Source organism: Floridaenema fluviatile BLCC-F154, assembly GCF_041929135.1.
In the GTDB taxonomy this organism is placed as follows: Bacteria; Cyanobacteriota; Cyanobacteriia; order Cyanobacteriales; family Aerosakkonemataceae; genus Floridanema; species Floridanema fluviatile.
In genome coordinates this window covers 115,343-173,013 of the sequence record NZ_JBHFNS010000018.1, presented here as the reverse complement: position 1 = coordinate 173,013, position 57,671 = coordinate 115,343, and the positions used below count along the sequence as shown (strand labels likewise).

The window sequence follows — 57,671 nt, the reverse complement described above, 5'->3', positions numbered from 1 at the left end:
GGTTATTTATCTCGAACTAAAGCACCCACGTAAGTATAGATTAACACTAGTTATGCCTGACCAAGCTTTTTAATACGGCTTTAACTAGCTGATAGACATTCCCTTTTGAATGTTGTGTTGGTGACTGAGTTTGACAAGCGATCTATTCCTATCAGAAGATTTTTGCATTTCTGAATTTACCTCAATAGAGGAGGTAATGCCCTTGAGAAATCGATATTGTGAAGATAAATAAACAGAAGTTATCCAAAGTTAGGGAAATTTTGTTATGGCAAACAAAAACAAAGACAAGAATCCAAAACCTGTTGAAGTTGAAATCATAGACAAAACTCAAGAAATTTCCAAACAACCTGGAGAAATCCAGATTCAAGAAATGCAGAGTGCAGAAATACAAAAAACAGAAAGCTCCTCCGAACAAAACCAACAAAATCAACACAATAATCATATAGTTGCGGAAGCGATCGGAGCAGCTGGAGGCGGTGTTGCAGGTGCAGCAATTGGTAAATTAGTAGGTGGACGCTTAGGCGCAGCAGTTGGCGCTGTGGGTGGAGCCGTAGCAGGCGCAGCAATTGGCGATCGCGCCGCGAAAGGAATTGACGAAAAAGTTGATAGTGCAGTTGATTCCATGAAAAATACAGTTCAAGAAGTAACTCACCAAGTTGAAGGTGTAGCTGATACTGTGAAGGAAAAAATTAATGAAACAGACTTAAAGAGTGTAGCCGAATCTGCAAAACAAAAAATTGATGAAGCCGACGTACATGGAATTTCTGAATCAGTACAACACAAAATTGATGAAGCTAACGTCAAAGGTATAACTGACTCTGCAAAACGCAAAATTGACGAAACAGATGTTCACGGTATAAGTGAATCTGTGCAACATAAAATCGACGAAGCTAACGTTAAAGGCGTGAGTGATTCTGTCAAAAATAAAATCGATGAAGCTAACGTTAAAGGCGTAAGTGATTCTGTCAAAAATAAAATTGACGAAGCTAACGTTAAAGGCGTGAGTGATTCTGCAAAACGCAAAATCGATGAAGCTGACGTGAAAGGCGTGAGTGATTCTGTGAAGCAGAAAATTGGTGAAACAGGTGATTCTGCAAAACGCAAAATTGGCGAAGCTGATGTTAGAGGTGTAAGTGATTCTGTTAAGAATTCTGTGAAAGACACCGCTAACACTGCGAAAGATAAAATCGCCAATTCCCAGGATTCCAAAAATCAAACACCTGCCAATCCTATTCCAATGCCACCCGCAGATCTTAACAGAACCGATCTGTATGTAACGGAACCAATCGTAACCCCTGCGCCTCCTACCCCGATCGTTTATCCTACTCCTGTGGGAGAAACTCCTGAAGAAAAAGCGAAGAAGCGTAATCAAAAATAAGCTGCTTTTGAATTTCTGATTTTGTTAACCCTCTCGCCTCTGTTTGTGTTTGAGGTGGGAGGGTTGACTACTTTTGTAGGGCGAATCATTCGGGTTACAATTTGTCACTTAAAACCTAGATTATATAGATCATATAATGAAAATGCCAGCAACCTCTGCATTTTATGAAATATAATCCTGACATCCATCATCGCCGTTCAATTCGCATCAAAGGATATGATTATTCCCAAGAAGGTGCATATTATTTCACGATTTGCTGCCACCAAAAGCGATGTTTACTAGGCGAAATTATTAATGGCATTATGCAGCCAAATATTGCAGGCGAAACCGTTGCAGCAGTTTGGCATAATTTACCCCGTCATTTCCCATTTATTGAACTAGATGCTTTTGTAATTATGCCCAATCATGTACATGGGATTATTGTAATTACCGAACAGCAAAATAATATTGCTAATCATCAATTATTAAAATATCAAACATCTTTACCCAATGGAACTAAAGCAGGTTCCTTGGGTGCAATTTTGCAAAACTTTAAATCAGTAAGTACTCGCCAAGTTAACCGCATAACGCGAAATTCTGGCACAATTTGGCAACGTAATTACTACGAAGAAATTATCCGTGATGAACAAGCATATAATAATATCAGACGTTACATTATTGAAAATCCTCTGACATGGGAAGACGATGAAGAAAACATTACCAAATTTAAACCGATTTAACCTTGGTTTAATTACACATCACGAATTTGTAGGGGCGAAGCATTCGGGCGACAATTTATGATACTCAGCCAAAATATTCAATTCCGAATGCTTCGCCCTGCCCCCGCGACGATATGAAAGCTACATTAAACTAAAATATGACAATTCTTATATTTTGCCCAACCCAACCAAGAATATAAAACAATTTAATTTGCTGTCCATATTTAACAGATTAAAAGTATTCGTATATATGAATTGTCGCCAAGGAAAGGGCGAAGCATTCGGGTACATAAATTGTCGGTTTTTATCTGAGATAGTATTTGTATACATCAATTGTCGTCAAGGCAGGGCGAAGCATTCGGGTATATCAATCGTCAGTTTTCATCAGAGATAGTTGCCCGAATGCTTCGCCCCTACGAAGATAAAAATAAGATATAAAACAATTATTTGTTGTCATTTTTAATCTTCTAAAATTTTTCTACTCAGCCATTTTAATACTGTATCAATGAGGTTTGGGTCATTGGGAGAAATTAGCCTTACATTGTTACAAGGTTCATCACTAATAATGGCAATTGTACCCCCAAATGTAGCGATATCGGATAGGAAGGATGGGTTTAGGGTGCGATCGTTCTTCGAGTTGTAGAATAGCAAAGCAACTCGTTTTTCTAGTTTTCCTAAATCTAAGTCCCAATAAATACTTAGCAGCGGCATATTGGTAGGACTTTCGTGCGAACATTTAGGACAACCTTGCTTTACCATTTGACGATAGATATAAACAGCAAGCATATCTGTGTTGCTGAACTCGTTATTGATATCAATACAAATTAGTTTTACTGCTTTGTTGAGTTCTTCATCGTTAGCAATGGCAGAATTAAGTTTTGAAGGAAGTTGAGTAAAGTTGAGGTTTTGAATAATAGAAGATTTACCAACTGGAATGTTATCGGGTGCTTCTGGATGTGTGGAAGGTGATAAATTGTGCCATGCGCGATAAAAGTCAGGGTAACTCATGTTTTGGGCGCAGTGCCAGAGGATTTGGAAGCATTCTCCGTAAGTACTATGATTCTTTGTGTAGAAATCTTCCAAGTAAGACTTTAACCCTGTAACAACTAACGGTAACAACTTGCTTTGAGTTCTTGTGGGTGTCTTGAATATGATTATTTGCAAACTATTAGCTATTTCTAAGCGTCTTCTGTTAGATGGTTGACTACATAGGTGTGCAATTAACAAATTGACTATGTTCATAGCCTCTTTTTCCAAATTTTCAATTTTTAACTGCTCTAGCCCTAAAAGAGATAGCTCATAATTTACTAATTTCCAATTACTCGGCTCTTCAAAAGAAGTTAAATAAAAATCAAACCTCTCATCTAAAATTCCTAGTTCACGCAGACAGCTAGCAGCTAAATAATCAACTAACGGATTACTTAAAAGTTCATTTAAGGTATTCAAAGCCTCGGAATCATTAGGAATCATTTTTAGCAAACCACAGGCTGCTAAACAACGATCAACTGTATCATTATTGGGGGTTAAAAAGCGTCTTAGAGTAGCTATAACTTTTGGATTGTGACAACTAACTTTTGACAGTATAGATATAATTCGACAGGTCATGTCTATATAGTGGTTATTATCAAGTAAATTAATAAGAGTATCTACAGCTTTTTGGTTATTACTGTCAACTTCGAGTAAACGAGAAGCAATTAAGTAATGAATCTCTTCATTTTGATTTTGATGCAAATTTTCTATCAGGCAATTAACGGCTCTTAAACGGTCGGTATTTTGTAAAACTTCTACTGCCTGGTATTTCATAGGGCTATAAGGATTAATCAGGTATTCGGCAGGATCAACAAGACTCCACTTTATTAACTGATTTACAATTACATCAGCTAGGCTACTATATTTAAATTCAGCAATTCCAGATGCTGCCAAAAAATATGCTTGATAGTAATACAATTTAGAGCAACCATCCTGAAAATTTACCAATTCTTTGATGAAAGTTTCTTTTTGGTTATTAAAGGTTATATTACCTTGTCGCCCCAACCATAGTAAAATCACCTCTTTCCACTGAGATTCAAAAATTCGGTAATTACCTTTATCTGGATTTTCATGAACATGATTAAGGAAAAAGTGCCAATCATCGATCGCCAATGCCGCAAAATATTCCTGAAAAGTAGGATGAAAAAAGGCATAAGCATTCTCAAAAGGTTTCTCTGCAATACGACCAACGCAATTTAGCCAACTTAACTGTTTTATAGCTAACCAAAATAAAGATTTTTCATCATTTGGATTACCTAAGAATCTTTCAATAAAACTCTGAGGTAATAGAAAGCGAAATTTTTTGCTGTCGAGAGCTTCTTTGGATAAATTACCCAATGCTTTTTTCAACTCTTCCTGTTTTTCAAAAGGAACTTTTAGCTTTGAATCCTTTAATTCATGTAATCTATAGAAAGCTTGTACAAACAACTCATATAACTCTGCTTTGGTATCTGGCAAAGAACCTATACCTAATTCCCACGCATAACAGAGCAAAGATAAGCGTAAAGGATTTTTCACTAAATCTCGAATTCTTGCTTTAGTTTGTAACTGAAGTTCTGCTTTTAAGTCCTTGGCTAACTGTGAATCTATTAATTCTCTGTTGAAGAAATTATTAATAAACTGTTCTACTTGTGTCGGATAATCAAAATTCAAAGTTCGGTAAACATCAAATTCTTCTAAAGCGTTGTTTTCCCATACATTAAGCCTACAGGTAAGTATAACTCGTACTTTCTGTGCCCAACCTTCTCTCAGCTGATAACCAATATCTAGCAAAGGTATTCGCTCGTTTGCTCCAACTATCATCTCATCAGCACCATCTAGTAGCAAACAAACCTGACCAGTTTTCAAAAGTTCCTCTAAAGCAGTTCTCCATTCTGCTGGTGCAGTTTCCAATGCTTGTGCTGCATCGCGTAACCAATCTTCTAATAGATATTTGGACAATGGCTTAGAAGCTATCCTAGAAAGGGAAATCCAAATTGGAATTGTCTTATTTTTCTGTAATTCATCACCAATCTTTTGTAAAAGGGTTGTTTTCCCTGCTCCTGGTTCACCAATAATAACAATACGTCGTCCCTGACTTTTAGGAGTTTCGCACTTGCGGATAACTTCTTCAAAAAACTCTCGATCTTTAAACCTTTTTTTATTTTCCTCTTCATACGGTGCATAAAAAATTGAACCTTGTTCTGTAGAGCTTATATCTTTCTGCTTGGCAGGTTTCCTATGTTCTTCCAAACCTAAAGGTAAAAACAAATCATCTACTTCAAAAGTTACCCCATCCCGTGCCATCAAGGAATTAGTAGATAAGCCTTTTTGGTGTTGGAGAAGTTCACCACAGCGATCGCGTAGTTGTTCACAAATCCCTGAAATATCGATATTCAGTGATTTTTGAGACTTTTTTCTGTATTTTTCCAGTAGTTGAAGTAAGTCAGCGTTTGCCCAGTCGATTTCCTCTTCTAGCTGAAGTAGTTTCTTGATAGCTGGATAAATTTCTCTAGATAAAGCCTGTCCAAGTGTACCATCGGTATATTGAACTTTACCCGCTATTTGAGCAGGGCCGTAACCGCACAACCTCCCCACTAGAGCAAGTTTTGAAGCAGGCATAAAACGATTTTTTTTCAGAACCTCTTTCAGGGCTTTTTCTAAATCAGCAAAAAGTTGCTCAAACTCGAAATTACGATAAGCCTCTGGAAATAATTCCTCAAGCTGATTTTGATTGGATGTCATTGCTGTACAAACGATTGCCAAGTATCTCTACATCAAATCATAACCTTACGGTAAAGGCTCCTTAGAGCTTTACTCATACATCCTCACAGATTTACTCACATTTACTCACAGGCTGTGAGGAGACTTCTACCCTTCACCTTGGATAGGCTATCAACAGAAAGCAAAAGTGAAGGTTAAATTTATGAACGCATTTCAACTAAGCCTTTTCCCAGACGAACAACCTGTGCCCATCGATTCCCTTAACAAAAAAAGGAAACCTAAACCGCAAACAATCGTAATAGAACTATCTTGCACAACCAAAAGAGCAGCAGAACTTCTAGACATATCCACCACAACTCTTTACCGTGCCCGCAAAGAAGGTAGAACTTACCAAAAAGGCGCTTGGATTGCCAAATCTATTGGTGCAAATGCTTGGACAGTTACCTACAATCCTGCTCAGTTCAAATAAGTTTAATCGGAGGTAAAACCAATGGCTTATGCCCTTGACTATTCAGATAATTTTCATTTCGATAAAGCCGAAATATTTCCCCACTTGCAAAACGGAGAAATCATCAATGAATTGGAAATAATGATTATTGACCTTCTCGAATTAATTTTAGGAAATCGCTTCCGTTACTGTCCCCAAGTACCTTTAGAAATCATCTGTTCTCGTCCCGAAAATTTCTCTCGTCTCCCCGATGAAATCTGGAAATTTTGGGTTAGTTCCAAAGTAGATATTGCTTTAATCGATCGCACTTTCCCCACCAACCGCAAAGCCAAATTAGTCATAGAATGCCAATCTCACTGGCATAATTCCTTAGAAGCACAGTTGCGCGATCGCAAAAAAGCCAAACTCCTCGCCTCCGTCAACGTTCCCCTAATTTACGTGCGAAGAATCACCGAAGATCAAAGATATTATCGCTTCTACACACCCAACGAAAAACACGAAGTTTTTTACAACATAATTACTCAACAAGGATGGGCAGAACTAGAAGCTTTTTTGCTGAGTTTTTTGTAATTTCTGTTAACAAATTTTCCCTTTGTAGGGGCGAAGCATTCGGGCGACAATTTATGACACTCAGCCAAAATATTAAATTCCGAATGCTTCGCCCTGCCTCCGCGACAATATAAAAACTACTCTAAACCAAAATATTAAATTCCGAATGCTTCGCCCTGCCTCCGCGACAATATAAAAACTACTCTAAACCAAAATATAACAATTATCATACTTTGCACAAACCCAGCTACAATTTGTAAAAATTTAATTTTTTGCCCATTTTTAACAGATTAAAAGTATTCGTACATATCAATTGTCACCAAGGCAAGGGCGAAGCATTCGGACATATAAATTGTCGGTTTTTATCAGAGATAGTCGCCCGAATGCTTCGCCCCTACATTATCTCAAAAAACCCTTAAATCTTAAAAATCGCTATATTCAATCACACCAATTTGATAACCCCTTGGCGTAATCATCCATTCCCCATGAACCCGCGTATTTGAGTTACCAATTAACACAATTGTTAACATATCAATTGAGCTTTCCAGTAACTTTTCTAAAGTAGTAATCGTAATTTCTTGGGTTTCCCGATAAGCAGAACGGACGATCGCCACCGGAGTAGCCGGATTACGATACTTTAAAAAAATCTGTTGGGCGAAAGCAATTTGTTCAGTCCGAGTTTGGGATTTCGGATTATACAAAGCCGTAACAAAATCCGCTTCTGCTGCGGCAATTAACCGCTTTTCAATCACCGACCAAGGTGTTAGCAAATCGCTCAAACTAACGGCGCAAAAATCGTGCATTAACGGCGCACCTACCAAAGAAGCAGCAGCTTGTAAAGCAGTGATTCCGGGAAACACTTGCACGCCCGGAACTTGACCATCCCAACCATGCGCTTGCAGTTCTTCTAAGACTAAACCAGCCATCCCATAAATGCCGGAATCTCCCGAAGAAATCACGGCGACAGTTAAACCTTTATTTGCTAATTCGATCGCCTTTTTCGCCCGTTCCACTTCCTGAGTAATCGGCAAAGATTCCACAATTTGACCTGGTTTTAATAGTGGCGAAATCAAGTCAATATATAAAGAATAACCAACCACAGCATCAGCTTGAGAAATTGCCATTTGTGCAGCAATAGTCATTTGTTCTAATTGACCGGGACCCGTACCAATCAGTAAAATTTTCCCAGTGCGATCGCTATATTCCTTCTCAGATAATCCCACAGCAATTGTCACAGCCCCACGTTCTCCTTCTAAACGAAAAATTTGTTTTTTAACTAATAAATTAGCACTTGAAGATTCCTCTACCCATTCCCCAGTTGATGCACAAATAGCCGCAGCTTCCGCCACACTACTCGTTCCAACTTCTGCTGCAACAACCTGGGAAGGATTAGGCACATTAATTAATCGTAACACTTCCGCAGGAAAGGTTTTTAAAAGCCAATTTTTTTCCCGACAAACTTCGATTAAACCGACTTCATCAGCTTTAATATCAATTGTAGCAATTCCAGCGATCGCACCCAGCGCCAAATGATACTTTTGACAAACCTGAAGAATAGCACTTTCAATTAACTTTTTAGAACTTCCTCTTTCGCAACCTATTCCTAACCATAAAACTCTCGGATGCCATTGTACTTTCGGTAAATCCGAATCAGGGGAAAACTTTCTTTGGGTGAAACTAATCCAAATTCTGGCTTTTGGGGACTGGGGACTGGGGACTGGGGACTGGGTGAATTCGGTATTTTCAAAATAGAAAGGATGACTTTCGGGGAGATGATTTTGCCAGAGAGTAGAACCGACTTCTTGGATTACTTGAACAGGTTCATTTCTCGCAATAGTAGCAGCTACTTTTGTCCAATCACCTTCGCCCTTATTCCAACCAAAAGGAACACCTAATAAATCGACAGCTGGTAAACCCAAACCATTAGACGCACCCGTTAAAATTGGGGTAGCATTTAATGAAAGTGCGATCGCCCTAGTCAACCGATCGGCCCCACCTTGATGACCACCACACAAACTAATAACAAATTTACCATTTTGATCGATAACAATTACCGCCGGATCGACAGATTTATCCCTTAACAAAGGTGCAATTAACCTAACAACAGCGCCAGTTGCCAAACCGAAAATAAACCCGCGATATTGCGACCAAATATTAGCAAGATGTTCCCTTAAAGAACCAGAATAAATCCGAGTTCCCTTAATTTCCCCCAAAGACTCCGCAACCCAAAGATCCGCACCAATTGACTGACAAACAGGTAACAAAACTTTAGCAGCATTAGGAGTAGTAGCGATCGCTGCAAACGGCAAAAAATCAGCCAAAATCAAATTAAATCTGCGTTCATCCGCGTTCATCTGCGTTCATCTGCGTTCCAAAAAAAATCTCCGCCACCCAACAAAAACTAAAATAAACATCTGTGTTCATCTGTGTTCATCTGTGGACATCTGTGGTAAAAAAAAATCTCTGACACCCAACAAAAAACCTCAAAAAACATCTGTGGTTAAAAAAACGCCCGACCTAAAAAGTCAGGCGATTTATTAATTCTAACCCTCTTTTGACCAATTCACTGTTGAACAGCCGAAACTTGAGAACTAATCACAGTTGACTGTAACATTTGACTTTTCGCAACCGAACCATTAGCCAAATTAAACAGAGGATTTGACAAAATACCAGCCAAAGAAGTAGCGATTAAAGTCACCACCAAACCCACCTGTAAAGCCCGCATTCCCGGCAAATTCCAAGTAATAGCTGGATAATTCTTCACTGCATCGGACATTTCTTGAGGTTCCTTTACCACCATCATTTTCACCACACGAATGTAGTAGTAAATTGAAATCACACTGGTAACTAAACCTAACAAAACTAACAGGTAAAGACCAGCTTGCCAACCAGCCCAAAACAGGTATAACTTGCCAAAAAATCCAGCCAAAGGTGGAATTCCACCTAAAGAAAGTAGAGACAAACTCAAACCCAAAGTTAACAAAGGATCTTTTTGGTACAACCCAGAATATTCACTAATTTGGTCAGTTCCCGTCCGCAGAGAAAAGAGAATTACACAGGTAAAACCGCACAAATTCATGAACAGGTAAACCAACATATAAAACACCATGCTGGAGTAACCTGCTTCCGTACCAGCGATTAATCCTAACATGACAAAACCAGCTTGAGCGATCGAAGAATAAGCCAACAATCTCTTCATGCTAGTTTGAGTCAAAGCCACCACATTTCCTAACACCATGCTCAGAATAGCAAGGGAAGTAAAAATGAAATGCCATTGTTCGCTAACCAAGGGGAAAGCTGTTACCATTAAGCGAATAGCTAAAGCAAATCCAGCAGCTTTTGAACCCACCGAAAGGAAAGCAACTACCGGAGTAGGAGAACCTTCATAAACATCAGGAGTCCATTGGTGGAAAGGTACAGCCGAAATTTTAAAAGCGATACCAGCAATAGCGAATACTAAAGCAATTACCAAAGCCAAAGATTGACCAGTACCAGCAGCCAACCCAGCAGCGATCGCACTTAACCGAGTTTCCCCACCGGACAAACCGTACAACAAGGATACACCATAGAGGAAAATCGCCGAACTAGAAGCGCCAATCAACAGATACTTTAACGCCGCTTCATTAGAACGAGGATCGCGCTTAGTGTAACCCGTCAGCAGATAAGAAGAGATACTCAGAGTTTCCAAACTGATGAAAATCATCACCAACTCATCTGCGCCAGAGAGAAACATCCCTCCAATAGTCGCCGTGAGCAAAATTCCCACAAACTCGCCTAAAGAAGTCCCTGATTGCTCAATGTAGGCGATCGACATCAAAATTGTCACAGCTGCGGACAAAGCGATAATGCCGCGAAAGACCACACTTAAGGTATCACCATTAAACCCGCCCAAAAACCCGATCGGGTTAGAGACATCCCATTGATAGTAAAGCGCGACAACCGAAGCAAGTAAACCTGCGATCGCCAGATAAGGAGTCCAGCGAGTCGAAGTCCGCCCCACAATTAAGTCAACCATTAACACTACAATCAGTGTGGCAATTACAATTGCCTCTGGTAAAATTGTTCCAGCATTTAGCTGTGCTGCAAGTTCAGCAAAACTCATAGATCCTATAAAATTTGGAGATTAGCCATACAGACCAGGACACTTAATATTATTGCCTTCTCCGTCACATATTCAACAACTTTTCCCTTTTCCTGGTATGTGAGATCCCACAGATAAACCCCAATCGACCGTTAGTATTGGTTAAGACTTATACTTAAAATTTACCAATCAGCGATTTTTGGGCATAATTTCCCCTTTAATTTCTTGGATAATAGTAGAAATTTCCTCTTCAGAATCAATGTGTCGAGAAAACACTTGGGCAGTTTTTTCGATAATGCGATCGCCAAACATCCTAGCCAAATCTTGTCTCAATCCTTGCCCAACATAAAACTTTAGCAAAGCAGATAAAGACATATCCCGCATTTGTGCTACTTCCTGCAAAGATTTTAAAGTATCTTGAGAAATTTCCAGAGATACTGTTTCTGTAGAACAGGGACGTAACTGTAAATTAACTTCTGACTCATGATTGTTCATCTTCTTCTCCTCTTTCTTCGTGTCCTAATTCGCTACCGCGTCTTTGTGGTTCAAAAAAATCTTTTCCACTAGTCAACAACTAGACGATCGCTCTCCCAAATTTAGATATCATAAATAAAAGTTTCCTACTCAAGAGCGATCGCGTCAGCGTGGCGTAGCCGAATCACAAATCAAACTCAGCAATTCAACAATTGCGACAAACAGAAAACAAAGAAAGTTAACAAACTTGCCTCACCCAAAATAAATTCCTCAAACCCTTACCACACAAGGCTTAAAGCCCAACTGCATAAAGAGTGTGGTGATTTATATCCGATATAAGTGTAAATAAGAGAGCCAGATAAAACGTTATGGTCAAAAGTAGTCGGTTGAGACTGACGCGGGGAAAAGGAGATCGAAGGATAAGAAAAATCTGTAGGGGCGGGTTTAGTAGACAAATTTTGCAACTTACAGACAATCTTTCGGCAAAACCCGCCCTTAAAACTCAAAACTCACAGTTTCCCCCTTCTGCCTTTTACCTTCTGCCTTCTCGCACTACCAAAAACCCCTTGACAATTGGGGAAAAAACTACTCTAAATTGAACTCTCTAGACTAGCTGCTGTTGTATAAGTTCTCATGTCAACCCTTGTTATAGTCGAATCACCCACCAAAGCACGCACCATTCGCAACTTCCTCCCCTCCGACTACCGGGTAGAAGCATCGATGGGTCACGTCCGCGACTTACCCTCATCAGCCGACGAAATACCCGAAGCTGTCAAAGGGGAAAAATGGGCACAGTTGGGGGTGAACGTAGAAGCCGACTTTGAACCCCTGTATGTGATCCCCAAAGAGAAAAAGAAAGTAGTTAAACAACTACAAGATGCCCTCAAAGAAGCTACCGAACTGGTACTAGCGACTGACGAAGACCGCGAAGGGGAAAGCATCAGCTGGCATTTAAAGCAAATTCTTAAACCAAAAGTTCCTATCAAGCGGATGGTATTTCACGAAATTACCCAAGACGCTATCCGCAAAGCCTTAAAAAACTGTCGCGACATCGACGAACAGTTAGTCCACGCCCAAGAAACTCGGCGTATCCTAGACCGACTCGTAGGCTACACCCTCTCGCCCCTACTTTGGAAAAAAATCGCTTGGGGACTTTCAGCCGGAAGAGTTCAGTCCGTTTCCGTTCGTCTGTTAGTTCACAGAGAACGTCAACGTCGCGCCTTCCATCAAGCAACTTACTGGGATTTAAAAGCTTTTTTAGAACAGCAAAAATCCCCTTTTGATGCGAAATTAGTCAGTTTAGCTGGGACAAAAGTGGCTACTGGCAGTGATTTTGACGAAACTACTGGGCAAATCATCGTCGGACGCAATGTAGTTGTCCTTAACGAAGCGGAAGCTTTGGCTTTGCGAGAAAGACTTTTAGATAAAACTTGGACTGTCACCAATTTAGAAGAACGCCCAGTTACTCGCAAACCTGCGCCACCCTTTACCACTTCGACATTACAACAGGAATCTAACCGCAAATTGCACCTTTCCGCCCGTGACACGATGCGGATTGCTCAAAGTTTGTACGAGCAGGGCTATATTACCTATATGCGGACAGATTCGGTGCATTTGTCGGAACAAGCGATCGCAGCTGCCCGCAACTGCGTCGAACAAAAATACGGTAGCCAATACCTCAGCCCCCAACCCCGCAAATACACCACTAAAAGCAAAGGCGCACAAGAAGCCCACGAAGCCATTCGCCCCGCAGGTAGCACTTTCCGCACCCCCCAAGAAACTGGACTCAGTGGTTTAGAATTCAAACTTTACGACTTAATTTGGAAACGTACCGTCGCTACCCAAATGGCAGACTCTCGCCAAACCTTAATTACTATAGACTTGCAAGTAGAAGATGCAGGTTTTCGTTCCACAGGTAAACGCATCGACTTTGCGGGATACTTACGCGCTTACGTGGAAGGTTCCGACGACCCAGACGCAGCCATTGAAGACCAAGAAGTAATTCTGCCACCTTTAAAAGTTGGGGATCATCCTAATTGTAAAGAACTGGAAGCAGTTAAACACGAAACTCAACCACCCGCCCGTTACACCGAAGCATCTTTGGTGAAAACCTTGGAAAGTGAAGGTATTGGTCGTCCGAGTACTTACGCCAGTATTATCAGTACAATTATCGATCGCGGCTACGCCCAAATGAACGGCAACGCCCTAGTCCCCACCTTCACCGCCTTCGCCGTCACCAGTCTGTTAGAAAAGCACTTCCCCGACTTGGTAGACACCAGCTTTACCTCCCAAATGGAACAAACCTTAGACGACATCGCCACAGGTGAAGCCCAATGGCTACCCTACTTGCGGCAATTCTATCAGGGAGACAAAGGCTTAGAAACCCAAGTCAAAGAACGGGAAAACCAAATTGACCCCTCAGAAGCCCGTACCGTAGAACTAGAAAACCTAGCAGTTAAAGTTAGAATCGGTAAATTTGGCCCCTACATCGAAGCCGAAAATGGCGATGATGTCGTTACCGCATCTATTCCCAAAGACCTCACCCCCGCTGACTTAGACCCAGACCAAGTAGAAACCATCCTCCGGCAAAAAACCGAAGGGCCAGAAAAACTCGGCATTGACCCAGAAACCGGAGAACCAATTTTTATTCTCATCGGTACCTACGGCCCTTATGTCCAAATCGGTGAAGTTTCTGAGGAAAATAAAAAGCCCAAACGTGCTTCTTTGCCAAAAGGTGTTAACCAAGAAGACGTTACCTTAGAAATGGCTTTAGGTTTACTTGCTTTACCCCGAAAACTCGGCGTTCACCCCGAAACAGGGGCAAAAATTCAAGCCGGACTCGGACGTTTTGGCCCTTACGTTGTCCATGACCAAGGCAAGGAAGGTAAAGATTTTCGTTCCTTAAAAGCGACTGACAATGTATTAACTATTGACTTACAACGTGCTTTAGAACTATTAGCTGAACCGAAGAAAACTAGAGGCGGTGCTCGTTCTAAAACTAAAACACCTTTGCGAGAATTGGGCAATCATCCCAATGATGATGAACCAGTGAATATCTACGAAGGTCCTTATGGTTCTTATATCAAGCATGGTAAAACCAATGCAGCAATCCCAGAAGGGGAAACCGTAGAATCTCTTACTTTGGAGAAAGCTTTGGAAGTTTTAGCTGCGAAAAAATCAACTAAATCTACTAGTAAGTCTAAGAAATCAACCACTTCTTCTTCTACTAGTAAAAAAACTACTGCGGCAACTAAAACTAGCGAAAAAACTACCACTGCCAAAAAGACAACTAAAACTACTGCCAGCAAGAAAAAAACTTCTTAATATGGAAAACTCTGGTTTCTGCTATACCTTGCGGATTTAAGTTCTCTATGGTTTCCAGAAACCAGGTTTTTACTAATGAAGTTGTTTCCGTTTCCCTAAATAACTTATACCAAAAGCACCCAATGCCAATAAACCCAACGTAGCACCAGGTTCACTAACTGGCTTCGGTTTGTGCAACCCAGCAACAAAAGTTATATCCGGGTCAAACTTGCCTATTGCGTAATTTTGATTTATCCCAGGCCCCACTTGCGGCTGGTATTGACCGTCAAGAAAACCTCGTCCGTCTTGTCCGGTAACGGTGTCGCTGGGAATTAGGTTTCTAATCCGAATTGACTCGATTTTGTCGCCTAAGTTCAAACCAAAGCTACTCAGATCGATCGCTGTGGCAAAATGTGTAGTATTGGCATCGCCTTGGTAAGATCCACTACTAAACTCGTATAAGTAATCAGTAAAGTCATTAGCACCAACTTTTTTAACTGCTAAGGCAAAAGCTTCCGGTTCCCCAAACCCCCCGGTTTCATAAATTACTAAGTCTTTACCATCCTCATTGGTTAAAGACATCCCACTTCCCCAACCGAGTTCGATAATAGACAAGGTTGAGTTATCTTTGCCCAAAGAAAACGATCGCGATTCACTAGAGCCAACTTGAGAATCACCAAGTAGTTTACCAATAGTTCTGTCTCTCACCTCTAGTTCAGTTGACAAAAAGGGCGTGTCAAATGGTTCAGTCTGTTCTTGTCCTTGAATGATTTTGCCTGTTGTTACCGCGTTGGCAGAATCCCAAGTATAGCCCCCAACAGAAAAGGTTGCGGCTTTTGCTGACCCAGCATTGATTAAAGCTGTAACACTCAAGGCACTTAGGGACAGACTGATTCCATAGTAGTTTTTAATTGCAAAGCTTCTCATGAGGATACTCCCTTCCATGTTTAAGTGGGCGTTAATTGTGAAAATTTCTGGATGTGACGGTTTTTTCAGAGGGAGTAAGTAGATAGCACAGTTTTTTCTCTAATCGCTTATCATTCAGAATGCTGTGGTGAACACAATTAGTAAATACTCTGGATTTTCAGTTAATTTTATAAGCGGACAACCCTCTGAAACTTTATGTATAGATGCACGCTAACATATACTTTACAAGTAATTTCTGGTGTTTCCACTTAGTTTTGATGAAGAGTTTTTAAAGTTTTCTCCTGTTGCAATATAAGGTTCCGCTTGAGGTTGGTAGCTAGAAAAACTATGGATCGATCGCATTGTAGTGGCTTCCGCTTCATTATTAAAGAAGCTATCTTCAGGAATATCCCAAGCAAAAGCCGATTCACTTACACTTTCAGGAGGCGCAGCTGCAATTTTTTGATTAACAGGAGATTGGCCAGGTTTAGCAGCATCAACAATGGCATCAAACCAAGATTTAGCTAATTTTTTGTAACCTTGATTATTTAAGTGAACAGTGTCACTTGCTGAAGACCAAAGATCGCTTACTGTTAACTGTTTTCGAGTATCTACAAAGTGAATTTTTTTGTCTTTATAAATTGGTTCATTCAGCAAAGAAGCTATCAGATCATTGTATTTTCTGGCTTCTGTAGCAAAAGTCCTCGATGGTTTAATCGGCGGAATGGTAGCCACAAATAATTCCACATTTGATGCCCAACTAAAAATCTTGTCAATCAGTTCTCTTAACTCATCTCTAGTCTCTTCCGCTGTGGTTTTCTGGTAGATAAAATCATTCGTACCTGTCATCAGTAATACGACATCAGGCATTGCTTTTTTTAGCCAGTTAGTCACATTCGGCAAGATTTCTCCCTTACCACCAGAACCTTTAATCGCAAATCCACCATGACCTTCATGATTACCATCGAAAGTATAAGTTCCTTGAGATCCTTGGACTGCACTCGGCCCTTCTTTCAGCCCACCAACAAAGTTTACATTAAATCCTTGATCCTGAAAAAGCGCCCACAAATCATCTCGATATCCACCTCTTTTTCCTGGTAATACACCAGGTTCTTTCCCGCGAGTATTGGAATCACCTAAAGGCATGATTCTTACAAGCTTTTTAGTATTAGTTAAACTGAACGCTTGTACCGAACTTGAAAAACTAAACAATGGCGCGATCGTCAATGCCGCAATCGTCGCGATCGCTAAGGACGCTACCACACAATCAAAAGCCTTCATGCGTTAGACCTTTTTTAAAGTAATCAAACCGTAGATAAGCGAATCTATAATTTGTCACCCTAAAATTAACTACGTAAATTTGCGTAATAAAATAGCTATCTTCACCAAAAAATAAATTTTAATTTCAGTATATTTGTAGCAAAAATAATTGTATTACCCGAATTTCCAGCAAAAAAGCCAGTAATTTCACGCGGGTGACTTATGAATTTATGATAAAGGAAAGCTAAAATTTATACAAATGAAACATTTATATGCTAAAATCACAAACTTTAAACAAAGCTGGAAAACTAGACAGGGGCTTGGTTTCAGACAACGCTCGATCTGCGGTCAAACTTTACCTTGGGAAAAACTTGTTGGATTCGGGTAGTGAGTGGGATAAGCTGATAATTGACTGTTGTTGGGTGTGCTATGAGCAGCGTGATAACCATCTTCGATTCGGAGTTTGAAACCGAAGTGCTGAAAGCGACGCAGCCAGTATTGGTATACTTCTGGGCAGCTTGGTGTGGGCCTTGCCGACTGATGACCCCATTGGTCGGTTCGGTAGCCGAAACTTATGGCGATCGCCTAAAAGTAGTCAAAATGGAAGTTGATCCTAACCCCATAGCCGTAAAAAATTACGGGGTGGAAGGAGTTCCTGCACTAAGGCTGTTTAAAAACGGCGAGGTGATTGAATCTCTTGAGGGAATCGAAGCAAAGAACACCAAACAGAGAATCACCAATATGCTAGAAGCACATCTGTCAAATCAGTAATTAGACTTCTTGCAGAAGTTAAGCGAAAAGGGCAGGGGTATTTTCCTGGGAAAAGGGACAAGAGATTAAATTCACTCTTACCCTTTACCCTTTACCCTTTACCCTTTAATTCAGTTTTAACTAAAAATATTTTGCCAAGATGTCTAATCAATCATGAACGAAGTAAAATTTTTAGAATATGCAATTCGCTAAACGTTTAGAGCCTCTACAACATAATGTTTTCGCTGATATGGATCAGGCGAAAGCTAAGGCTAGAGCATCAGGTTTGGAAGTGATCGATCTGTCTTTGGGATCTTTGGATTTACCAGCAGCTAATCATATTACTGATGCGATCGCTCAGGCTTTAACAGATACTAGTAGTCACGGTTACTTGTTATTTCACGGAACTAAAGACTTTCGTCAAGCCGCTGCTGATTGGTACAGCAAAAAGTTCGCTGTTTCCGTCGATCCAGAAACCGAAGTTTTACCTTTAATTGGTTCTCAAGAAGGAACTGCCCATTTACCTTTAGCAGTTCTTAATCCAGGGGATTTTGCTTTACTTTTAGATCCGGGTTATCCTTCTCATAGTGGCGGAGTTTATTTAGCTAGTGGTCAAATTTACCCGATGCCATTGCGGGCAGAAAATGGATTTTTACCTGTGTTGGAAGAAGTACCATCAACAGTTTTAGCTCAAGCAAAAATGATGGTGTTGAGTTATCCTCATAATCCGACAACTGCGATCGCTCCACTATCATTTTTCCAAAAAGCAGTGGCTTTCTGTCAGCAACATAATTTGGTACTAGTTCACGATTTCCCTTACCTGGATTTAGTGTTTGCAGAAAATATCGCTCCTTCGATTTTCCAAGCTGACAGGGAAAAAACTGTTTCGATCGAATTTTTCACCCTGTCAAAATCCTATAATATGGGCGGTTTTCGCATCGGTTTTGCCATCGGTAATCCAGCTTTAATTAAAGCTTTACGTCAAGTAAAAGCGGCAATTGATTTTAACCAATATCGGGGAATTTTAAATGGGGCGATCGCTGCTTTGAGTGGCCCCCAAGATAACGTTAAATCAAATGTGGCAATTTTACGCGATCGGCGCGATACTTTTATTCAAGCCCTAAATCGCATTGGTTGGGAAGTACCAACTCCTCCAGCAACTATGTATATTTGGGCAAAATTACCTGAACCTTGGGCAAGTGATTCTCTCACATTCGCTGCTAAACTCGTAGAAAATACGGGGGTTGCCGTAGCACCTGGGGCAGGTTTCGGTAAATTTGGTGAGGGTTATGTCAGATTTGCACTGGTACATCAACCGCAAATTTTAGAAAAAGCAGTGATCGGGATCTCTAAGTTTTTGTATCCGTAAAATCACTATCCAATAAATATCCTTGCTAAGGAATTCTTCATGGAAACTTTAGGTGAAATATAAATTAATTTCACCTATTTCTGTTTCCTAAGTGGGTAGAATGAGCGTAGGATTAAAAAAAGTCCTCTGCAAGATCTGAGTGCATAATCAAATCTATTAAAACTTAGAAATTGCATCTATATAAGAATCAAGCACTCATCCCAAGTAGTTGACTCGGTTGTAAACTCACCTGTAGATTCTGGAGATAACCAAGGATGTCTAATATTATGAAGAAGTTCTTAATCGCTGCCTCAACTGCCGTTGGCATGAGTGCGATCGCTACCGCCCCCGGCTTTGCCTACACCATCACAGGCGAAAAGGATGCTTGGCTTTATGACAACAACTACGGTAGTTGTGGCGCAAATAGCACCTGCTTGACTAACGATATGAGCAGATTGGACGCTATCTTGGGAGGCAACAGCAGTGCCCCAGGCGGTAACGTTGAATTATTTGCTACCAGTGAAGGTGTTACCTTGGCAAACTTTCAAAACTCTGGTCGCACCAGCATTGAAGGTACAGTAGCAGGTAAATCCCTCACCCTTAGCAGTTTGACTTATAGTGATTGGTTTGACACTGGATCTGGCGTAACTACACAATACGGTGCCAATAACCTCGCTAATAAATGGTTTAATGACTTTTATAAAGCTGCTGGTCTGGAAACGACTTTAGGATTAGCGGCCCGTGAAATGGCCTACGCCGCTTATTTAGGCGACAATGTGAAAGGTTTCCAACGCACCAGTGACCCCAATATCTCCTACGTTACCACCAGCGGCAGCGACCTCTTGATTGGTTTGGCAGGACACTACGATGCCAAAGCGTTTTATTCTTCTATGTTAGGCCCATTTGGTAGTCTGATTAAAAATGGTTTCCAAGTCAGTGAAGTAGTCAAAGTTAACTATGGTGGTGTTGAGGACTTCCTCTACAGCTTCAGCGCCACAGAAACTAACTTACTCGAAGTCGGTGATGGTAAGTCTCACAGCGGTAACTACGAAGTTGCACTGAAAGGTGTTGTTCCTCCCGCTGCGTCAGTACCAGAACCTTCCGTAGTATTCGGTTTAATTGGTTTGGGTGGTTTGTTAGCTGCCAAACGTAAACAACAACAAGCTGAATAAGCCATTTTCCCATCAGTTGTTTATTTTCTTCAATACACTATAGTTTCTTAAGTAATAGCTAATTGCTAACAGCCAATTAGCTATTATTTTTTGATTTTTTATCCAAGGAAACCTATTTCATCAATAGCATATTAATGTTTTACTAAGTTAGCAGCAATGCTATTGCCGGAAATTATCTAAAAATTTTCACGTTGCTAACATTATGAGCAAATCAGGACAAAATTATGATATCCTTTCTGAAAGGCGGAATTTATTATCTAGGCGAATTTTACTGGTTGAAGACCATGATACTAGCCGTCAATTATTAAGTGATTATTTGAGTTTTTTGGGATATCAGGTATTCGCGATCGCAGACGGTGCCTCATTCTTTTCTGCCGTCTCCCTTTTCCAACCAGAGTTAATTTTACTAGACCTAAAAATTCCCCACATAGATGGTTATAGAATCCTGGAAGAAATTCAAGCTTTACCTATCGATCGACAAGTGCCAATTATTGTGGTTTCCGCTTATGCGTTCAAGTCAGATCAACAACGTGCCCTCAGTTTAGGGGCGAAAAAGTACTTCGTTAAACCCATCAATCTTTCTCAATTGCGCGAGGCAATTCAAGAAATTTTGGGTGGGTTAACAACTTAGTAGTTTTACTGAAGATTATTGAGTTTTTTGTTCTTCGAGGATTTGTTCGACAACTTGGCACAAATTTTGCATTGAATCTCTCACTTGTTCCATTTTTAATTCCATTTGCGCCACTAATAAGTTGACTACATTTAGATGATTGAGTATTTCATCTAAAGCTTCTCTATAGTCGGTTTCCAGCTGTTCGAGAGACATAAATTTAACCATCATTTAATTGGGCAAAAAATTGTCACTAGATTTATACTTTAATTTAACCTGATATTTCTCAAAATCATATCCCTTTATTTATAAATTTAATTTCCCCAGTCTAGGAGAGATTTTTTGGACAATAACTAATCATTTCATCTGAAAATGTGATCTTTTTTCCCAAATTTTCAGTAACCATACCGAAAAAAATCAAATATCCATGAACAGTTTATAAATAAAGTTTCTATCATAGAAAGAGACATTGTAAATTCATGTACAAAACCTGCATCCCAAGTTTTGGCAAACAGATTAATCTGTAAAGTAAAGTTACAATCTAAAGTCTAAAATCTGGCATCGAATGACTACTTCAGACAAACTTCTACCCTTGGTAAAAGACCCGGAACGCTTAGAAAAATCCCTCAAGCAAATTCCTCAAGAACCGGGTGTCTATTTTATGAAGGATGAGAACGATCGCATCCTCTACATCGGTAAATCGAAAAAATTGCGATCGCGTGTTAGTTCCTACTTCCGTGACTCCCAAAGATTAAGCGATCGGATCAATATGATGGTACGACAAATCATCGACATTGAATTTATCGTCACCGATACGGAAGCGGAAGCCTTAGCCTTAGAAGCAAATCTTGTCAAGCAACATCAACCATACTTTAATGTCTTACTTAAAGATGACAAAAAATATCCCTACATTCTGATTACTTGGTCAGAAGATTATCCCCGCATTTTTATTACTAGAAATCGTCGAATTGCTAAAGAAAAAGACCGTTATTATGGCCCATTTGTTGATGCCGGATTATTACGCACTACCTTACGTTTAGCTAAACGTTTATTTCCCCTACGTCAGCGTCCCCAACCTTTATTTAAAGACCGGACTTGCTTGAATTATGATATTGGTAGATGTCCCGGAGTTTGCCAAGGTTTAATAACTCCAGAGGAGTATCGCAAAACCATTCAAAAAATTGCAATGGTATTTCAGGGAAGAACTGAAGAATTAATCGATATTCTTAGCGAAAATATGCAGAAAGCTGCCGAAGAATTGAACTTTGAAGTAGCAGCGAGAATTCGGGATCAAATAGAAGGAATTAAGTCGTTAAATTCAGCGCAAAAAGTTTCCTTACCCAATGATAGTATTTCGCGAGATGCGATCGCCCTAGCCGCCGACGAACAACACGCTTGTATTCAACTATTCCAAATTCGCGCCGGGAGATTAGTTGGCAGATTGGGATTTATCGCAGAAGCGAAATCGGGTACAGCAGGAGCAATTTTACAAAGGGTATTAGAAGAACACTATCAAAATGTTGAATCAGTGGAAATTCCCCCAGAAATTTTAGTTCAACATGAGTTGCCAGAAAGTGAAATGTTGGCGCATTATTTGAGCGATCGCAAAGGCAGAAAAATCAGCATTATTGCCCCCCAAAGACAAACTAAAGCCGAACTGATCGAAATGGTAGAACGTAATGCTAAATATGAACTAGAACGGACTCGGAAAACTAGCGATCGGAACAACCAAGCTTTGCAAGACTTAGCCAATATTCTCGACTTACCTGACCTACCCCATCGCATCGAAGGATACGACATTTCCCACATTCAAGGCTCAAATGCCGTCGCCTCTCAAGTAGTATTTATTGATGGATTACCAGCCAAACAAAACTATCGACATTACAAAATAAAAAACCCCACCGTCACCGCCGGACATTCCGACGACTTTGCCAGTTTAGCCGAAGTCATTCAACGCCGCTTTCGCAAATACGCAAAAACATCAGAAACCGACATTTCATCAACCCAAAACACTGATTCCGACTGGCCCGATCTAATCATGATTGACGGTGGAAAAGGTCAACTTTCCGCAGTTGTCGCTGTACTTCAAGAAATGAACTTATTAGAAGATTTGCGAGTAGTTAGTTTAGCCAAACAACGCGAAGAAATCTTTCTTCCCGGTGAATCTTTACCGCTAAAAACTGATTCCGAACAACCAGGAGTGCAACTATTACGCAGATTAAGAGATGAAGCCCACCGATTTGCTGTCACTTTCCATCGGCAACAAAGAAGCGATAAAATGCGTCGTTCCCGTTTAGAGGAAATTCCCGGTTTAGGTTTTCAAAGGCAAAAACAATTGCTAGCACATTTTCACTCGATCGATTATATCCGCGAAGCTTCTGTCAAACAATTAGCCGAAGTTCCCGGAATTGGTCTGCGTTTAGCACAACAAATCTATGATTATTTCCATCCGTAAAATCGATCGGCTATGCTAATTAAGGTAACTTTGTTAAAAATATGATCGTCAAACAACTAGCTTTTATTGTTTTGTTCTCTATTCTCGGCTTCGCCACTCGCGCAAATGCTTATAATCCTCAACACTTAAGTATATTGCTCCAAACTAAACAATGCCCAGGTTGTGACTTAAGTGGTGCTAACTTAAATCAAGCAGACCTCAGAGAAGCTGATTTGCGAAATGCTTATATGGCTGGCGCTAATTTACAAGGGGCTAATTTAAGTGGTGCTAAACTGGTACGAGCAGACTTGAGTAGAGTTAATTTAAGTCAAGCTTTAATTGTTGGTGCCGATCTTAATCAAGCACATTTAGCTAATGCTAACTTAAGCGGTGCAGATATGAGGTTAAGTCGCTTAAGTTTCGCTAACTTATTAGGTGCCGATCTCAGTTTCGCTGACTTAAGTGGTGCTGTTTTGATGGGCAGTGTTCTTCGGGATGCAAATGTTGTTGGTGTTGATTTAAATAGAACTTACCTGAAAAGAACTACTATGCCAAATGGTGAAATTGAAAGTAATGATTATCGGTACAGATAATTTCATTTTAAGGTTCTTTTTAAGGTTCGTTGTAAGGACTTTAGTCCTGCCCTGTTACGACTGAAGTCGCTACTACGAACTTTAAACGAAGTTAGCACAACAAATTTTGGGGCTGATTTTGTTGTGCCAACTTAGTTATTGTTTTTCAGCGGGTAAATCTGCCATTACTTGTCTGACAATTTGGATTGCTGAATCAATTTCTGGGGCAGTTACGATTAATGGGGGTACAAAGCGGACAACTTTTGGCCCTGCGGGAACTAATAATAAGCCTTCTGCCATTGCTGCTTTGACTATATCCGCAGAAGTTAATGGAATTTCTGCGTTTAATTCCATGCCGTTAATTAAACCCCAACCTCTAACTTCGGTGATTTTATCGGAATATTCTTCGGCAATTTCTGTTAATCCGGCACGCAATTGTTCGCCACGTTGTTGAACGTTTTCTAAAATGTTTTCCTGTTCTAATGTTTGACAAACAGCGAGTGCAACTGCACAAGCGAAAGGATTTCCGCCAAATGTGCTGGCGTGTTCTCCGGGTTGGAAAATGTCACATTTGGATTTACATAACATCGCCCCGATCGGAATTCCACCACCTAAACCTTTTGCACTAGTGAAAATGTCTGGTTCAATTCCGAGATTTTCATATCCCCATAATTTGCCAGTACGACCAATTCCGACTTGCACTTCATCCATAATTAGAAGTATGCCAATGTCGTCACAAATTTGGCGAATTTCTTGGAAATATTCTTTTTCTCCGGGACGAACTCCGCCTTCTCCTTGTAATGCTTCTAGGAGAATTGCTGCTACTCTTCTGTCTCCAGTATCGATTTCTCCGATCGCATTTTTCACCGCAGAAATATCGTTGTAATCTACATATTCAAACCCTGGTACTAAGGGATCGAAATACTTTTGATATTTTGGTTGTCCAGTAGCAGTAATTGTTGCTAAAGTCCGTCCGTGAAAACTGGCGTTCGCGGTCAAAATTACAGGTTCATCGATTTTTAAAACCGTGTGACCATATTTCCGGGCTAATTTAATCGCCCCTTCGTTTGCTTCTGCGCCAGAATTACAGAAAAATGCGCGATCGGCACAAGAATGTTCTACTAACCATTCTGCTAGCAAACCTTGTGGGGAATTGTAGTAAAGGTTAGAAACATGATGCAAGGTTTTAATTTGCTTAGTGACAGCTTCCACCATTACCGGATGGGCGTGCCCCAAGGTACAAGTAGCAATTCCGGCAACGAAATCTAGATATTCCCGCCCTTCGTTATCCCACACTCGACAACCTTCCCCTTTTTCCAAAACTAAGGGAAATCGTCCATAAGTGGACATGACAAATCGATCGAAATTGGCGCGATCGTGCTTACTCATCTGCGATCCTGACTCTGTAGTTATATTAGACTTCTCGACAACAGTTTCTCTACTCACTGCTCAATCCTTAATTCAAACTTTATTTTTCGATGCAATTTTACAGGTTTGATTGATAAGCTACATTGATTAAGGCTACCAAACCCGTATTTCAGGATATGCCAATCATCGAAAATTTTGCATATTTAGGTATTGTATCTCTCGGTCAAATATTTATGTCGTGTTTTATGCAACAGTTTATCTTTGCCACTTCTAACACTACAAACCCCTCCCTGGAAGCAAAAGTTGCAGAATTAGTCATTGCCTTAATTATTCTGCTATTAGTAGCTACTGCTGTCGCTTTAATATCCCGACAGTTTCGTGTCTCTTATGTAACTGGCTTAGTGTTAGCAGGTTTGGCGATTACTGAACTATTACCTCAACGAATTGGTTTAGATCCGTCTTTAATTTTAAATCTATTTTTGCCAATTTTAGTGTTTGAAGCCGCAATTAATACAGATATTAGCCGTTTACGCAGCACGGTAAAACCGATTTTACTATTAGCGGGACCTGGAGTGCTAATCTCTTCTGGGATCACCGCTATGCTATTAAAATTTGGCTTAGGTTTGGTTTGGATACCAGCGTTATTAGCTGGCGTAATTTTAGCGGTTACTGATACAGTTTCCGTAATTGCTGTTTTTAAAGAAGTGCCAGTACCATCTCGTCTTTCCACAATAGTTGAAGGAGAAAGTTTATTTAATGATGGTGTAGCTTTGGTTTTATTCAGTTTAATTCTTCAGGTTAATTCTACAGGTAAGTTTGTTTTGCTTAATGGTTTGCAAGAGCTTTTTGTCGTGATTGTAGGCGGGATTTTAGTAGGTTTAGCTTTGGGTTATTTAAGTGCTGGTTTGTTGACTCGTTCTGACGATCCCTTAAGTAGTATGTTACTCACGGTAGCTGTAGCATTGGGTAGTTTTCAAATTGGACAATTTATTGGTGTATCTGGTGTTGTTGCGGTAGTGGTTGCTGGGTTAATTGTGGGAAACATGGGGATTTTTCGGAACATTTCGGCATCGAGTCGGATTGCTTTATTGAGTTTTTGGGAATATGCAGGTTTTGGGGTGAATACATTTATTTTTCTGCTAATTGGTTTGGAAATCGATCTAATTACTTTATGGGAAAGTTTGCCAGCCGTTTTAATGGCAATTGTCGCTTATCAAGTGGGGCGATTAGTCTCGGTTTATCCTTTATTATGGGGAGTGCGTTGGTTCGATCGCCCCATCCCTTTCCGTTGGCAGCACGTTTTATTTTTAGGTAATATTAAAGGCTCTCTTTCAATGGCTTTAGCTCTTAGTTTACCTGCCATAATCACAGGAAGAGAAAGGTTAATTGCTTTGGTATTTGGTACTGTATTATTATCTTTAGTCGGACAAGGATTAAGTTTACCTTGGTTGGTGCGACAGTTGAAACTTTCTCATTTTTCCGAGTTTCGTCAACAAACGGAAGAATTGCAAGTTCAATTAATGACTTCTAAGGCTGCACAAGATGAATTAGATAGTTTATTGAAGGCGGGAGTTTTACCAAAATCGATTTATGAGGAGATGCGATCGACTTACCAAGTCAAAGTCGCCGCAGCTGAAAAAGCATTACGAGATTTATATAACCGACGGGAAGAAAATTTGGCTAATAGTGATAGTAATCGCATCAAACTTGATGCAATTCGACGGCGTTTATTATTAGCAGAAAAAGGCGCTTTAAATGAGGCAATCAGAAAACGCCTCATTTCCGAAGAAATTGTTCAAAGTCGGGTTCGGAATATCGATCGACAACTCTTAAAATTAGAAGATGATTAATCTCAATTTCAAGATTAAGGACAACCTTCGATAAAATCAATTACCTGATGTAATGTTCCAGGTTTACTAACTATCAATATAGTTGAACCAGATTCTAAAATAGTACTACCATTAGGAATGACTAAATCTGTTTGCGGGTGAGGTTGATAACCAATAATTAAAGAACCTGTAGGAAATCGAGAATCTTGGGCAATTTCTGCTACACTACGTCCGACAACATTGCATTTTTGAGGAATGGCAAGTTTTAAAACTTCAATTTGCCCTTGTTCAAAGTGCATCATCGATTCGACTTCGGGATATTCGATCGCATTTACCATCGTAAAAACTGCTAGATCGATCGTACTAATAATATGATGCGCTCCCGCCAAACGCAATGGCGCTTCAAAATCTCGATGTCGCATTCGGCTAATAATATGAGAAACACCGTAATGTTTAGCCAAAGTTACCATTGCTAAATTTAAAGCATCACTCCGCAAAACCGCAGCTACAGAGTCAGCTTTACGAATTCCCGCTTCTAACAATAATTCTGTACTCACAGCACTACCTTCAAAAGCCATTGCTCCTACTTGTTCGCGAGCATAGCGACAGGCATTAGGATCGATATCAATTACTGCTACAGTATGCCCCAACTCTACCAGCTTTTGCGCTAAATTTAACCCAATTAATCCGGCTCCCCCAATTAATACATACATTTTTTATTTCCCGATTGCCAAATCTAACAAAACTACTGCTATTCTACGTTTAGGTATGATGAAATAGCTAACGAAAAAATTCTACTTCTGTGAATTCTAAAAATATATTCCTCTCCCAAACAGCTATTGAGGTTAAGTATAAACAGCTGCAAAAAGAGCTAATTGGTGGAGCGATCGCCATCATAGTTATATTTCTACTTGGTACACTATGGTACAAATTTATCGAAGGCTGGAATTGGTTAGACTCGATCTACATGACAGTGATTACCCTAGCTACAGTTGGGTATGGAGAAACTAGACCATTAGGCGATCGGGGACGATTATTTACTATTTTTTTGATTGGATTAGGAATAGTCACTATTGCTTACATTGTTAATCAGTTTACAGAAGCTATCATTCAAGGTTACTTTCAAGAAGGGAGAAAATTGAGGCAACTGAAACGCTTGATTGAAACTTTAAGAGAACACTATATTTTATGTGGATACGGACGCACTGGCAAGCAAATTGCTCAGGAGTTTCAAGCTGAGGGAATTTCTTTTATAATTGTTGATTCCGATCTAGAATCAGTGGAATTAGCCCAACAAATGGGTTATATCGTTGTTCAAGGCGATGCTACCCTAGATGAAACTTTGGTAAAAGTGGGCATTGAACGGGCAACTTGTTTGGTAGCGGCGTTACCTTCAGATGCCGAAAATCTTTATACTGTACTTTCGGCAAAAACTCTTAATCCAACAGTCAGAACGATCGCTCGCGCCAGCACAGAAGAAGCAGTAAAAAAACTACAACGTGGTGGCGCAGATGCCGTAGTTTCTCCTTATATTACAGGCGGAAAACGCATGGCAGCAGCAGCTTTAAGACCTCAAGTCATGGATTTTGTCGATGGGATTTTGACGGGGACAGATCGATCGTTCTACATGGAAGAATTTCGTTTAGATCCAGAAGTCTGTCCCTATGTCGGGCAAACTTTAAAAGATGCACGTTTGCGAAGTCAATCCGGTGCCTTAGTAGTCGCCATTCGTCGCGCCGATGGCACCCTCATCGGCGGTCCTACAGCGGAAACAGTTTTATCCGCCAGAGATTCAATGATTTGCATGGGTACAGCTGAACAGTTGCGTTTGCTTAACCAAATTCTCAGTCCCTTGGCTTCCAAAAGACTCCGCTTACCCAAACATAATTTATAACAAAAGGCAGAGGAGATCGGGAAATGGGAGATGGAGAGAAACAATTCAACTATGTCCAAAACTCCCCCCATAAGCTGTTACGCATTTAAAAGTCATATTGTAGGGTGCGTCAGATTTAGATATTTTCCTTTCTACATAGGCTTTACCGTCTGACGCACCCTACTCGTTAATAAGTGATTTAAATGCGTAACAGCTTATCCCACTTCCTCCCAGTCCCCAATCTCTAATCCCTAATCCCCTTTATGACGACATTTACATTCTTTTGGTATACTATCCAAATCAATTTCTGTAAACTCAATGAAGTCTTTCATTAACTTAAAAAAAGAGCGTTTATCAAAAAAATCTTGAATTAATATTTCTAATTCAGTCACTCCATTGATTAAATTTTCCTCTCTACATATACTGTGCCAAGGAATAAATTGTTCGCAATTAAGGTAAGGATTTCCTACTCTGGCTTGATTGCCATTGGAAATTACTAAAATCTGACTATAAGAAAAAATGTTTGGTAATTTGTAGCTGCAAAATTTGATTTTTCCGCAACTTTCTTTCAACTTAAATGCTTGGGAATTAGTTCTAATTAAGTCAATTATTCCTAACGGTAATCCATTAATAAAAATTACCATCTCCGGTGAATAGCAAACCTTTTCTTGAAAAACTTTAAAATTTTGAATCACCAACCAATCATTTTTTTGAATATGAGAATAATCTACAAGTTTTAATTCATTACAAAGTTTATATTTACCTAACTGGTAAGATACATTCATCCCATTTAGTAAAAAATTGCGGAAATTATAGTTTTTCGCTTGGGGAGTATCACCAGGAATCGAATTAAGTATTTTAATAGCTTCTTTAATCGCCATTGAGGGAACATTGGGATTAATTCTTCTCAAGGCTTGAAAAAGGCGATCGCGCAAAATCACCTCACCATAACTACTCCTTTCAGACTTCACCTTTCCCGGCGCAACATCTGAATCTAACAAAACTGTATAACCGTTTACCTCAAACCAAACTAACATCATCTACTCTCTAAATAAATTGCTCAGTACATAGGGAGAGAATTACTAAAATTATACTCAGATCGAATGTTTATTCATTAAATCGATCGGTTTCACCAAACATTTAGGGAAAAACCTTACCTGTATGTATCTACCAGTAAGGTTGTTCGCTTCGAGGCGGTTAAATCATGTCATGCTAATATTTAAGCACATTGTAAAAAATACTTGCGTATATTAGGTTACTTTTTCCTGGTTACTTTATTAACAGATAGGTAAATTTAAGAAAATTATTGTTGTAAAAGTACTAGTAGGAAAAAATTTGTTATTAAAAGGAATTGATAATGAAGCCCGAAAGTGAGCTACGTAACAATTTAAAGCAAATTCGTAACCGCTTAGGCTTGAGTCAGCAAGATTTAGCGAAAATTACTGGTGTTTCCCGGCAAACAATTAGTGGTGTAGAATCTGGACAATATGCTCCTTCAGCGACAATTGCCTTGCGTTTAGCCAAAGTCTTAGGATGTCAAGTAGAAGATTTATTTTGGTTACAAGAAGACTATATTGATGTAGAAGCAATTCCTACTCAAGCAGTTCCAGTAGCCCAGAAAGTAAGATTAAATTTAGCTGAAGTAGGGGGAAATTTAATTGCTTATCCCTTGTTTGGCGAAGAAGCTTTTCGGACAGAAATGATCCCCGCAGATGGTGAAGGTTGGCGAGAAACAGATAATAGTAAAATTATTGTTAAACTTTGGGATTCTCAGGATAAAATCAAGCATACAGTAGCGATCGCAGGTTGTACCCCAGTACTTTCCCTTTGGGCAAAATTCGCCGAACAATGGTATCCCAATTTGCGAGTTTCTTGGAGTTTCGCTAACAGCATCGAAGCACTAGAACGTTTGCTCAGAGGCGAAGTTCATATCGCCGGAATGCACTTATACAATCCCGAAACTAACTCTCATAATATTAGCTTCATTAAAAACATATTGACCAATCAGAAATTAGTATTAATTAACTTAGGTTTTTGGTCAGAAGGACTAATAGTACAACCAGGTAATCCCAAAAGATTGAGAACCGTTGTTGACTTAACTAATCCGGCAATTACTATTGTCAACCGAGAACTAGGATCTGGCAGTCGTCAACTATTAGAACATCTCCTAAATCAAGACCAAATTCCCTTTACTGCGGTTAAAGGATTTAACCACATTGTTAATAGTCACGTTGCAGTCGCTCAAACAATTTCCACTGGCAAAGCTGATGCCGGAATTAGTATTCAAGCAATAGCAACTGCCTTTGGATTAGGATTCATTCCCCTACATAAATCACAATACGATTTAGTAATTATAAAAGATTACTTGCAAGAAAAACCTGTACAACAATTTCTCAACACTCTCGGACACCAACGACTTCACTCTCAGTTAATTTCTCTTGGCGGTTACGATACCTCTCAAACCGGAGAAATAATCACCACCATTGAACCAAAAAACTAGAACTTACGCACTCAGATTCCCCAACCCCCCTTACCAAAGTGGCTTGAAAAATTCCCCCCTTTGGTAAAGGGGCTAGGGGGGATCTCAATACTTCTCGGTTAAGCATTTTTTGCCTTTGTAGGGGCGAAGCATTCGGACAGAAAATCTAGGGTTTGAGTCATAAATTGTCGCCCGAATGCTTCGCCCCTACTCTTAACCGAGCAGTATTGGGGGGGATCTGGGTTTCAGGCTGAGACTGCGTAAGTCCTAAAAACCAAGAAAAAAAGGAAAATTGCAAGGCATCATTCATTCCCTATTCCATAAAGTTCAAGCAAATCTCTATCAGAATCATTAAGTAATCCTGGGTAAAAATTCTGGTTTTCTATTTGTTCCCAAGTGTAAGGAATTTCTGAAGGAAAACTTCTGAAACCTAACCCTGTTTCCTCGATCGCTAAGTCTATTCCATCTGAGTAAGCTTCTTTTATTGCTTCATCTAAAATGGGTTTTAAGCTAGGGTTTTCCTTGATTATTTTTGTAACTTGTTTCCGTTGTTCTCTAATAGTCCTAATCCAACTCCTCGACCTATTTATAGGCTGATATTCCCATTTCAATAAATGACCAATTAAAATACTTAACCTGCTGATTAATTCTTGCTGTTGCTGTTTACCCAACGACTCTATTTCCTCAATCAGGTTCTCAATATCAAGATGATTTAAGTGACGCTGACGTAGTAATTCTGCTTGTTTTTGAGTCCAAGCATAAAAATCAGTTTCATATAGGTCAATCAGTGGAAGGTTCATAGTTTCTTCCTCAGATGGCTTTAAACCCATTTAACCTTACCATTGTTTATTATCTAGGGGATTAGAGGAGAAACATTTTAAATAAGCATTACCTCGATGTTTCCCAGGTTTCGATTAATTCAATTTTAAAGCACTTACTGGCACGTCATCCCATGATTCTACAGTTCGCAACTGCACTACCCAACCTGCCAACTTCTGCGCTTCCGTCAAATTATTCTGAAATGATTCATGGCAATCTTTAGCTTGTTCTTCATCAGAAGTAGCAATACAAGAATAGAGAATACCTGATGGATCGATCTGTTCATTTACCCAAATAGTCACGGCTTTTTCTCCAGTTACTCTGTAAAGAGCATTTTACATCTGTTCCCTTTGCGATCGCCAAAAAAAAAGAGTAATTCTGGCAAAACCCGAATTACCCCATTTAAATCACTCTTTAATCTAACTAAGCTAAAGAAGCCATTTTCACATCACTGTTTGCCAAAATTTCTTGCAACTCATCAGCGTCTACAGTTTCTTTTTCAATCAACAAAGCTGAAATTCTATCTAACAAAGAACGGTTATTAACTAACACATCCTTAGCTCGCTTATAAGCTTCATCAACTAAAATCCGAACTTCTTCATCTACCAACGCTGCGGTTTCTTCTGAGAAATCACGCTCTGACATGATATCTCTGCCTAAGAACATATTACCTTGCTGACGACCAAGGGCAACTTGTCCCACCCGATCGCTCATCCCAAACCGCATCACCATCTGGCGTGCAACTCTCGCTACCTGCTGCAAGTCACTCGAAGCACCAGTAGTCACCTCTTCTTCACCGAAGACAATTTCTTCTGCTACTCGACCACCCAACAACATCGCCATCCGGTTTTGCAAGTAAGAACGACTCAACAAACCAGAATCTAGTCTATCTTCACTGGGAGTAAACCAAGTAATCCCACCCGCTTGACCGCGAGGAATAATGCTAATCTTTTGTACCGGATCAAAGTCAGGCATTAAAGCACCAACTACCGCGTGACCAGCTTCGTGAAAAGCTACTACCGCTTTCCGCTTCTCGCTCATCATCCGGTCTTTCTTCTCTGGGCCAGCTAGTACCCGATCGATCGCATCATTAACTTCATCCATTGAGATTTCCGTTAAATTGCGTCTCGCTGCCAAAATTGCCGCTTCATTCAGCAAATTCGACAAATCTGCACCAGTAAACCCAGGAGTCCGACGGGCAATTCTTTCCAAGTCTACATCTTGTGCCAAAGTCTTGCCACGAGCATGAACTTTCAGAATTTCCGAACGTCCCGCAAAGTCTGGACGGTCTACCACTACCTGACGGTCAAAACGACCCGGACGCAGCAAGGCCGCATCTAATACATCAGGACGGTTAGTAGCTGCAATAATAATGATCCCAGTATTACCCTCAAAACCATCCATTTCGGTCAGTAATTGGTTTAAGGTTTGTTCCCGTTCATCATTACCACCGCCTAAACCAGCACCACGCTGACGACCCACCGCATCAATTTCATCAATAAATACGATACAAGGTGCGTTAGCTTTCGCTTGTTCAAATAAGTCGCGGACGCGAGAAGCACCTACGCCGACGAACATTTCCACAAACTCCGAACCGGAAATACTGAAGAATGGTACTCCCGCTTCTCCAGCTACCGCACGAGCTAATAAAGTTTTACCAGTTCCCGGAGGGCCAACCAAGAGCACGCCTTTGGGAATTTTTGCACCAATTGCGGTAAAGCGATCGGCATTCTTCAAAAAGTCTACAACTTCATTAAGTTCCAGTTTTGCTTGGTCAATACCTGCCACATCCCCAAAAGTTACTTGAGTTTGTGGTTCCATTTGCACTCGCGCCTTCGACTTACCAAAGTTCATCGCCTGCGAACCTGGGCCATTTTGGGCGCGTCTGAGTAAAAAGAACAGCCCGACTAACAGTAAAATCGGGAAAAATAAACTGCTCAGTGCTCTCAACCAGAAAGCATCATCGCTTGGTGGTAAAACTGAGATGTCAACTTGATTTTTGGTTAAAGTGTTGATTAGTTCGGGATCGTTGGGGAGGTTAACTATAACGGTTTTGCCTTTGGGATCGTCTGGATCTGTCAGACGGGCAAACGATCGATCGGCACTAATACTGACTTTTGCTACTCTTTTGCTTTCAACTGCCCGGATAAACTGGTCGTAGCGCCAAGTTTCTCTGGTTTGGGGTTGTTTGTCAAAAAAAGCTGTTGCTAAGGCAACTACTACTAGGGCCAGCAGTGCATATAGCCCTGCGTTTCTCCACTGCTTATTCACTCTTGGTCAATCCTCCAAGGTTTCTGATCTTTCGGGCTTCATTGCTTACTCTTATGTTAATTTATCTTAACCTATCTGAGAAACTGGCAACCGATCGGGTATGAAATCTCCGAGTTTTTCACTTCAAATATGAGAAAGGGGACTGGAGACTGGGTACTGGGTACTGGGTACTGGAGACTGGGTACTGGAGACTGGGTACTGGGTACTGGGTACTGACAAACTCTAGATTTCTAATTAGTTTTTCCCCTGCCCCTCTGCCCCCCTGCCTATCAAATTACAGTATGAATGGGTACGACTTCCACAACGCTGTTACTGTAGCCGATCGCTTCCATCCCCAATACTAAATCAGCTGTCCAAGCTTCTTCCTCTACAATCTGATTTTCACTTCTCAGCCAGTCAATTAACTGAGTTCGCATTAACCCTGGTAAAATTCCCGCTGTTAATCGCGGTGTCCACCATCTCCCATCTTGCCATCCCCAAAGATTTCCCGTACTCGTTTCTAACCAGTTGCCAGATTCATCTCTTAATATCGCTTCTGAAGCTCCATAACTTTTCGCTTGATTCAATGCTAGCCAAGCACTTAAATAATTGCCTGTTTTGTGTTCTGCTAAACTTCGTCTGAATTCTGCTCCCGCTAACCAAGCAACTACGCCTTTCTCCTGTCTCTCCACTAAGTCCGAAGGCAAAAATCTCCCGATTATCCATTCTCTACCATCAGCAAAAATCGTAATTCTTAATACGGGAAACTCCCTCTGCAATATCTCTGCACCTTGTCTAATTTTCTCCCAATCCGGCTCTTGCCAATTCAATGCTTCGATGCTACTTTTTAATCGTTGCAAATGCCCTTTCCAGTTCGTTCTCCCGTCTTCCAATGAGCGATCGTAAACTCTCACTGTCGTGAAAACTGTCGCTCCATAAAGTAACCCCGGATCGTCAATCCCTAACTCTATTCTCCTCGACTCAATTAGCTTTCCTGCATACCACATCTTTTCACCAAATTGTTTAAAAAAATCTTAAATTTAGCAAAAAAAAATTTTATTTTTTTAGATTTTAGGATTGTTTTTTTGCCATTTTTAATTTATAATTTAAATAATAGAAATCTGAGCAAAAATATTATTTTAAGTTATATCTCCATTATCTAAATTATACCCCAAAAATCGCCCAAGCACAAGCCGATTTTGCTTCTTTTATGATTCACCAACCTATAGAAAAAACTTATAACTTTTAACATTTTCATTATCACCCTCTGCCCTCCCCCTTCTCAATTAAACCAAGAACGAACTAAATTCAAAAAGCCTTCCCAGAAGTTTGGTTGAATTTTTGAGAATTGGGAGAAATCTTGGCAATCAGCAGCGGTTAGGCAGTTAATTTCGGATAAAGTTGGGAAAATGGGAGTGAGATTAGCGATCGCCTGAACCTTCAACTTTTGCTGCATAGCCAAAGCAAAAACATGAATCAGTTCACTAGCTTCAGCACCCACAATATGAGCACCAAGAATTTCCCCATTGCTCAAAGTAATAATTTTACAAAAACCTGTAATTTCGCCACGAATTTGAGCCTTATCAACCATTTTAAAATAGCGGCGCGTTACCAAAACCTGAGAATAACGGCGTTTAGCTTGAGCTTCAGTCAGACCTACCCTAGCTAATTCTGGATCGGAAAGAATTGCCCAAGGAATATAGCGATAATTAACTTGAGAAACCGGAAAACGGAGTAGATTTTTTAAAGCTATTTGCGCCTCATAATTAGCAATATGAGGAAAGCGATATCCACCCAAAACATCACCACAGGCATAAATCCGACGATTAGTAGTTTGCAGCTTTGAGTTAACTATAATTCCCTGACTATTGTACTTAACACCCACAGCATCTAAATTTAAATTAGTAGCATCAGGTTGAAACTCAGTAGCAATTAAAATTTCATCAGCATCGATCGCCTTATTTCCCGCTTGAATCCACTTTTTCCCCTGCAACCATCTCACTTGAGTTACCCGATATTCCGTAAAAACTTGAATCCCTTCAGCTTCTAATTGCGACTGAATTAAAAGCGCCGCTTCCTCATCTTCCTTAGCTAAAATCCGGGAACTACTGACTACCAGAGAAACTTCACAACCTAAACGAGAAAAAGTTTGAGCTAGTTCCACACCTACCGGATCGTTACCAATCACAATTAAACTTTTTGGTAATTCCACATTCGCCAATTGCCAGATGCTGTCAGGAGTCAGATAACCAGCACTTTCTAAGCCTTCAATTTCGGGAACAATTGGAGTAGAATTAGTGGCGATTAAGTACTTACGCGATCGCAAATATTGGTCTTTAACCGCCAAAGCAAAATTCGGAGCATACCGACAAAATTCCCCTTCCCCGAAAATCACATCTACACCCAGAGAAGCCAACACCGCCGGAGAATAATTTTCATCTAAATTAGAAACTATACTTTTCGCCCACTTTAAACTTTCGCCAAATTCTAAACTTTTATTTAACTGTTCTGGAACAGAAAAACCCCATACAGCGGCGTTGTCCAGAATTCGTGCCACTTTCCCCATATAACTGAGAGCTTTATTATATTTAGAACTAGATTCTGACCAAGTAGAACCTAATAATGGAGAAGCTACCAAAGCAACACGCGCATTAGAATTAGTTGCTTTCACCGCAGCATAAATTCCGGCCGGACTACCACCAATTACCACTAAATCATAATCAAGCATAATCACTTAAAGCAGGGGAGCAAGAGAACAGGGGAGCAGGAGAGCAGGGGAGCAATAAAATAACTCAAAACTCTCTTACTCCCGAAACTCTCCCTAACTCAAAACTCAAAACTTACTCAAAACTTTTGCTAATTCAGTAATTAGACGTTGGTTATCTTTTTCCCAACGTACTGCTACACGAAAATAGCGATCGCCCAATTCAGGAAAACTCAAACAATCCCGAATCAAAATTTGGCTTTCTTTGAGTAATTTTTCTTGCAGTAAAGAAGTAGAAACTGCTGACTTTACCAACAAGAAATTAGCTGCACTTTCGTAAGGTTTTAAACCCGGAAGCTCGGCTAAACCTTGAAATAATTTAATGCCAGATACTTGTAACCAATTCCAAGTTTGCTGTTGAAAAACTCGATCTGCGATCGCCGCTTCAGCTGCCGCTGCTGCTAAAACATTAACGGGCCAAGGGTCACGTTTAGCTTGCCAGCGTTGTAGCCGTTCTGGGTGAGCGATCGCATATCCTAATCGCAAACCCGGTAAACTATAAAATTTAGTCAAACTTCGCAGAATCACCAAATTCGGAAACTCACTCACCCAAGGAATCAAACTTTGCTCTCGATCTGGTGGCAGAAAATCCATAAAAGCTTCATCCACCACCACCAAAGCAAACATTTCCAATAAAGGCAAAATCGCTTCCTGAAAAAACAGTTTACCCGTAGGATTGTGCGGATTATTCAACAGCAAACCATTGTTAAATGATGAGAGAGTTTGCTTTTTCCCATCCAGAAACTCCAGATTAACAACCTCTCCCGCTGCACTTAGCAAAGGATATTCCACAACATTGGCATTAAACCCCTTAAAAGTCCGCCAGTAATCACCAAAAGCTGGCACGATCAGAAAAACCCGATCCAATTCAGACAACTCCCAACCAGCCCAAGTCAGCAACTCCGCCGAACCATTACCCGGAAGAATCCAGTCAGGTGGTACTTGATGCACCGCTGACAAAGATGCTCTTAACTGATGATAATCCGGGTCAGGATAAGCCTTCAGATTTGGCAAGTGCGACTTAATCGCCGCGATCGCTGACTCAGGCGGGCCCAAAGGATTGATACTGGCGGAAAAATCTAAAATAGCATCAGGGGAACAGCCTGCCAGTGCAGCTGCCCAGGCGATATTCCCCCCATGCAGTGGTCGATTGAACAAAGAACCTGTCCTTGTGACGATTATTGAGGCGCGACCTTTTCCTTAAACAGTTTACCTGGAGAAAAAGCCGGAACTTTGGTCGCTGGAATTTCCATTTTATCGCCTGTTTTCGGATTTCGGCCTTCACGAGCTTTCCGTTCCCGAGGTTCAAAAGAACCAAAACCAACTAGCGTTACCTTTTCGCCAGAAGAAACCGCTTCCATGATTGCCTCTAAAGCTGCTGTCAGCACAGCATCAGCGTGTTTCTTGCTTACATTAGCCTTCTCAGCTATTGCATCAACTAATTCACCTTTGTTCATGTTCTTGCTTGAACTCCTTAGAAATCAGCATTTAGTGACTTTTCACCCCATCCATTCCCTTTGGTATGGGGTCGCTTTGAGTAAAAAGACTTATTCACTCAGCAACGAGAGAGGGGTTCAACAAACAAAACGCTGAAATGCCCATCTACCCGATGTTTCACTGCCTTATTCTAAGGTGTACGCGCTGAATATGGAATGGTGAAACCTTTAAGATATATGGATTTCAGGACTTTTTTAAGCAAAAACTTAGATTTTCCATCAGTTTTTCCCGAAAAAATCAAAGCAGTAAAAGTCGTGAAACTCTTACTGCGTAAAGATTAGAAGCTAATTAACTGGAATGAGGATACCAGAGAACAGAAAAATTTAAATTTTCGCAAATTTTCGATTTTTCTGTGCGATCGCCTTTACCATACTTAAGGTTGCTGATTATTATCTGGTGGAGTAAAACCGCGTTGCCGCAACAATTGTTGTACCTCTGGGCTCGGTCGGTAACGATAACCAAAGGGCGCATTACCTGAATCATCCAGAATTTGCGGTGTTAACATCACAATTACTTCATTCCGAGCATTGGTTCTACTTGTACTTCTAAACAAAGCACCCAAAATCGGAATATCACCTAAAAGCGGCACTTTCCTGACTTCTGTACGATCTGAGTCTTGAATAATTCCTGACATAATGAGAGTTTGAGCATCTCGAAGGCGAAGTAACCCAGAGCGCAACTGTCTTTGTTGCAGTAGCGTAATCACTGCACCACCAGTCAGGGTGATCTGAGAACCGGGCGCACTGACGGTGGGATTAACAAACAAAGTCACAAAACCATTATCATCGATGCGATCGACTCGGATTTCTAAATTCAAACCCGCATTGCCCTTTTCAAACCTTTGAGTCGGAATAATAATACCACCCACATTTTCCCGTTCTGTGATTACGTTTGTAATTACTTCCTCACCCAAGTTCACAGAAGCTGTTTCACCTTCTTGAATTACCAATGTGGGATCGCTGAGGATTTTGCCATTACCACTAGTAATTTGCGCCTGCAATAATCCTAATAACCGAGTCGGGAACTGGAACAGCTGAGGTATGGTCTGTAAACCAGACGTAGCATTGGTTCCTGGTTGTAGGGGATTAATATTTGTCCCAAATGGAGGACGGGATAAGTTACCAAACGGAAAATTCGGATTTCCTGAACTTTGGGGAAATCCTGTACTGCGACCAAAAGGAGAATTTGGTTGAGCATCTAAGAACGGTATAACTGGAGTTTCAGTTTGAGGTAAGAACTGAGTATCACCAATAATGGGCGGACTAAATTGACTTTCTCTAGTCTGAGTTATGGTTGGTGGTCTCACCCGACCAAAGTTCAGGGCTGCGGCTCCATTATCAAAAGTAAAGAAGGCTCCGCCAACTCCAAAGGAGAAACTAGAACCCGCAAAATCTGAGTTATTTAAGTTGACATCAATAATTTTGACGTTAACTGCAACTTGCCGACGACGGGCATCTAGTTGAGTTAAAAAAGCTGTAGCAATTTCTACCTTTCGGGGGTCGCCTACCAAAGTAATTGAGTTTAGGCGCTCGTTAGTCAACACAGACAAACCCGAAAGAATTAACGGCCCAACACCTCTTTGTGCCCGCAAAACTTTAATATCTGGTTCTCTAATTTCTACAGTTCTCGCAGCTGCACCTTCCCCAATGGTATTAATTTGTACCCGTTCGATCGGTAATTGAGTTTCCGCACCTTGAGCAGTTAAGAAGTTAGCGGCAGTTGCAGCCGGAACCTGGTTCAGTCGCAGACTCCGCACAATAATATTACTAGCGGCTTCTGGTAAATTACTGCCAACAAAAATCGTATTTCCACTGCGGTTAGCTTGCAGTCCTGTAATTCGCAATACATAGTTGAAAACTTCTTGTAGCGGTTCGTTTTCAATATCTAAAGAAATTGTCGAATCCAGAGAAGCAGCTGCACCTTGTTGTCCTGGTTGCTGTTGCGCCTGTTGTCCGGGTCCCCCTGGTTGCGGAGTCAAAAATACTACGTTGCGATTAGCAGCACGGGCTAACAAAGATAATACTTCTCTGACTGGTGCATCTCGCAATAACAATCGTGGCACCCGTTCCGCTGTTCCCAAATCAATGACGCTGGCAGTAGAATTTATTTCCGAAACGGCAATATCTCCCACCGGGGGGGCAACTGCTCTAGGCAGGAAAGGTGGGGCAGGACTCACTGGTTGTACTGCTCCCGCTGCTGGTGCTGGACCACCTTCGTAAGTAACTCTGGGATTAGGAACTAAAGGTGTTTGATTTGCCGGGGCTTGAGCAGTTACCGGATTATTTGGTGCGGGTGTTCTCGCTGCTGCACCACCGCCCATGTTGAAACTAAAGGTAATGCCGTCGCTTTGTTTGGCAGCCACTTCTCCTGTAGGGGCGGCACTTTCTCCTGTAACTTGTAACCGGATACTATTGGGAGCCAGTTGAGTTACTGTAACTGCGGCAATCCCTGGTGCTGGGTTTTGCTGATTAAATTGCTCTCCTTGGGGTAAACGTAGCTGAGTGTTGGTAATATCGGCTACAAAAACATTTTGACGATTGACGGTAAATATTTGGGGGCGATCGCCTTCCTTAGTCTCCAATATTACCTGTACACTATTACCTACTGGCTGTACTTTTACTCCTGTCACCTGGGTAGGAGCCGCCCATACAGGTTGTGTGGCTAAGAGAACCGCCGTTCCCCCAAATAACAATCCACCGAGTCCTTGATTATACTTCACCCTTGCCTCCTCACACTAACAAGTTGACTGACTCTGGTTATTTATTATGGCTATCGTTAACTTACGCTTGCTTATAGCATCTCAATTGCCAACAAGCAATAGAGAGAGCTACTTAGGGACTAGGAGTTGCTCCCGGACTAGGAGTTCCTTCTGTACCTGATGCTGGTGGTTGTACCGATTTTTGTTCTTCTTCGGTCAGCGGTCTGAGCATATTTAATTTAAAAGAAGTTGTAATACTCGTTGCTGGTTTACCGATCGGAACTATTTGACCCTGCTGCTGATCTATTACTATTTTTTGGAAAGAACCATCTAACAAGGTTTTAAAGTTATTTGCTACCAAGAGATTTTTTTGCCGTTCTAAGTCCAGCAAAAATAATCTAGTTTGATCGAAAGTCCCTTGCATTTCTACTTCATATACCTGACGGTATATTTGGTTATTTGCTTGGGCACCAAAAGCACCATCATTAACAATACCAGAAGCACCTGGATCTGGATCAAATTTAGTTAATTTAGCCTTAATATCTTCAGGTTTCAGGTTGCTATTTCTAGCTTCTATTCGCTTGTTTAAATCAAGGAGCAAAGTTTTTACGCTTTGTTCGTTACCAAATAATGTTGCAACTGCATTTCTTTGTTGTTTGGCTTCATTTCTGTCGGCAACTGCTTTTTGCATTAACTCAGGAAAGTTTTTTTGAGCTTGTAGTTCTGATTCTTTTTGAGCCAGGTCTGCTCTCAGTTCATCATTTCTTTGCATGACTGGCATCACAAATTGATAGAACAGATACCCAGCTGCACCTAATCCTAAAACTGCAATTAAGGCACCAATTACAGGTGGAGTCAGTTGAATCCCAAAAAGACTAGTAGAACCACCATTTTCAGTTGTCTGTTGTTCTGAACCATCAAAAGTAAAATCACCGTTCATTTTTTAATAACTCCTTGTTGCTTCAGGGCTTCAATGCGAGATGTTAATCCTAAATCACCCAAACCATTTAATTGTGGTAGTAATTGGGAACTAGTTTTGTCACTCAGACTAGTCTCAAGTTTAAATTGCACTACTTTCGGTAATTCTGGGATGGGAAAATTGTTACTGCCGGATTGTGAGCTATTAGGATTTCGTTCTAACTTAATGGGGTTATCCACTAATCTAGCTGTAATTAAGCGAGTTTGTTGATTATTGAGAAATGCCGATCGCTGCAAAGTTAATATCAAGTCATTCACATTATTAAATGACCTAGCTATTCCGGTAATTTCTACTTTGTCTTGCGGGGCAACTGCTGAAGCATTAGCGGTAGTAGTTGTAGTAGTTGTATTTCTAGTGGTTGGCGGATTAGGTACATTTTGACAACCGCCCGAAGAAGAAGAGGTACTAACTGGAACTTGAGCAATACAAGTAATTTGAATTCCCGGTGGCACTCTTTCGCTAATATCTTTAACCATTGCTGACCAAGGTCTAATTTGCTCAAACACGCTCGCTAATGCTTGAGTTTGTTGCTTATATAAATCAGTTTCTTGGCGAACTGTTTTTAATTCTCCTTGTTCTTTAGCAGCTTTATCCAAATCAGCTTGCACTTCCGCTATTTTCGTTTCTAAGTTACCTTGTTCTGATTGTTGCCACCACCAAAAACCACCTACTGCTAAGGGCAGAAAAACACCAGCAACAATCCCAGCAACTAGCGGAACATTACTGCCGACATTAAGTTTTTTCTTTTGTTTGTTCTGCTCTGGTTTAACAAACTCAGGCCGATCTTTCAGAAAATTAATATCTAAACTGTACACTCTTAAACCTCCCTAAGTCCTAAGCCTAAAACCACCCCTAAACCAGGTCGTTGTACTGGAGCAATTTCTTCTCCAACTTCTAAAGATAGTGCTGCTACTGGGTCTACTTGAATAGTAGGCAAACTCAACCTAGATGTAAAAAATTCATCTAGTTGACCAATACCACCACCGGGTCCTGCTAATAGTAATTGTGCCACTTCTAAGTTGTTACTTTGATTTAAATAAAAATCGATCGAGCGCCGCAATTCATCGGCTAATTCCCCCAATACTCTCAGCATAGCTGCCATTCCCGGATTAATCCCCGTCGAACCAGTGCGAACGCTATCTGGCGGTGTGGAAGGAATAGTCATACTTTTCAAGAAATCGGTATTTCTGGTACTCGGTAAATTCATCGCTCGATTTAGGGCACTTTGAATTTGGAACATTCCGATCGCCACCGTCCGGGAAAATTGAGGTACTCCATCTACGATAATCGCAATTTCTGTACTTTCAAATTCCACATCTACTAATACAACCGCTTCTTGAGGAGAAAACTGGCGTAATTGTTCCCTAATTGTCCGAATTAGTGCAAAACTATTAATCTCTAAAACATCAAGATCTAAACCTGCTTGTTTAAAGGTCTCGGTGTAAGTATTGGTGACATCCTCCCGTACTGCTGCTAACAGCACTTGCACTTTTTCAATTCCATCCTCATCCGTGAAGAAACCGAGTTTTTGATAATCCACATCAGCTTCTTCTCGCGGAAAAGGCAAATACAAACCTGCCTCATGATCTAATACCATGCTGCGGAGTTCTTTATCATCCAATTCCGCGGGAACTGGTATGATTCTAACAATTGCTCCCGCTGCTCCCGGTACAGCACTGGCAACTTTTGTTACCTTAATCTTTTTTTCTGACAATGCCGTTTGAATGATTTCTGCCATTGTCGGCGGGTCAGTAATCATTCCCTCTTGGAAAACTCCTTCCGGCACCTCTACTGAATGCAAGGTACTTAATTTATAGCCATGTCCTTGTTTCCGCAGTTGGGCAATATTTACCCTTTCTGGGCCTAATTCAATGCCAATCCCTGGTTTACGCTTGGAAAATAGATTACTTACGAAGTTAACCACTGTTGTAGTCCGTTTTGTGTCAAGGTTTAAGAGCAACCACAAGAAGAAAAATGATTGATTGAAATAATTTAATATACCTGCTACCCAATTTAGTCTAGGATTACCACATTTGTCCTGAAAGTGCGATCGAGATTAACATGATTCCACATCAAAATTGGAAACGTTTCGGTGTTTTTGCTTTGTTAGGGTTATTGCTCAGCTGGATTGTCAGTTGTAGTACTGGCAATGTGAGCAGTAACTCAACTACATCTGGTCGTCAGGAAGTGGAATTCTGGACGATGCAGTTACAGCCGCAGTTTATCGACTACTTTAACCAGCTTATAGCGAGTTTTGAGGCTGAAAATGCAGGTGTCAAGGTGCGTTGGGTAGATGTACCGTGGAATGATATGCAAAGTAAGATTTTAACAGCGGTTTCTGCTAAAACTGCCCCGGATGTAGTAAACTTAAACCCGGATTTTGCTGCTCAATTAGCTGCCCGTAATGCTTGGCTGGAATTAGATGGTAAAATTCCTCAGCCTTTGCGCCAGTCCTATTTACCAAATATTTGGCAAGCTAGCACTTTTAACGGGAAGAGTTTTGGCATTCCTTGGTATTTAGCAACTCAAATAACTATTTATAACAAAGATTTGCTCCAACGGGCAGGTATTAATAAATCTCCCGCTACTTACGCGGAGTTAGCACAAGTAGCGAAACAAGTAAAGCAAAAGACGGGTAAGTATGCTTTTTTTATTACTTTTGTCCCGGAAGATTCGGCGGAGGTCTTAGAATCTTTAGTGCAAATGGGTGTAAAGTTGGTGGATGCTCAAGGAAAAGCGGCGTTTAATTCTCCTGAAGGTCAGGCAGCTTTCCAGTATTGGGTAGATTTATATAAACAAGGTTTGTTGCCCAAGGAAGTTTTAACTGAAGGTCACAGAAAGGGAATTGAACTTTATCAGGCTGGAGAAACGGCAATTTTAGTTACGGGTGCTCAGTTCCTGAATACTATTACTAAGAATGCGCCGGAAATTGCCAAGGTTTCAGCTACTGCACCTCAAATTACTGGGAACACTGGCAAAAAAAGTGTAGCGGTGATGAATTTAGTAATTCCCCGCAATACCGATCGCGCGGATGCTGCTTTGAAGTTTGCTTTGTTTGTCACTAATGACCAAAATCAATTGGCTTTTGCTAAACAAGCTAATGTTTTACCTTCTACGGTTCAGGCTTTAGCAAATCCCTATTTTCAATCTGTTGCTGCTAATTCTTCGGCTGTCGATCGGGCGCGTGTAGTCAGTGCCAGTCAAATGAAACAGGCGGAGGTACTAATTCCAGCAATTAAGAATGTCAATGTGTTGCAACGCTTAATTTACGATAATTTACAAGCGGCAATGTTGGGGGAAAAGTCGGTAGATCGCGCTTTATCTGATGCGGCGACGGAATGGAATCAAAATTAGGTAAGTGGTTGCCAAAAGTGGGTTTTTGGTGTATATTTTAATAATGGAAATCTGTGCGCCCATATATACTGGTTTAATAAACAATTAAACCATGTTTAAAACAAATATAAGGCAAATTTCCTAAATTGACAAGAATTAGGAAAAAGAAAGGGTTGAGAGAGGGAAATTTCAGAGAGATTTTTGAGTGAGTTGGAAGAAGTAACCCAGGAGATAGAGAGAACCGCATAAAACAGTTAAACCTGGATTTGAAGTCAGAGCAACTTCCAAAGCGGAGGTAAGATTGGGATAAGTTTGAATTAAAGATAATTGGGGACAAAGCTGTTGAGCGAGAGATGCTAAATCTTCAGGGTTAGCGGAAGATTGATCGGGAACAGGAACGAGAAGTAATTGGTCATTTGGTTGGAGTAAAGCTTGAAAGACATCGGCATGATCTTTAGTAGAAAGCATACCGATAATCCAAGTTACGGATTGAGGATTGAGACTATTAATATAGTGACGGAGAGCGATCGCAGCTGCCGGATTATGAGCCCCATCTATTAATATGCGATGACCTTGCCAATTAACCCATTGCAACCTTCCCGACCATTGAGCATTTCCCATACCAGAAACAATAGCTTCTGAAGAAATTTCCCAACCTTGCTTTTGGAGGAATTGCAGAGCAGCGATCGCCAAAGCCGAATTAGACAATTGAAACTCACCCAACAAACCCAAAGGAAACTCAATCCCCTCATACTCAACCCATCTTTCTTCCTCTTCCCTTCGTGTCCTTCGTGTCTTCGTGGTTCCCAATTCTTTAGCCGCCTTTGGGAAAACCGAAGGACAATTTAACTCTTGAATTTTTTGTTTTACAACTGCCATTGCATCCGGGGGTAACTGACCGATAACAGCCGGACAATTAGGTTTTAAAATCCCCGCTTTTTCGCCAGCGATCGCCGCCAAAGTTGAACCTAAAACCTGCCAATGTTCGCGACTAATAGAAGTGATGACAGTGACTAAAGGGCGATCGCAAACATTAGTAGCATCCAACCTACCGCCCAACCCCACTTCAATCACGGCAATATCGACCTTTTGTTGAGCGAAATATAACCAAGCAGCAGCGGTAATTACCTCAAACTGAGTTGGAGATTCAGAATCTAAATCAATAGCAGACTTAACTTGTAAAATTAGCGATTCCAACTCCGCCAAAGGAATAGGTTTTTCATTGATACAAATGCGTTCATTCCAACTAATTAAATGGGGAGAAATGTAACGACCGACGCGATAACCTGCGGCGGTGAGTACCGAAGAAAGATAAGCACAAACGGAACCTTTGCCATTAGTTCCAGCGACGTGGATAATGGGAACTTGACGATGAGGATTGCCTAAATTAGCGAGTAACTTTTCGATGCGTTCTAAACCTAGATTAACGCCGAAGTGATGGAAAGGTTGGAGGAGAGAATCGATTGACACGGTGGAGTTTTGTTAAGAGGTTAATAAACGTTTGTGGCTAAACCTAAAGATATCTAAGATTTTATGGTCGCTCTGTGAATATCTTGGGAAAAAAATCCTAAATTTTCGGCTTTTGGCAGAATTATAGTATAGGCTCAAAATATAGTTTTTAGCAATTATTTCTGGCAGATCGTTTAAGAACAGTTCAAACAATAAGCCAGTTAATTTTCTTTTTTCTTACTAATACCAATGAATCTTCAGCATTTATTCAAATCGATTTTAGTGGTTATCCTAGCCATTTGCCTCTGGATAGGATTCCCCGCTGGGGTACAAGCTGGTGAAACAGTCCTGAATGTTTACTTTTTTCATAGTGAAACTTGCCCTCACTGTATTCGCCAACGACCGTTAATGGAAAGCATCGATCGCTATAACAATGATATCGATGTGCATTTTATCGAAGTTAACCAAGACCCGAAAACTTGGCAGAAATTTAGAGAACGTTATCACATCAATTCTGGGGCAGTTCCTCGTACCTTTATCGGAGATAAATCCTTTATTGGTTACAGTGAAGGTGACGGATCTTTAGAGTATAATTCAGCTTACTCTGGGTATATTGGGTATCGCAATCAAATTATTCAGGCGATCGCTGATGCGGTTGGTCATGAGGTATCTCTTCAGAAAGCGATCGAACAACCAAAATTTCAATTTCCTTGGTGGGTTTTAGGATTACCCATACTCTACCTTTTAAGTTTTTTGCCACTCAAACCTTGGTTAAAAACAGCGTCAGCAAAAAGGTATTGGTTTGGCGGATTTGCTGCTATGTGCATCGTGAGTTTGTTTTTGATCGTTCATTTAACACCAGATGTGGCGATCGAAACTTTCGCCCGCGGACTTCCTTTTCCACTTTTCGTTTCTACGATCGCTTTAGCAGATGGATTTAATCCTTGTGCTTTCACGGTACTAATTATTTTACTCTCTTTGCTTACCCATACCAAAAGTCGGCGAGACATGGCTTTAGTGGGAGGAACATTTATCATTACCTCAGCGGTGATGTATTTTCTGTTCATCATGGTGATGATCGGACTAGGTTCTGTCTTACTCGAACAGTATGGAAAGCTGTTTATACTTATATTGGGAAGTGGAATTGCGATCGCAGGAATCGTCAATATCAAAGATTATTTCTGGTTCAAACAAGGTATTTCCCTATCATTATCTGAATCACAACAACGCAAGATTAGCCAGAAAGCCGGACAAATTGTTCGCTCTTTAAGAGAGTCTACCACAAGTCGAATGCGTTTTTTAACTGCTCTGGGCGGCACGATTTTACTGGCAATTTTTGTGAACATTATCGAATTAGGTTGCACTGCGATTTTACCAGCAATTTATATGACCGCCTTAGTTAACTATTGTGCCACAAATTCCGGCGGAGTTTCTATGCAGTGTTATTCGGTTTGGACAGCACTTTATGCGGTAATTTATGTTATTCCCTTGCTGCTGATTTTGAGCAATTTTATCTATTCCTTTGAGTCATCTCGCTTGACGGAAACTCAGGGGAGAAGACTCAAACTTGCGGGAGGTTTGTTCATGCTATTTTTTGGACTGGTGATGATCTTCCGACCGGGATTGTTAATAGTTGGCTGAGCGTGGAGTCAACAGCTGATTAATCAGATTAAATAATCAGGATAGCGATCGCAGCTACCGCAGGATCGGGAATATTCCCATCTGATTTTTGGAGTAGTGGAAGGGCTAGCGATCGCTAAAAAATTTTAGGTAATTTTAAGAACTAATTAAGACTAACTTAAAGGCATAATGTATAATAAAGATATAATTAATAATGTGTTTAAACAGAAGTATAGTAAAAGAATTAGATAATAAAGGATAAACATCTGGGACTAAATACAGTTCACAGAAATGAGATTTGCTATGACCATGAACTGAAATTGTAGCAACCTAGCTGCCTGATTCCTTATATTAGGAGATGAGTTAGATGAAACTTGGATCAAGATTAAGTGAAAAAGCTATTTGCCCGGAACCACTACAACCCTCATCTCCCATTTCCCAAGAGAATCAAAATCAAGAACTGGTAAAGGAATGTAGCGATTGGTTAAGCTTTCATCGAACTTGGGGAAAACTGAAAGATGAAACATTGCAGGCGATCGCCCAATGCTTTCAACTTTTGAAAATAGAACCATCAACAGCGATTTACGAAGAAAATCAAACCCCAGTGGGAGTTTATCTTCTCAAATGGGGCTCAGTGGAGATTTACCGCCTTTCCCTGATTGGCAAATCTCATATTAAATATCGCAGTGCCGGGGAATTGTTTGGTTACGTTCCATTAATAGGCGATTCAGAAAATGGTACTTATCAAGCAAGTGCGATCGCCATCAGTAAAAGCGAGATTTGGTTTTTGTCGCGTTCAGACTTTCAGCAACTACTCAGTAAATATCCCGAAATTCAAGGAACAATCAATAGCTTCTTAGCCCAAGATTTAAAAGAATTTGCCCAACGCACAACCAAAGAACAATTGCGAATTTCTGGACTGCAACCTTATTTGCATTCCGTCCCCCAAGAAGAAGAGATTTTAGGCAGTAGTAAAGCCACCCAAAAATTGAAGCAACAGATAGAAAATGCAGCCAAAAACTTAAAACCCGTAGTTTTCCAAGCCGCACCAGGAACCGGAAAAACCTTTTTAGCTAGTTTGATTCATGCCCATTCTGGGCTAGCAAACCAGCCCTTTGCAGAAATTGATTGCGCCACCCTGTCCCAAACTGAAACAGGTGAATTAAACACCGATCCGCTATTTGGAAAAACTGGGAAATGTTTAGGAGTGTTGGAACTTTTAGAACGAGGTACATTGTTAATTAGTAATGTGCAAATTTTGTCGAAAGTAGATAGCGATCGCTTAATTGATTACCTAAAAACCGGACTTTTAGTTCCCAATTCTGCCGACAAAAACCTAGAAAGTCAAGCCATCCAATCTTGGGTAAGACTAATTTTAGCATCCCCCAATAAACTCAACCTCCCCGAAGTCGAAGTCAACGAAATTAAACTATTCAACCTCCAACAGCGGAAAGCAGACATTCCCGAATTTGCCGACTATTTTCTCTTAAAATTTTCCCAAGAGCAGTGCCGTCCAAAATTAGAAATCGATCGGGCAGATTTGCGGCGTTTGATTAGCTACAACTATCCCGGCAACCTGACAGAATTAGCGGCAATTCTGAAGCGGGCAATTACCATGACCCCCAAAGAACAAACTACTATACCAGAACAGGTACTTTGGTCGGTACAATCAGATACTAATACCTTTAGAATTGACCTGCTGAATCAATGGCCTTGGCTACGAAAATTCCTTCTTAGTCGTTGGTATCCCGAAGCAATTTGGGTAGTGATGATGGTAATTTTTGTCCCGGTCACGATCGCAGGTTTCATCAGTCCCCAAGACCGCAGCAGTAACATCATCCTTAACTTATTTTGGGCTTGGTGGTGGCCTGTTTATTTATTTTTGTTTCCCTTTGTCGGTCGCCTTTGGTGTGCAGTTTGTCCATTTATGATTACAGGAGAATTGATTCGCCGACTCTCCCTGTGGATTTTCCCACGAAAATTGCTACCTTGGCCTACAAAATGGTTAAATCGCTGGGGTGCTTATGTATTATTTGCGGGGTTCGTGATAATTTATCTTTGGGAAAAGCTTTGGGATTTACCCAATACCGCCTATCTTTCCGCTTGGTTACTGATTGCAATTACGGCTGGGGCAGTTATTGGTAGTTTAATTTATGAGCGTCGCCTTTGGTGTCGCTATTTGTGCCCAATTGGAGGCATGAATGGGATGTTTGCTAAACTTTCGATTGTGGAGTTGCGATCGACTCAACAAGTCTGCGGTAGTCAGTGTAGCACCTTCGGTTGTTTCAAAGGTAGTCCTGCCACTCCGGTTAATTTTGCCGATGCTTTACCCACAGAAGGACAAGAAACCGAAGGCTGTCCTCTCTATTCCCATCCCGCCCAATTGCAGGATAACCGAGATTGTGTGTTGTGTATGACTTGTCTGAAAGCTTGTCCTAACCGTTCAGTGCAACTAAATTTAAGGTTTCCCACAGCAGATTTACTCGCACAGCATCAGGGATTTTGGGCAGAAGTGGCGCTATTATTGCTACTGTTAGGTGGAGCTTGTATGCACCATGCTGACAAAATTTTGAGCCTTGTTGGTTTGGGGGATTTAGCGATCGATTCTGAGCATTTACTGATTGCTTTACCTGTAGTTATTTTACTTTTAAGTATTCCAGCAATTTTAACTTATTTAACTCATGCGATCGCTAGGGTTTTTGATAGTCGTCTCCCCAATTACCTAACAGTTATTTACGCCTATCTTCCCTTTACTTTGGGAACCAACCTTACCCATTATATTCCATCAGGAATCACAGAAGCGGGGCAAATTCTCCCGGTTTTGGCTCGAACTTTGGGTTATAGCGGCAATGGTTTACCTACCCTAACCTGGAGTCCTGATGTTGCTGCCTTTCTTCAAGGTGTAATACTGCTTTCTAGTCTGGCTTTTAGTGCTTATTTTCTCATGCGAATTACCCAAAGTTCTTGGCTGAGTAATTTACCGCATTTACTGTTATTAACTGCCATGACTATTGCCTGTTTTTGGTTAATGGTCTAGACTGAATTCCTTAATTTTAATCTTTCTTTATTGCCTAAAACATAATGCGTATTCACACCAACATTACTGAAGTCATTGGTTGTACATCTCTGGTAAAACTTCAGCGATTGCCTCAACAATTTGGCTGCCTTGCAGATATTGTCCTGAAACTTGAAGGGATGAATCCAGCCAAATCAGTAAAAGATCGAATTGCCGTGAGTATGATCGTCACAGCAGAAAAAGCCGGACTAATTCAACCTGGGATCTCAACTATTGTAGAGGCGACATCTGGTAATACAGGTATTGGGTTGGCAATGGTATGTGCGGCTAAAGGGTATCGATTAATTCTAACTATGCCGGAAAATATGAGCCGGGAACGCCAACAAATTGTCCAAGCTTATGGTGCCCAAGTGATGCTAACTCCGGCAGTATTAGATATGGCAGGAGCGATCGCACTAGCTAACGAATTATTAGCTTCCACCCCTAATGCCTTCTCTCCTCAACAATTCAGCAATCCCGCTAATCCCAAAATTCATTATGAAACTACCGGGCCGGAAATCTGGCGCGATACAGATGGTAAAATCGATCTATTGGTTGCAGGAGTTGGTACAGGCGGTACTTTGACTGGTGCCGGACGTTATCTCAAACAGCAAAAACCCGAATTGCAAATTATCGCAGTAGAACCTGCTACCAGTGCTGTTCTGAGCGGTAAATCCCCCGGACTTCACAACCTGCAAGGAATTGGTGCTGGCTTTATCCCCGATGTTCTCCGCGTTGATTTGATTGATGAGGTAATCATTGTTACCGACGAACAGGCTTACGACTTAGGGCGAAGGTTAGCCAGAGAAGAAGGTATCATTAGCGGTATTTCAACGGGTGCGGCGCTTTATGCAGGATTGGAGGTAGGAAAGCGATCGCAAAATCAAGGCAAACTGATCGTTATCGTTCAACCTAGTGCAGGTGAACGCTATCTCAGTACTCCCTTGTGGGCTTAACTTTGCAGCCTGAAAAACCTGTTGTGCAGTCAGATTTAACTCAGGAAAAGTTGGTGATTCAGGAAGATTAAATGGGGAGAGCGATCGCATTTTCTTGGGGAAGATTAGCGATCGCCAGCAGAGACAGATTGACAAAAACAAAAAGATATGTTCTGTGTAGGGGCGAAGCATTCGGGCGACAATTTATTGTCCAAAACCCAAGATTTTCTTCCCGAATGCTTCGCCCTGCCGGGGCTTGTGCAACAAACCACATTTGGTTCATTTTGTCAAATACTTCTACTGGACTGGCGCTCTAGCTTCTACCATTGCCAGAAAACTACCCCATTTTTGCTCTTTCTGCGCCGCCGCCGCTAAAGCTTTCTCCTGCTTTTCATAAGAATCAAAAAGTTGTTGAGCTAACACAGGTGTTTGTCGTTTTGCTGTTTCGATTGAAGGTGCAGAGGCAATGTTAGATGATATTTTATCGTATGTGTTTTTTGCTGCTATTTTATATTCGTGAGAAACAGTATTAAGTGCCACCCATTCAGAAAGGTTTTTTACAAACAGCAGCATAAACTTATCATTAGTGTATTCTTCTATTATCTGCTGTTCAGACAAAGAGTTTTTTTGAATATCTTCAAAAGAACTGGCGAAGCCTGAATTTTCAAGTTGCTCACAGTATATCTGAATGCTACGCCAGAACAATGTTGTCCTCTTCAATGCTGCTACAATTATTGAGAGTGCGCGAACTGCATACTCAAAAGTTTTAACACCTCTGGCTGCATCAGAAATTGCACTTTGCGCTTTGGAAATTTCGTAGGCATATAATTTAATATCGTTCAAATTCTTCGTCATTTCCTGCCGATATTCTTGTGATTTCCGATTGTAAGTCGTATGGGTTTCACGGAGAGCTTCTTCTTTTGGATCTCGGACAACTATTCCGCAAGCATTAGCAACAGTTTTAACAGCACCGATAAACCAGCCATCCTGTAGTTTGGCTACGCTAGCGTAATATTCTCTCGTCAGATTAGCCAAGCTTTTCTCTAGGTCGTCTCGTAGCACCTTAGCTGCTGCTTCCTTGCTTTCAAACTCTTTCAACTTTTCAATCAGATCTGATTTCTCGGCGATAGTAAGATTTTTTATATTAATAGCATCTTCATTTACAAGTTGCGACTGACTACAAAGCTCCTCAATCTGCTGTGCTAATTTTTGGGCTGCGTCAGCCATATCTTGGGCAATTTGACCACAATATTTAAATTGAATCTTGGCTAACTTTTCTTTACGAGCTAATAGCAACCCGTAAATTTTGATGAGAGTTTTACCAACTTCTTGGGACTGAATTCCAAAAATGTCAAGTGTTGTCACGCAATCACCAGAAATATCCAGCAGGGATTTCTGCAATCTAGATATCTTTGCTTGAACTGCTGTTTCGGCTAAAGCGTTGTATGCTAGAAATATGAAATCGGCTGCATTTGTCAAGTTCCACACCAGGGAATCAAAATATAATTCTCCTAAAATATCCTGGCAGGATTCTAGTACCAACTGACTGGTTATTGCTGGCAGACTGTTTACAGAGTATTGTTCTGTTTTATTGTTCAGGGAAAGCGCAATAGTTCCTGCTGTTGAGTTACTTTCAACAATTGTGATTTCATTCATATTATTACTCTGTTGATAGGGGGGTTAACTTGCTTGTTACTATCTAGCCAAGTTTGGGTTTGGATACTGAATACCGAATCGCTCAATCAGCGTTATAGCTATTTTTAGTATATTATATAGCTCACTGATTTCTCTGTTTGATTAAGCTAAATTCTCTGTAATATTCGTGAGAAATTGTTTTAGTTCTTCAATCTCAGCCAACATATCTTTATCACTGAAAGACTGAATCTCAGCAGCATACTGTTTGACTTTAACAACTTTGTTACTAGCTAATTTTATTCTTTTTCTCAAATTATCATACAATCTAGATATCTGTTTGTAACTTACTAATTGTGTGGAAATCTCCTTACTATATATTTCCCACTCTCTTTTCACTTCTTCTGTTGGCTTAATCTTACTTTGAAGCGATTCTATTTCTTTCTCTAAATTTCTTATCGTTTCTCGTATAGGTAAAACCAATGCTCCAAAGCTGTCACTAAGAATTGTGTCTGTTGGTAATTGGTATACGGGCAATCCGTATCTATTTATTATTTCTCGATCATATTTATCTTCTAGAAGGTCTACTTGTTGTCTCAGGCTTGCCAATTTTTGTTTATCTTCATTTGGCTGGTTGATTGCGTTGAGTAGCGATTCTAGTTGACCCTGAAATACATCGCTATACTGCTTGTAATCTTTGGCATTCTTCTCTAGCGTAGTTTGAGTCATTTGTAAGTTCTCATCTATGCTTTGTAGGAGTTCCTGTCCAAAATCGTAATTTTGATTGGGAAGTAGTTCAACAATCGGCAGTACGCTATTATTAATAATTGCCCGAACTTCAGATACGTAGGGTTTTATCCCGACATTGTAATCTAACGCCAATGCTGGTGTTGGCACAAAAAGAAAGATAGAAAAAATCAAAACTAATAAGCTTTTACCGATCAACTTAGCTTTACTTAGTAGGCTTTTGTTGGTTAAAAATCTCATGTTTTTACTCTGGTATTTTAAGGTTTTAGAACTTGAATTCTTGAGTTTTGAGAGGATATAAGTACCTAAGCAAAATTTTTGTACATCTTATTTGCCTGTAGCTCTGATCCAATCAAAGATAGAGAGCTAAGAAATATCCAATTAATTTTGCATAAGTACTTAGATAGCAATAATAGCTATCGATATCCTCAAGATCACAATCAGGGGCTTTTACAGACAAATATTTTCCCGTCTGACACACCCGACAAATTAATTTTTGTGCGACACTCAGCTTTAATCCTAATTAAGATACTGCCTTTGCTGCAATATTAACACTCAGCATTTCCAGTTCCAAAGATCTTATTTCACTATCCACAGCAACTGTTTGTTTCTCAGTAGAATCTAGAACTTTTTGAGCTAGTTTAGGCAGTTCTACTGGAAGTTGAGCTTCTGGTATTGGATGGGCATGATTTGTATTCACTTTATCGAACACTTTTTGCACTTCTATCAGATATTGATCGCAAACATTATACAAAGCTACCCACTGAGCTATATTATACACAGCTGTATAGATTATCAAGGGTTTAGCATACTCTAACTTCCGATTCATTGGGTCATAATTCTGTTCGATGTATTTGATATCCTCGGTCAAGCTAGTACCTGCAAGATTATCTTTACAGTAGTTCGCCATATTTTGCCAGAACACTACTGTCTTCTTTAATTCGGACACTACTCCGTTCAAAGCTGTGATAGCAAATTCCAAACTCCTGATTGCCATTTCTATATTCTTAGTAGCATCAGTAGTATATTTAAGTTCCACTGCATATTGTGCAAGATTTGCTAAAGCTTCGCGATTTTGTTCGGCTAGCTTATTTCTATGCTCGTAGTATGCCATTTTCTGTTTTGAGGCAGTTTCGGCAGCTGAATATGACTGAGTTGATATTTGTGCCAGTTGCGCTGATACATTACCTAATCCTGATGTAAGATTGTCGATGGCTTCTTGAGCCTTTTTTAGCCTTTGCTCAATATCAGCGCGTTTAGCCTCACAGGCTGATTTTTCTTTTTCTGCTTCAGCCTTAGCCTGTGCTGTAGATTGGGTATCTTTGCTAATAGCTTCAGCTTTGGCGATTTTAGCCTCGTTTTCCTTCTTCTCCCGATCAATTGCTGCTTTTGCGGCTTGTTTCTCTTGCAATTCCTTAGTAAGACTTTCTTTCTGCTGCTGCACTTCTGGCGAGGGGGCTTGACCATTTGGCTTATTACCACCTGGCTGAGTAGGCGGCACATATCCTCCCGGAAGTCCAACAGGAGACTTGACAGCAATAATAGCTTGAGCTACTGAACCAACACCTGCAGCAAGAGCGCCAACAGTTGCTCCAACTATTCCGGTAATAAAGGCACGCTCGCCCTCAACTTTTTCTCGTTCTCTGGCTTGCTCATATTCTTCTTGTACTTTTGTCAATTCTGTTTGGATGTTAGATTGAAGCACTTCTGTACTTTGCTTCACAGCTTGGACTAGGCTAAGCTTTTCTTGTAGTTTTTTCCTGGTAGCTTCATCGGCAACCTTCTCCTTAATAGCTGCTTCAGCTGCAAGCTGTGCTTTGTCAACAATCGCTTGAAAACGCTGTGCTAAGTTGTTGGCATCAACAGCCATCTTCTCAGCAACCTTTCCACAACGAACCAGTTTAGTGATACCAAACGACTCTTGACCTTGGAATAACCTGCTGAAGCCATCAAATGCCTGATTGACGACCGATTCTGGTTTATTGGGATCGGTTTTATCTTTAAAACTTTTGATCGTTATACTCGCTTCGGCAGTGGCATCCATCAGTAATTTCTGTAACCCAGACACCGTTGCCTGAATTTCCGATCCCGATAAAGCGTTGTATGCAACATACATCAAATCAGCTGCTTGATTCAAGCCTTCTGCGATTCTATTGATGGATATATTGTTGAGAATTGACTCCTGACATGAAAGTACTAATTTGGATGTACGTCCAGGTTTAGCCTTTAATGAATATTTTTCTCTAATTTCCTCCGGCTCAAACTCTAGATCTATGGATAGAGTATTTATACGTTGGCTTTGCTCTGGATCATCTTCAGATGAAATGAGTACAATGTCGCTCATGTTAAGTACCTAGAAACTAATTTTTTTTGTCTCAGTCTTATAGAGGGCATAGGCATCTGTTTTTTTTACTGAGTAAGCTAACTTTTCAGAATTCTTTGCCCTCTTCTATAAAGACGATCTCAGCCAGCAATTTCTGAATTTTTTGAGTTAGAGGCGTTTTTTTGCCCAAAAAATGCACCCGAAAAATCAGTATTTAAGGACGAGAACGCTTTCGTAACTTAGCTCTCAGACGTTTGATCCTCTGTTTCACTTCGTCACGAACTGGATAAAGCAATTGTTGAGTTA

At 40.6% G+C, this 57,671-nt stretch carries 44 protein-coding genes; 18 read left to right on the top strand and 26 right to left on the bottom strand.

What is annotated here, in order from left to right; genetic code table 11:
- The first annotated feature begins 265 nt into the window (after positions 1-265).
- Both ACE1B6_RS03610 and ACE1B6_RS03605 read left to right on the top strand, forming a co-directional pair.
- Positions 266-1,378 (top strand): glycine zipper domain-containing protein, encoded by a 1,113-nt coding sequence (locus ACE1B6_RS03610; RefSeq protein WP_413255868.1) that lies wholly within the window; start codon positions 266-268, stop codon positions 1,376-1,378.
- A 164-nt stretch (positions 1,379-1,542) separates the two neighbouring features.
- Entirely contained in the window at positions 1,543-2,097 is a 555-nt protein-coding gene (locus tag ACE1B6_RS03605; RefSeq protein WP_413255867.1) for a transposase, read from the top strand.
- A 438-nt stretch (positions 2,098-2,535) separates the two neighbouring features.
- Here ACE1B6_RS03605 and ACE1B6_RS03600 read toward each other — a convergent pair whose 3' ends face one another.
- Positions 2,536-5,829: an NACHT C-terminal alpha/beta 1 domain-containing protein gene (locus tag ACE1B6_RS03600; protein ID WP_413255866.1), complete on the bottom strand. Its 3,294-nt coding sequence runs from the start codon at positions 5,827-5,829 to the stop codon at positions 2,536-2,538.
- 181 nt (positions 5,830-6,010) lie between these two features.
- On the opposite strand from ACE1B6_RS03600, the gene ACE1B6_RS03595 reads away from it, so the two are divergent.
- Entirely contained in the window at positions 6,011-6,277 is a 267-nt protein-coding gene (locus ACE1B6_RS03595) for a hypothetical protein (protein WP_413255865.1), read from the top strand.
- Between the two features lie 21 nt (positions 6,278-6,298).
- Complete coding sequence (locus tag ACE1B6_RS03590) at positions 6,299-6,826, top strand: DUF2726 domain-containing protein (protein WP_413255864.1); 528 nt, start codon at positions 6,299-6,301, stop codon at positions 6,824-6,826.
- A gap of 401 nt (positions 6,827-7,227) precedes the next feature.
- On the opposite strand, the gene cobJ is transcribed toward ACE1B6_RS03590, so the two are convergent.
- The 3 genes from cobJ to ACE1B6_RS03575 form a co-directional block, all read right to left on the bottom strand.
- Positions 7,228-9,159, bottom strand: a complete 1,932-nt coding sequence (cobJ, locus tag ACE1B6_RS03585) for a precorrin-3B C(17)-methyltransferase (protein ID WP_413255863.1) — start codon at positions 9,157-9,159, stop codon at positions 7,228-7,230.
- 209 nt (positions 9,160-9,368) lie between these two features.
- Positions 9,369-10,907 carry an NAD(P)H-quinone oxidoreductase subunit N gene (locus tag ACE1B6_RS03580; RefSeq protein WP_413255862.1) on the bottom strand — a complete coding sequence of 513 codons (1,539 nt, stop codon included), beginning with the start codon at positions 10,905-10,907 and terminating at the stop codon, positions 9,369-9,371.
- A 168-nt stretch (positions 10,908-11,075) separates the two neighbouring features.
- Positions 11,076-11,381 (bottom strand): hypothetical protein, encoded by a 306-nt coding sequence (locus ACE1B6_RS03575; RefSeq protein WP_413255861.1) that lies wholly within the window; start codon positions 11,379-11,381, stop codon positions 11,076-11,078.
- 612 nt (positions 11,382-11,993) lie between these two features.
- Here ACE1B6_RS03575 and topA point away from each other — a divergent pair.
- Complete coding sequence (gene topA / locus ACE1B6_RS03570) at positions 11,994-14,684, top strand: type I DNA topoisomerase (protein WP_413255860.1); 2,691 nt, start codon at positions 11,994-11,996, stop codon at positions 14,682-14,684.
- A gap of 72 nt (positions 14,685-14,756) precedes the next feature.
- On the opposite strand, the gene ACE1B6_RS03565 is transcribed toward topA, so the two are convergent.
- A complete protein-coding gene (locus tag ACE1B6_RS03565; protein WP_413255859.1) occupies positions 14,757-15,590 on the bottom strand; it encodes a hypothetical protein in 834 nt (277 codons plus the stop codon).
- A 222-nt stretch (positions 15,591-15,812) separates the two neighbouring features.
- Positions 15,813-16,850: an SGNH/GDSL hydrolase family protein gene (locus ACE1B6_RS03560; RefSeq protein WP_413255858.1), complete on the bottom strand. Its 1,038-nt coding sequence runs from the start codon at positions 16,848-16,850 to the stop codon at positions 15,813-15,815.
- Between the two features lie 408 nt (positions 16,851-17,258).
- Between ACE1B6_RS03560 and ACE1B6_RS03555 the strand changes: the two genes are divergently transcribed.
- The 4 genes from ACE1B6_RS03555 (at position 17,259) to ACE1B6_RS03540 (ending at position 20,730) form a co-directional block, all read left to right on the top strand.
- Positions 17,259-17,600, top strand: a complete 342-nt coding sequence (locus tag ACE1B6_RS03555) for a thioredoxin family protein (RefSeq protein WP_413255857.1) — start codon at positions 17,259-17,261, stop codon at positions 17,598-17,600.
- A gap of 178 nt (positions 17,601-17,778) precedes the next feature.
- Positions 17,779-18,948, top strand: coding sequence for an LL-diaminopimelate aminotransferase (locus ACE1B6_RS03550; protein WP_413255856.1), 1,170 nt, complete (start codon positions 17,779-17,781; stop codon positions 18,946-18,948).
- Between the two features lie 266 nt (positions 18,949-19,214).
- Positions 19,215-20,099 carry an NF038130 family PEP-CTERM protein gene (locus tag ACE1B6_RS03545; RefSeq protein WP_413255855.1) on the top strand — a complete coding sequence of 295 codons (885 nt, stop codon included), beginning with the start codon at positions 19,215-19,217 and terminating at the stop codon, positions 20,097-20,099.
- Positions 20,100-20,301: 202 nt separating this feature from the next.
- The gene (locus tag ACE1B6_RS03540; RefSeq protein ID WP_413255854.1) at positions 20,302-20,730 is read left to right on the top strand and encodes a response regulator; all 429 of its coding nucleotides are present in this window, start codon (positions 20,302-20,304) and stop codon (positions 20,728-20,730) included.
- A gap of 15 nt (positions 20,731-20,745) precedes the next feature.
- Here the strand turns inward: ACE1B6_RS03540 and ACE1B6_RS03535 are convergent, their stop codons facing one another.
- Positions 20,746-20,925 (bottom strand): hypothetical protein, encoded by a 180-nt coding sequence (locus ACE1B6_RS03535; RefSeq protein WP_413255853.1) that lies wholly within the window; start codon positions 20,923-20,925, stop codon positions 20,746-20,748.
- 349 nt (positions 20,926-21,274) lie between these two features.
- Here ACE1B6_RS03535 and uvrC point away from each other — a divergent pair, with 349 nt between their 5' ends.
- Entirely contained in the window at positions 21,275-23,164 is a 1,890-nt protein-coding gene (gene uvrC, locus ACE1B6_RS03530) for an excinuclease ABC subunit UvrC (protein WP_413255852.1), read from the top strand.
- Positions 23,165-23,205: 41 nt separating this feature from the next.
- Entirely contained in the window at positions 23,206-23,736 is a 531-nt protein-coding gene (locus ACE1B6_RS03525) for a pentapeptide repeat-containing protein (protein WP_413255851.1), read from the top strand.
- A 135-nt stretch (positions 23,737-23,871) separates the two neighbouring features.
- Here ACE1B6_RS03525 and ACE1B6_RS03520 read toward each other — a convergent pair whose 3' ends face one another.
- Positions 23,872-25,104 carry an acetylornithine/succinylornithine family transaminase gene (locus ACE1B6_RS03520; RefSeq protein WP_459562967.1) on the bottom strand — a complete coding sequence of 411 codons (1,233 nt, stop codon included), beginning with the start codon at positions 25,102-25,104 and terminating at the stop codon, positions 23,872-23,874.
- 224 nt (positions 25,105-25,328) lie between these two features.
- On the opposite strand from ACE1B6_RS03520, the gene ACE1B6_RS03515 reads away from it, so the two are divergent.
- Positions 25,329-26,933 (top strand): cation:proton antiporter, encoded by a 1,605-nt coding sequence (locus ACE1B6_RS03515; RefSeq protein ID WP_459562966.1) that lies wholly within the window; start codon positions 25,329-25,331, stop codon positions 26,931-26,933.
- A gap of 14 nt (positions 26,934-26,947) precedes the next feature.
- Here the strand turns inward: ACE1B6_RS03515 and ACE1B6_RS03510 are convergent, their stop codons facing one another.
- A complete protein-coding gene (locus tag ACE1B6_RS03510) occupies positions 26,948-27,625 on the bottom strand; it encodes a potassium channel family protein (protein WP_413255848.1) in 678 nt (225 codons plus the stop codon).
- A gap of 89 nt (positions 27,626-27,714) precedes the next feature.
- Between ACE1B6_RS03510 and ACE1B6_RS03505 the strand changes: the two genes are divergently transcribed.
- On the top strand, positions 27,715-28,806 hold the full coding sequence (locus ACE1B6_RS03505; RefSeq protein ID WP_413255847.1) for a potassium channel family protein: 1,092 nt from the start codon (positions 27,715-27,717) through the stop codon (positions 28,804-28,806).
- A gap of 230 nt (positions 28,807-29,036) precedes the next feature.
- Here ACE1B6_RS03505 and ACE1B6_RS03500 read toward each other — a convergent pair whose 3' ends face one another.
- Positions 29,037-29,825: a type I restriction endonuclease gene (locus ACE1B6_RS03500; protein ID WP_413255846.1), complete on the bottom strand. Its 789-nt coding sequence runs from the start codon at positions 29,823-29,825 to the stop codon at positions 29,037-29,039.
- A 317-nt stretch (positions 29,826-30,142) separates the two neighbouring features.
- Here ACE1B6_RS03500 and ACE1B6_RS03495 point away from each other — a divergent pair, with 317 nt between their 5' ends.
- The gene (locus ACE1B6_RS03495; RefSeq protein WP_413255845.1) at positions 30,143-31,285 is read left to right on the top strand and encodes a substrate-binding domain-containing protein; all 1,143 of its coding nucleotides are present in this window, start codon (positions 30,143-30,145) and stop codon (positions 31,283-31,285) included.
- A 281-nt stretch (positions 31,286-31,566) separates the two neighbouring features.
- On the opposite strand, the gene ACE1B6_RS03490 is transcribed toward ACE1B6_RS03495, so the two are convergent.
- From ACE1B6_RS03490 to pilM, 11 genes are all read right to left on the bottom strand, one after another.
- Positions 31,567-32,064: a DUF29 domain-containing protein gene (locus ACE1B6_RS03490; protein ID WP_413255844.1), complete on the bottom strand. Its 498-nt coding sequence runs from the start codon at positions 32,062-32,064 to the stop codon at positions 31,567-31,569.
- Between the two features lie 114 nt (positions 32,065-32,178).
- A complete protein-coding gene (locus ACE1B6_RS03485) occupies positions 32,179-32,385 on the bottom strand; it encodes a glycogen debranching protein (RefSeq protein WP_413255843.1) in 207 nt (68 codons plus the stop codon).
- Between the two features lie 121 nt (positions 32,386-32,506).
- Positions 32,507-34,354 carry an ATP-dependent zinc metalloprotease FtsH3 gene (gene ftsH3, locus ACE1B6_RS03480; RefSeq protein ID WP_413255842.1) on the bottom strand — a complete coding sequence of 616 codons (1,848 nt, stop codon included), beginning with the start codon at positions 34,352-34,354 and terminating at the stop codon, positions 32,507-32,509.
- Between the two features lie 269 nt (positions 34,355-34,623).
- Complete coding sequence (locus ACE1B6_RS03475; RefSeq protein WP_413255841.1) at positions 34,624-35,340, bottom strand: aminotransferase class IV; 717 nt, start codon at positions 35,338-35,340, stop codon at positions 34,624-34,626.
- A gap of 275 nt (positions 35,341-35,615) precedes the next feature.
- Positions 35,616-37,061, bottom strand: a complete 1,446-nt coding sequence (locus ACE1B6_RS03470; RefSeq protein ID WP_413255840.1) for a dihydrolipoyl dehydrogenase family protein — start codon at positions 37,059-37,061, stop codon at positions 35,616-35,618.
- A 105-nt stretch (positions 37,062-37,166) separates the two neighbouring features.
- The gene (gene cobD, locus ACE1B6_RS03465) at positions 37,167-38,255 is read right to left on the bottom strand and encodes a threonine-phosphate decarboxylase CobD (RefSeq protein ID WP_413255839.1); all 1,089 of its coding nucleotides are present in this window, start codon (positions 38,253-38,255) and stop codon (positions 37,167-37,169) included.
- A 20-nt stretch (positions 38,256-38,275) separates the two neighbouring features.
- Positions 38,276-38,554 (bottom strand): HU family DNA-binding protein, encoded by a 279-nt coding sequence (locus tag ACE1B6_RS03460; RefSeq protein WP_413255838.1) that lies wholly within the window; start codon positions 38,552-38,554, stop codon positions 38,276-38,278.
- A gap of 413 nt (positions 38,555-38,967) precedes the next feature.
- The gene (locus tag ACE1B6_RS03455; protein WP_413255837.1) at positions 38,968-41,313 is read right to left on the bottom strand and encodes an AMIN domain-containing protein; all 2,346 of its coding nucleotides are present in this window, start codon (positions 41,311-41,313) and stop codon (positions 38,968-38,970) included.
- Between the two features lie 112 nt (positions 41,314-41,425).
- Positions 41,426-42,232 (bottom strand): pilus assembly protein PilO, encoded by an 807-nt coding sequence (locus tag ACE1B6_RS03450; RefSeq protein WP_413255836.1) that lies wholly within the window; start codon positions 42,230-42,232, stop codon positions 41,426-41,428.
- Positions 42,229-43,086 (bottom strand): PilN domain-containing protein, encoded by an 858-nt coding sequence (locus ACE1B6_RS03445; RefSeq protein ID WP_413255835.1) that lies wholly within the window; start codon positions 43,084-43,086, stop codon positions 42,229-42,231. Before ACE1B6_RS03445 ends, ACE1B6_RS03450 begins: the two co-directional genes overlap by 4 nt.
- 2 nt (positions 43,087-43,088) lie before the next feature.
- The gene (gene pilM / locus ACE1B6_RS03440) at positions 43,089-44,195 is read right to left on the bottom strand and encodes a type IV pilus assembly protein PilM (RefSeq protein ID WP_413255834.1); all 1,107 of its coding nucleotides are present in this window, start codon (positions 44,193-44,195) and stop codon (positions 43,089-43,091) included.
- A 137-nt stretch (positions 44,196-44,332) separates the two neighbouring features.
- Between pilM and ACE1B6_RS03435 the strand changes: the two genes are divergently transcribed.
- On the top strand, positions 44,333-45,625 hold the full coding sequence (locus tag ACE1B6_RS03435; protein WP_413255833.1) for an ABC transporter substrate-binding protein: 1,293 nt from the start codon (positions 44,333-44,335) through the stop codon (positions 45,623-45,625).
- Positions 45,626-45,793: 168 nt separating this feature from the next.
- Here ACE1B6_RS03435 and ACE1B6_RS03430 read toward each other — a convergent pair whose 3' ends face one another.
- Positions 45,794-47,074 (bottom strand): bifunctional folylpolyglutamate synthase/dihydrofolate synthase, encoded by a 1,281-nt coding sequence (locus ACE1B6_RS03430; RefSeq protein ID WP_413255832.1) that lies wholly within the window; start codon positions 47,072-47,074, stop codon positions 45,794-45,796.
- A 228-nt stretch (positions 47,075-47,302) separates the two neighbouring features.
- Here ACE1B6_RS03430 and ACE1B6_RS03425 point away from each other — a divergent pair, with 228 nt between their 5' ends.
- The 3 genes from ACE1B6_RS03425 (at position 47,303) to cysK (ending at position 52,684) form a co-directional block, all read left to right on the top strand.
- Complete coding sequence (locus ACE1B6_RS03425) at positions 47,303-48,694, top strand: glutaredoxin domain-containing protein (protein ID WP_413255831.1); 1,392 nt, start codon at positions 47,303-47,305, stop codon at positions 48,692-48,694.
- 346 nt (positions 48,695-49,040) lie between these two features.
- A complete protein-coding gene (locus ACE1B6_RS03420; RefSeq protein WP_413255830.1) occupies positions 49,041-51,710 on the top strand; it encodes a cyclic nucleotide-binding domain-containing protein in 2,670 nt (889 codons plus the stop codon).
- A 44-nt stretch (positions 51,711-51,754) separates the two neighbouring features.
- Positions 51,755-52,684, top strand: a complete 930-nt coding sequence (gene cysK, locus ACE1B6_RS03415) for a cysteine synthase A (RefSeq protein WP_413255829.1) — start codon at positions 51,755-51,757, stop codon at positions 52,682-52,684.
- Between the two features lie 67 nt (positions 52,685-52,751).
- On the opposite strand, the gene ACE1B6_RS03410 is transcribed toward cysK, so the two are convergent.
- From ACE1B6_RS03410 to ACE1B6_RS03395, 4 genes are all read right to left on the bottom strand, one after another.
- Positions 52,752-52,946, bottom strand: coding sequence for a hypothetical protein (locus ACE1B6_RS03410; protein ID WP_413255828.1), 195 nt, complete (start codon positions 52,944-52,946; stop codon positions 52,752-52,754).
- Between the two features lie 14 nt (positions 52,947-52,960).
- Positions 52,961-54,319, bottom strand: coding sequence for a hypothetical protein (locus tag ACE1B6_RS03405; RefSeq protein WP_413255827.1), 1,359 nt, complete (start codon positions 54,317-54,319; stop codon positions 52,961-52,963).
- 141 nt (positions 54,320-54,460) lie between these two features.
- Positions 54,461-55,282, bottom strand: a complete 822-nt coding sequence (locus tag ACE1B6_RS03400) for a hypothetical protein (protein WP_413255826.1) — start codon at positions 55,280-55,282, stop codon at positions 54,461-54,463.
- A gap of 283 nt (positions 55,283-55,565) precedes the next feature.
- Positions 55,566-57,386: a coiled-coil domain-containing protein gene (locus ACE1B6_RS03395; RefSeq protein WP_413255825.1), complete on the bottom strand. Its 1,821-nt coding sequence runs from the start codon at positions 57,384-57,386 to the stop codon at positions 55,566-55,568.
- Positions 57,387-57,671: the final 285 nt, after the last annotated feature.

Excerpts from the sequence above, each read along its gene's own strand:
- ACE1B6_RS03595 (WP_413255865.1), top strand. The coding sequence starts at position 6,011 with ATGAACGCATTTCAACTAAGCCTTTTCCCAGACGAACAACCTGTGCCC.
- ACE1B6_RS03575 (WP_413255861.1), bottom strand. The coding sequence starts at position 11,381 with ATGAACAATCATGAGTCAGAAGTTAATTTACAGTTACGTCCCTGTTCT.
- ACE1B6_RS03535 (WP_413255853.1), bottom strand. The coding sequence starts at position 20,925 with ATGTCTCTCGAACAGCTGGAAACCGACTATAGAGAAGCTTTAGATGAA.
- ACE1B6_RS03545 (WP_413255855.1), top strand. The coding sequence starts at position 19,215 with ATGAAGAAGTTCTTAATCGCTGCCTCAACTGCCGTTGGCATGAGTGCG.
- uvrC (WP_413255852.1), top strand. The coding sequence starts at position 21,275 with ATGACTACTTCAGACAAACTTCTACCCTTGGTAAAAGACCCGGAACGC.
- cysK (WP_413255829.1), top strand. The coding sequence starts at position 51,755 with ATGCGTATTCACACCAACATTACTGAAGTCATTGGTTGTACATCTCTG.
- ACE1B6_RS03555 (WP_413255857.1), top strand. The coding sequence starts at position 17,259 with ATGAGCAGCGTGATAACCATCTTCGATTCGGAGTTTGAAACCGAAGTG.
- ACE1B6_RS03420 (WP_413255830.1), top strand. The coding sequence starts at position 49,041 with ATGAAACTTGGATCAAGATTAAGTGAAAAAGCTATTTGCCCGGAACCA.
- ACE1B6_RS03525 (WP_413255851.1), top strand. The coding sequence starts at position 23,206 with ATGATCGTCAAACAACTAGCTTTTATTGTTTTGTTCTCTATTCTCGGC.
- cobJ (WP_413255863.1), bottom strand. The coding sequence starts at position 9,159 with ATGAACGCGGATGAACGCAGATTTAATTTGATTTTGGCTGATTTTTTG.
- ACE1B6_RS03410 (WP_413255828.1), bottom strand. The coding sequence starts at position 52,946 with ATGAACCAAATGTGGTTTGTTGCACAAGCCCCGGCAGGGCGAAGCATT.
- topA (WP_413255860.1), top strand. The coding sequence starts at position 11,994 with ATGTCAACCCTTGTTATAGTCGAATCACCCACCAAAGCACGCACCATT.
- ACE1B6_RS03460 (WP_413255838.1), bottom strand. The coding sequence starts at position 38,554 with ATGAACAAAGGTGAATTAGTTGATGCAATAGCTGAGAAGGCTAATGTA.
- ACE1B6_RS03470 (WP_413255840.1), bottom strand. The coding sequence starts at position 37,061 with ATGCTTGATTATGATTTAGTGGTAATTGGTGGTAGTCCGGCCGGAATT.
- ACE1B6_RS03450 (WP_413255836.1), bottom strand. The coding sequence starts at position 42,232 with ATGAACGGTGATTTTACTTTTGATGGTTCAGAACAACAGACAACTGAA.
- ACE1B6_RS03605 (WP_413255867.1), top strand. The coding sequence starts at position 1,543 with ATGAAATATAATCCTGACATCCATCATCGCCGTTCAATTCGCATCAAA.
- ACE1B6_RS03550 (WP_413255856.1), top strand. The coding sequence starts at position 17,779 with ATGCAATTCGCTAAACGTTTAGAGCCTCTACAACATAATGTTTTCGCT.
- ACE1B6_RS03560 (WP_413255858.1), bottom strand. The coding sequence starts at position 16,850 with ATGAAGGCTTTTGATTGTGTGGTAGCGTCCTTAGCGATCGCGACGATT.
- ACE1B6_RS03600 (WP_413255866.1), bottom strand. The coding sequence starts at position 5,829 with ATGACATCCAATCAAAATCAGCTTGAGGAATTATTTCCAGAGGCTTAT.
- ACE1B6_RS03610 (WP_413255868.1), top strand. The coding sequence starts at position 266 with ATGGCAAACAAAAACAAAGACAAGAATCCAAAACCTGTTGAAGTTGAA.
- ACE1B6_RS03510 (WP_413255848.1), bottom strand. The coding sequence starts at position 27,625 with ATGTATGTATTAATTGGGGGAGCCGGATTAATTGGGTTAAATTTAGCG.
- ACE1B6_RS03515 (WP_459562966.1), top strand. The coding sequence starts at position 25,329 with ATGCAACAGTTTATCTTTGCCACTTCTAACACTACAAACCCCTCCCTG.
- ACE1B6_RS03490 (WP_413255844.1), bottom strand. The coding sequence starts at position 32,064 with ATGAACCTTCCACTGATTGACCTATATGAAACTGATTTTTATGCTTGG.
- ACE1B6_RS03400 (WP_413255826.1), bottom strand. The coding sequence starts at position 55,282 with ATGAGATTTTTAACCAACAAAAGCCTACTAAGTAAAGCTAAGTTGATC.
- ACE1B6_RS03540 (WP_413255854.1), top strand. The coding sequence starts at position 20,302 with ATGAGCAAATCAGGACAAAATTATGATATCCTTTCTGAAAGGCGGAAT.
- ACE1B6_RS03405 (WP_413255827.1), bottom strand. The coding sequence starts at position 54,319 with ATGAATGAAATCACAATTGTTGAAAGTAACTCAACAGCAGGAACTATT.
- ACE1B6_RS03565 (WP_413255859.1), bottom strand. The coding sequence starts at position 15,590 with ATGAGAAGCTTTGCAATTAAAAACTACTATGGAATCAGTCTGTCCCTA.
- ACE1B6_RS03590 (WP_413255864.1), top strand. The coding sequence starts at position 6,299 with ATGGCTTATGCCCTTGACTATTCAGATAATTTTCATTTCGATAAAGCC.
- ACE1B6_RS03500 (WP_413255846.1), bottom strand. The coding sequence starts at position 29,825 with ATGATGTTAGTTTGGTTTGAGGTAAACGGTTATACAGTTTTGTTAGAT.
- ACE1B6_RS03435 (WP_413255833.1), top strand. The coding sequence starts at position 44,333 with ATGATTCCACATCAAAATTGGAAACGTTTCGGTGTTTTTGCTTTGTTA.
- ACE1B6_RS03520 (WP_459562967.1), bottom strand. The coding sequence starts at position 25,104 with ATGAGTAAGCACGATCGCGCCAATTTCGATCGATTTGTCATGTCCACT.
- ACE1B6_RS03425 (WP_413255831.1), top strand. The coding sequence starts at position 47,303 with ATGAATCTTCAGCATTTATTCAAATCGATTTTAGTGGTTATCCTAGCC.
- ACE1B6_RS03475 (WP_413255841.1), bottom strand. The coding sequence starts at position 35,340 with ATGTGGTATGCAGGAAAGCTAATTGAGTCGAGGAGAATAGAGTTAGGG.
- ACE1B6_RS03495 (WP_413255845.1), top strand. The coding sequence starts at position 30,143 with ATGAAGCCCGAAAGTGAGCTACGTAACAATTTAAAGCAAATTCGTAAC.
- ACE1B6_RS03580 (WP_413255862.1), bottom strand. The coding sequence starts at position 10,907 with ATGAGTTTTGCTGAACTTGCAGCACAGCTAAATGCTGGAACAATTTTA.
- ACE1B6_RS03395 (WP_413255825.1), bottom strand. The coding sequence starts at position 57,386 with ATGAGCGACATTGTACTCATTTCATCTGAAGATGATCCAGAGCAAAGC.